The 57,671-nt window shown below is 64.5% G+C and carries 35 protein-coding genes and 1 tRNA gene (2 of these 36 only partly in view); 15 read left to right on the top strand and 21 right to left on the bottom strand.

Annotated features, from left to right (window positions below; genetic code table 11):
• The 6 genes from HY57_RS10205 to HY57_RS10180 form a co-directional block, all read right to left on the bottom strand.
• Positions 1–120: the beginning of a chemotaxis protein CheD gene (locus HY57_RS10205; RefSeq protein WP_019464483.1), read on the bottom strand. The gene continues 357 nt to the left of window position 1, outside the view; only the first 120 of its 477 coding nucleotides appear in the window; the start codon lies at positions 118–120; its stop codon lies off the left edge, out of view.
• A complete protein-coding gene (locus HY57_RS10200; RefSeq protein WP_019464482.1) occupies positions 113–946 on the bottom strand; it encodes a CheR family methyltransferase in 834 nt (277 codons plus the stop codon). Before HY57_RS10200 ends, HY57_RS10205 begins: the two co-directional genes overlap by 8 nt.
• 10 nt (positions 947–956) lie before the next feature.
• The gene (locus HY57_RS10195) at positions 957–2,654 is read right to left on the bottom strand and encodes a methyl-accepting chemotaxis protein (RefSeq protein WP_026033788.1); all 1,698 of its coding nucleotides are present in this window, start codon (positions 2,652–2,654) and stop codon (positions 957–959) included.
• 393 nt (positions 2,655–3,047) lie between these two features.
• Entirely contained in the window at positions 3,048–4,667 is a 1,620-nt protein-coding gene (locus HY57_RS10190; protein WP_019464480.1) for an alpha/beta hydrolase, read from the bottom strand.
• A 163-nt stretch (positions 4,668–4,830) separates the two neighbouring features.
• Entirely contained in the window at positions 4,831–6,105 is a 1,275-nt protein-coding gene (locus tag HY57_RS10185; protein ID WP_019464479.1) for an alpha/beta hydrolase family protein, read from the bottom strand.
• Between the two features lie 70 nt (positions 6,106–6,175).
• The gene (locus HY57_RS10180; protein ID WP_019464478.1) at positions 6,176–7,822 is read right to left on the bottom strand and encodes a serine hydrolase; all 1,647 of its coding nucleotides are present in this window, start codon (positions 7,820–7,822) and stop codon (positions 6,176–6,178) included.
• A 138-nt stretch (positions 7,823–7,960) separates the two neighbouring features.
• Here HY57_RS10180 and HY57_RS10175 point away from each other — a divergent pair, with 138 nt between their 5' ends.
• Positions 7,961–8,749, top strand: coding sequence for a phosphatase PAP2 family protein (locus HY57_RS10175; protein WP_019464477.1), 789 nt, complete (start codon positions 7,961–7,963; stop codon positions 8,747–8,749).
• Positions 8,750–8,865: 116 nt separating this feature from the next.
• On the opposite strand, the gene HY57_RS20875 is transcribed toward HY57_RS10175, so the two are convergent.
• The 5 genes from HY57_RS20875 to HY57_RS10150 form a co-directional block, all read right to left on the bottom strand.
• The gene (locus HY57_RS20875; RefSeq protein ID WP_019464476.1) at positions 8,866–9,396 is read right to left on the bottom strand and encodes an Ivy family c-type lysozyme inhibitor; all 531 of its coding nucleotides are present in this window, start codon (positions 9,394–9,396) and stop codon (positions 8,866–8,868) included.
• 86 nt (positions 9,397–9,482) lie between these two features.
• Positions 9,483–11,750, bottom strand: coding sequence for a thiamine pyrophosphate-dependent enzyme (locus HY57_RS10165; RefSeq protein WP_019464475.1), 2,268 nt, complete (start codon positions 11,748–11,750; stop codon positions 9,483–9,485).
• 112 nt (positions 11,751–11,862) lie between these two features.
• Positions 11,863–12,357 carry a hypothetical protein gene (locus HY57_RS10160; protein ID WP_026033787.1) on the bottom strand — a complete coding sequence of 165 codons (495 nt, stop codon included), beginning with the start codon at positions 12,355–12,357 and terminating at the stop codon, positions 11,863–11,865.
• Positions 12,354–12,893, bottom strand: coding sequence for a GNAT family N-acetyltransferase (locus tag HY57_RS10155; protein WP_019464473.1), 540 nt, complete (start codon positions 12,891–12,893; stop codon positions 12,354–12,356). Before HY57_RS10155 ends, HY57_RS10160 begins: the two co-directional genes overlap by 4 nt.
• A 158-nt stretch (positions 12,894–13,051) precedes the next feature.
• Positions 13,052–14,221, bottom strand: coding sequence for an acyl-CoA dehydrogenase family protein (locus HY57_RS10150; RefSeq protein ID WP_019464472.1), 1,170 nt, complete (start codon positions 14,219–14,221; stop codon positions 13,052–13,054).
• A 259-nt stretch (positions 14,222–14,480) separates the two neighbouring features.
• Here HY57_RS10150 and HY57_RS10145 point away from each other — a divergent pair, with 259 nt between their 5' ends.
• The 6 genes from HY57_RS10145 (at position 14,481) to HY57_RS10120 (ending at position 26,888) form a co-directional block, all read left to right on the top strand.
• Positions 14,481–15,356, top strand: a complete 876-nt coding sequence (locus tag HY57_RS10145; protein WP_019464471.1) for a DMT family transporter — start codon at positions 14,481–14,483, stop codon at positions 15,354–15,356.
• Positions 15,357–15,660: 304 nt separating this feature from the next.
• Positions 15,661–16,893 (top strand): efflux RND transporter periplasmic adaptor subunit, encoded by a 1,233-nt coding sequence (locus HY57_RS10140; RefSeq protein ID WP_019464470.1) that lies wholly within the window; start codon positions 15,661–15,663, stop codon positions 16,891–16,893.
• A gap of 19 nt (positions 16,894–16,912) precedes the next feature.
• Positions 16,913–20,020, top strand: coding sequence for an efflux RND transporter permease subunit (locus tag HY57_RS10135; protein WP_019464469.1), 3,108 nt, complete (start codon positions 16,913–16,915; stop codon positions 20,018–20,020).
• Positions 20,017–23,304, top strand: coding sequence for an efflux RND transporter permease subunit (locus HY57_RS10130; protein WP_019464468.1), 3,288 nt, complete (start codon positions 20,017–20,019; stop codon positions 23,302–23,304). Before HY57_RS10135 ends, HY57_RS10130 begins: the two co-directional genes overlap by 4 nt.
• Positions 23,301–24,764, top strand: a complete 1,464-nt coding sequence (locus HY57_RS10125; protein WP_050997882.1) for an efflux transporter outer membrane subunit — start codon at positions 23,301–23,303, stop codon at positions 24,762–24,764. The genes HY57_RS10130 and HY57_RS10125 overlap by 4 nt, the downstream gene beginning before the upstream one ends.
• A gap of 1,245 nt (positions 24,765–26,009) precedes the next feature.
• Positions 26,010–26,888 (top strand): aldo/keto reductase, encoded by an 879-nt coding sequence (locus HY57_RS10120; RefSeq protein ID WP_019464225.1) that lies wholly within the window; start codon positions 26,010–26,012, stop codon positions 26,886–26,888.
• A 35-nt stretch (positions 26,889–26,923) separates the two neighbouring features.
• On the opposite strand, the gene HY57_RS10115 is transcribed toward HY57_RS10120, so the two are convergent.
• Positions 26,924–27,853, bottom strand: a complete 930-nt coding sequence (locus HY57_RS10115) for a 5'-nucleotidase (protein ID WP_026033753.1) — start codon at positions 27,851–27,853, stop codon at positions 26,924–26,926.
• Positions 27,854–27,987: 134 nt separating this feature from the next.
• A complete protein-coding gene (locus HY57_RS10110) occupies positions 27,988–28,749 on the bottom strand; it encodes an NAD kinase (protein WP_019464227.1) in 762 nt (253 codons plus the stop codon).
• A 242-nt stretch (positions 28,750–28,991) separates the two neighbouring features.
• Between HY57_RS10110 and HY57_RS10105 the strand changes: the two genes are divergently transcribed.
• Positions 28,992–31,016: a M3 family metallopeptidase gene (locus HY57_RS10105; protein WP_019464228.1), complete on the top strand. Its 2,025-nt coding sequence runs from the start codon at positions 28,992–28,994 to the stop codon at positions 31,014–31,016.
• Positions 31,017–31,094: 78 nt separating this feature from the next.
• On the opposite strand, the gene HY57_RS10100 is transcribed toward HY57_RS10105, so the two are convergent.
• A complete protein-coding gene (locus HY57_RS10100) occupies positions 31,095–36,026 on the bottom strand; it encodes an NAD-glutamate dehydrogenase (protein WP_019464229.1) in 4,932 nt (1,643 codons plus the stop codon).
• A gap of 832 nt (positions 36,027–36,858) precedes the next feature.
• Here HY57_RS10100 and HY57_RS10095 point away from each other — a divergent pair.
• Positions 36,859–38,076 carry an efflux RND transporter periplasmic adaptor subunit gene (locus tag HY57_RS10095; protein ID WP_019464230.1) on the top strand — a complete coding sequence of 406 codons (1,218 nt, stop codon included), beginning with the start codon at positions 36,859–36,861 and terminating at the stop codon, positions 38,074–38,076.
• A gap of 14 nt (positions 38,077–38,090) precedes the next feature.
• Positions 38,091–41,324, top strand: coding sequence for a multidrug efflux RND transporter permease subunit (locus HY57_RS10090; protein WP_019464231.1), 3,234 nt, complete (start codon positions 38,091–38,093; stop codon positions 41,322–41,324).
• 114 nt (positions 41,325–41,438) lie between these two features.
• Here the strand turns inward: HY57_RS10090 and HY57_RS10085 are convergent, their stop codons facing one another.
• The gene (locus tag HY57_RS10085) at positions 41,439–42,383 is read right to left on the bottom strand and encodes a GGDEF domain-containing protein (protein ID WP_026033754.1); all 945 of its coding nucleotides are present in this window, start codon (positions 42,381–42,383) and stop codon (positions 41,439–41,441) included.
• Positions 42,384–42,881: 498 nt separating this feature from the next.
• Positions 42,882–44,042, bottom strand: a complete 1,161-nt coding sequence (locus HY57_RS10080; RefSeq protein ID WP_019464233.1) for an acyl-CoA dehydrogenase family protein — start codon at positions 44,040–44,042, stop codon at positions 42,882–42,884.
• A 274-nt stretch (positions 44,043–44,316) separates the two neighbouring features.
• On the opposite strand from HY57_RS10080, the gene HY57_RS10070 reads away from it, so the two are divergent.
• The 3 genes from HY57_RS10070 to metH all read left to right on the top strand — a co-directional run bounded on the left by HY57_RS10070 (position 44,317) and on the right by metH (position 49,262).
• Positions 44,317–45,243 (top strand): ArsR/SmtB family transcription factor, encoded by a 927-nt coding sequence (locus HY57_RS10070; RefSeq protein ID WP_019464235.1) that lies wholly within the window; start codon positions 44,317–44,319, stop codon positions 45,241–45,243.
• 16 nt (positions 45,244–45,259) lie between these two features.
• The gene (locus HY57_RS10065) at positions 45,260–46,339 is read left to right on the top strand and encodes a homocysteine S-methyltransferase family protein (protein ID WP_019464236.1); all 1,080 of its coding nucleotides are present in this window, start codon (positions 45,260–45,262) and stop codon (positions 46,337–46,339) included.
• 238 nt (positions 46,340–46,577) lie between these two features.
• Positions 46,578–49,262: a methionine synthase gene (gene metH / locus HY57_RS10060; protein WP_019463663.1), complete on the top strand. Its 2,685-nt coding sequence runs from the start codon at positions 46,578–46,580 to the stop codon at positions 49,260–49,262.
• Between the two features lie 126 nt (positions 49,263–49,388).
• Here metH and HY57_RS10055 read toward each other — a convergent pair whose 3' ends face one another.
• Positions 49,389–49,730, bottom strand: coding sequence for a lipid-A-disaccharide synthase N-terminal domain-containing protein (locus HY57_RS10055; protein WP_038580875.1), 342 nt, complete (start codon positions 49,728–49,730; stop codon positions 49,389–49,391).
• 132 nt (positions 49,731–49,862) lie between these two features.
• Here HY57_RS10055 and HY57_RS10050 point away from each other — a divergent pair.
• Positions 49,863–49,937 (top strand) — tRNA-Val (locus HY57_RS10050).
• 483 nt (positions 49,938–50,420) lie between these two features.
• Here HY57_RS10050 and HY57_RS10045 read toward each other — a convergent pair.
• The 4 genes from HY57_RS10045 to HY57_RS22140 all read right to left on the bottom strand — a co-directional run bounded on the left by HY57_RS10045 (position 50,421) and on the right by HY57_RS22140 (position 55,388).
• Positions 50,421–51,563, bottom strand: coding sequence for a DUF2827 domain-containing protein (locus HY57_RS10045; protein ID WP_026033662.1), 1,143 nt, complete (start codon positions 51,561–51,563; stop codon positions 50,421–50,423).
• Complete coding sequence (locus tag HY57_RS10040; protein WP_038579622.1) at positions 51,560–52,729, bottom strand: DUF2827 domain-containing protein; 1,170 nt, start codon at positions 52,727–52,729, stop codon at positions 51,560–51,562. The genes HY57_RS10045 and HY57_RS10040 overlap by 4 nt, the downstream gene beginning before the upstream one ends.
• Entirely contained in the window at positions 52,726–53,874 is a 1,149-nt protein-coding gene (locus tag HY57_RS10035) for a DUF2827 domain-containing protein (protein ID WP_038579609.1), read from the bottom strand. The genes HY57_RS10040 and HY57_RS10035 overlap by 4 nt, the downstream gene beginning before the upstream one ends.
• Before the next feature lie 119 nt (positions 53,875–53,993).
• A complete protein-coding gene (locus tag HY57_RS22140) occupies positions 53,994–55,388 on the bottom strand; it encodes a YadA family autotransporter adhesin (protein WP_235186554.1) in 1,395 nt (464 codons plus the stop codon).
• A gap of 13 nt (positions 55,389–55,401) precedes the next feature.
• Between HY57_RS22140 and HY57_RS22135 the strand changes: the two genes are divergently transcribed.
• On the top strand, positions 55,402–57,671 hold the 5' end (the start) of the coding sequence (locus tag HY57_RS22135) for a hypothetical protein (protein WP_235186641.1). Its footprint extends 2,458 nt past the window's final position; 2,270 of the gene's 4,728 nt are visible here — the first part of the coding sequence; the start codon lies at positions 55,402–55,404; its stop codon lies off the right edge, out of view.

Here is a 57,671-nt window from a genome sequence, read left to right as displayed (position 1 = left end):
CCGTCGACGCCAGAGCAGGCCAATGCCCACGCACGAGCCGAGGATGGCGCGCAGCACGTCGTTGCCGCTGCCCAGCCTTGCCTCGCACATGCGCACCTGGATGTCCTGCCCGTCAGGCATGCACGCGCTCCTGACGCCGATAGATCAACGGCAGCTCGAAATCAAAGCCGACATTGAGCCGCGTCAACGACTCCGATTCGCCGATGACCAGCACGCCAGCCGGCGCCATCGCACGACGCACGTTCTCCAGCACGTTGCACTGCCCCTGTTCGTCGAAATAGATCAGGACGTTGCGCAACAAGGTGATGTCAAAGCGCGAGGCACCATCCAGGCGCCGGTGCAGATGGTGTTCGCGGAACACCACATGGGCCCTCAACGACGGCGCCACGAGATAGCCACCACCACTGGCCTGAAAGTACTTCGCGAACAACTCGGGCCTGCCACGCCGCAGCCCCTCGATGCTCTTGCCCTGGTAGTGCCCCGACTTGCCCACCGCAAGCACGTCGCTGGCGATGTCGGTGGCCAGGATCTGGTATTTGAACGCCGGATGCCGCTCGCGAAACTCCTCGCACAGCATGGCCATGGAGTAAGCCTCCTCGCCGGTGGAAGCGGCCGCGGACCACAGCTGCAGCGTGGCGCCGTGGTGCTGCCGGTACCACTCTGGCAGCAGCTGCTGCCAGAAGTGGTCCCAGATGCGAGGCGTGCGGAAGAACGAGGTCTCGTTGGTGGTCACCAGGTTGATGAAGGCGCTCACTTCGTCCGGCCGCTCGTCCAGCACCGCCAGGTAGTCGCGGTACCGGCCAAGCTCCAGCGCCTGCAGGCGGCGACGCAGGCGTCCCTGCAGCAATGTCCATTTGCGCTCCGCCATATGGATGCCCGTATGGCGGTGAACCTTGTCCAGCAGGGCGCGCTGCGTGGCGACGTCGATCTCGTTCTCGATGTCCATGGCCGTTCCTTCAGACCACGAAGCGTTGCACGGTCCGGTTCAGCTCCTCGGCGCCCTGCGTGAGCGAGGTGGTGGAACGGGCGATGGTGTCGCAGGCCGCGGCCGACTTCTCCGTCTCTTCCGCCACCTGCTGGATCGCCGTGCTGACTTCGCGCGCCGCCACCAGCTGCTCGTCCGCACCGCAGGAGATCTCGGAGATGGCCTGGGTGGTGCGGCTGACGCCGCCGACGATCTTCTCGAACGCCTCGCCCGCCTGCTTGGAGATCTCGCTGCCCTGCGCCACGCGCTTCACCGACTCGTTGATGAGCTTGGAGATTTCCTTGGTGGCCTGCGAGGAGCGCTCGGCCAGTTTGCGCACTTCGTCCGCGACCACCGAAAAGCCCAGGCCGTGCTCGCCGGCGCGGGCCGCCTCGATGGCCGCGTTGAAGGCCAGCAGGTTGGTCTGGCTGGCGATCTCGCCGATCACCTTGATGATCTCGCTGATGTCTTCGGACGACTTGTTGATCAGGTCCATCGCCTCGATGGAACGTGCAATGGCCTTGGCGCCGCGCTCGGCTTCCTGGTGCGTGTCCTTGGCCAGCTGGTCGGCGCTGCGCGAGTTGGTAGCGATGGAGTTGATCGACGCGGTAAGTTCTTCGATCGACGCGTTCATTTCTTCCACGGTGGCGCCCAGCAACTGTGCGCCACTGGCGACGGCGCTGGCCCGGCTGGCGATCTCCTGCGAGCTGCCGGAGAACCCGCCCGCCGAATCGACCACCTTGCCGATCACGGCGCGCAGGTCGCCCATCATCTGCTGGATGCCGTCCGCGAGCTGATCGATGGGATCGCTGCCTTCCACGCACACTTCGCCGGTGAGATCGCCTTCCGCCGCGCGGCGCACGGTCTTGAGCAGTTCCTCCACCTTGCGCTGGTCTTCGGCGGCGCGGCGCTTCACCCTTTCTTCCAGCTCCACCTGCGCGGTGACATCGGTGGCGAACTTCACCACCTTGCACAAGCGGCCGTTGCCGTCGTAGATCGGGTTGTAGCTGGCCTGAATCCAGATCACGCGACCACCCTTGCCCAGACGCTTGTAGCGGCCGGCATCGAATTCGCCGCGATTGAGTTTGGCCCAGAATTCCGCGTAGGCGGGACTGGCCGTGTAGCTGTCCTCGCAGAACATGCGGTGGTGATGGCCCTGGATCTCTTCCAGCGCGTAGCCCATGGCCGAGAGGAAGTTCTGGTTGGCCGTCAGCACCTGGCCGCCAAGATCAAACTCGATCATGGCCTGGGCCTTGTTGATGGCATCGACCTTGCCCTGGAACTCGGCCTTCTCCTGCCGGCTCGCGGTGACGTCGGTGGCGAACTTCACCACCTTATAGGGCTTGCCGCTGTCATCGAAGACCGGGTTATACGATGCGTTGATCCACACTTCCCGGCCGTCGCCGGCGATGCGCTTGTATTCGCCGCGATCGAGAATGCCCTTGGCCAGGTTCTCCCAGAACTTCTTGTACGCGGGGCTGGCCGCGTAGGCCGGCTCGCAGAAGATGCGATGGTGCTGGCCGCGGATGTCCTCCAGCGTGTAGCCCAGTGCATTGAGGAAATTGTCGTTGGCGGTGAGGATCTTTCCTTTCAGATCGAACTCGATCACTGCCTGGACGCGATGGAGCGCTTCGTTGACCGCGCGCAGCTCATGCGGCTCAAGCGGCATATCCGGTGTTTCTTTACCCATGATCCCTCTCCCTCGTTGGCAAGAACACGGACGCGGTGGCCCGGTGACATTGGCGCGTGGGGAGGATCCGTCCGGCTAGCTGCCCTGCGAGACCAACCATGTCCCGGCGACTCGCAGACAGGCGGTGACGTGCCCTCGCGTCGCTGCTTGAGCATCACCGGCAACCTGGATGTTTCCTTCCCCTGCGTTGAGCGCTATCGGCGTGGCGCAGAGGGTCTTTAGGCGCGGCGTCGCGTGGCATGCCCGCGACCTGCGTGAGATTCGTGAGGTTTCTCGCGAGATCGGTTCAGCCGTCCGAACACTCGCGGCCGTTGGATCGAGACAATGTGATCCGGCGCCCAAAAAAAACGGGGCCGCGAGGCCCCGCTCTTACTAACAGCCTATGCCTTAAGGCTAGGGTGCCGCAGCGCGCTTCAGGCTCGATTGCGGACGTGCCACCGCGTACATCTCCCACGCGATCTGCTTGAGCAGCGCCGAGCGATCGTTGCCCACGGCATAAAGATCGAAATGCGTCTTGTCGGGCAGGAAGCGGATGTCCGAATGCGCGTGCAGGCCATCGAGCACCGCTTTCAACCGGTGCGCGGCGCCATCGAGGTAGAAGGTGTCGGCCGTTCCCACGATCAGGTGGATCTTGCCGTCCAGGTCGGGCGCAAGTTCGGGCCAGTGATCCTGCAGGCGGCGCGCGATGTCGTAGTGGTCACGCCAGTAGTCGACCACGCCGGGATCCACCTCGCCGGTATCGCGATCGAACATGGGCAGCGGACGGCCATCCTTGCCGCGCGGGGAGAACACCCATTCGAACGAGGCAATCTGCCCGCCGTAACTGCCGAGCACCCGCTCGACCTGCGCGAACTGCTGGAAGGTCGCGAGCACCTTGCCCTTGTCGCGGATCAGCGGATAGGACGAACCATCGGCCTTGCGGTACACGTTCGCGTGCGGCGCGTAGAGGTCGATGCCGGTGAAGTCGTGGAAGTCGCTGGGATCGGGCGAGGTGGACCAGGTGCCACCGAATACCTTCGGATAGCGCGTCTGCAACCACAGCGTGGCCCAGCCGCCGGACGAATGGCCATTGAGGAAACGGCCGGATGCCTTCGCGTCCATGCGATACATCGATTCCAAGTGCGGTATCAGTTCCTCGGTAAGCGCCTTGCCCCACGGACCGTTGTTCACCGAGTCGGCGAACTCGTGCGTACCGGTGGGGGACGACTCGTCGAGGTAGACCCAGATCATCGGTGGCATCTCGCCCTTGGACATCGCCAGCCAGGTGTTGGCCATGCCGCCGATGAAGTGATCCAGGCCACCGCCGAAACCATGCGTGAAATACACCACCGGGTAGGTCGTGCGGGCCTTGGCGTCATAGCCCGGCGGCAACAGCACGAACCCGCGCATGTGGATGGGGCGCCCCCAGAACGCGGTGAGTGCGGGGCTGGTGAAGTCGAGGTCCTGCACGTGCCTGCGCGCCTCGGGCAAGGCATCACGCATGGCCTGTGGGGCCGACGGCGGCAGCACCCAGGCGTCGTGTGCGGGCACGACCGTGGCCAGTTTCAGTGTCGGCACGTTCGTCGACGGCAGGTGCAGCTTGACGACTTCGCTGACCAGGTCGCCGGTGGCCCGTCCGGTGTAGTTGTAGCTGTGGTTGGTGTCCAGCACCGCCTGCACGTAGTAGTCGCCGGGAGGCAAGCGGGCAAAGGCAGCGGGATAGGCGTGATCATCGGCATCGATGTCTACGCCCTTGCCAGCCACCAGCCGCCCGGCTTCCCGCGCTGCCACGCTCACCTGGTCGGGCCTGAGCGGGTCGAAGTCCACCTCGGCCACCTTGGCCTTCCCGGCATCTGCCTCGGCCTTGGCCGCGGGCTCGGCGAACACCAACAGCCGCCCGGAGGCCACCTCGGTGCCAGCGACACCCAGATCGACATGGAAACGTTGCCGGACGCTGACTCCGTCGGCTGACGCACAGCCCACGACCAGTCCCAGGCACAGCAGGACTCCGAACTTCAGTCGGTATGACGACATGACCCCTCCCAGTGGTTATCCCTTGGGGACGGTCTGAACAAACGGCGCTTTTGCTCGTCATTCCAGCCTTCGCTGGGATGACGAGCAAAATCAGAGCATCCCTGGTGGCGAAACATTCGGGGCTTTCGGCCCCAATGTCCATCCCTGCCCCGGGGGCAGGTCATCACGGCATGCGCTCGCCCGTGCCGTAAGGCGGCTTGTCCTGCTGCCGGATCCAGTCGGCCAGCAGGCGGAAATAGCCGTCCGTGATGCGGGTGACGTGCCGCGTGCCGTCCTTGTCCTGCACAAACTCATACATGCCGTGATCGGTATGCGGATACACGTAGAGTTCGATGGGCTTGCCTTCGCGTTTCAGCGCCATCAGGCGTTCGCTGGTGAGCGCCTCGGGTGCATCACGGTCTTCGCCCGCAAGCACCCACAGCTGCGGAATGCCCAGGGCGCGGATCGCCGCGATGGCGTCGTAATGCCAGTCGATATTGAGGTTGTCATAGCGCGGTGCGCCGGTGCGGCGCAGGTCCGCCTCGTTCTCCGCCAGCAGCTCGCCGGTGTATTCGCCTTCGATGGTGTGCAGCCAGGGCTCGTTGGCAAACTTGCGCTTCACGGCCGCGAGCTGCTCGTAACCGGAGGTGAAGTGCGAGGCCATCACAGCACCGGTGGCGTCGGTGACTTCACGCACGCGGGCAATGGCGGCCGCGTCGTAACCCTTCTCCTGCATCTCCACCACGGCTTGCTGCTGGTCTTCTTCCAGCGGCGTCATCACCAGGCCAAAACCCACCTCGACGAAATCGGCGTGCGACAGGGCCGCCGCGCGGGGCGCCACCCAGCCGCCCTGGCTACCGCCGAAGAAGCCCGTGCGCGACACGCGCCCGGCGGCCAGCTTGCGGGCCTGCTCCATCGCTGCGGCGGCGTCCTCGGCCAGCAGTTCAAAGTGCTGCGTGTAGTCGCCGTCGGAGGCACCGGTCCCGCGTTTGTCGTACGCGAAGACGGCCAGTCCCTGCGCGGCGAACATATAGGGGTAATAACCGCCGATGCCCGGTGTCTTTTCCGAGCCGTGCACGAATACCACCAGGGGCGGCTTGCCATTGGTTTGTGCCGGCTCGATCAGCACGCCGGCAAGCTCGGTGCCGTGGCTCTTGAATCGCGTGGGCGTCTCGCGCAACGCCCATTTGGGCTGCACGGCGTATTGCCCGTCGTCCTGCCGCACGCTCACCACGCCACGTTCGCAGCGTACCGGTGCATCGGCGCCATTCACGTCACCGCGCCGGCCATCCAGGAAGGTATAGCGCTCAGGCGCCTGGGTGCCCTTGGAGGTCGGATTGGAAATCACCACCGGCGGCTTGCCGGCAACGCCATACACGCCATAACCGCAGGTGACCGGAGCCGCGACACCCGCGGCCGAAAACGACAGGGACAACAGTCCCGCCATCCATTGCTTCATGAGGTACCGCTCCATCGTGGGGACGCCGCCACTATAGGCAGCGCCCCACGCTTGGTGCCCCTGCTATTGGTCAGGGCTTGGCGGACGCCTTGGCGGGCGACAGGCGCAGATCCTGGAAATCGAAGCTGAAATCCGTCATCGGCGACACCGGCTGCATGCGCACATCGCGGATCTTGCCGTCGGCATCCAGCGCATAGCTCACGAAGGCATCGGCATTGAGCGAGCGGTCGTTCCAGCGCACGATGAAGGTGTCGTGCTGCCACGGCGTCATGGTGCCGACCAGTTGCGCGGTCTTGGCGAACGTCATGCGCAGCTTGCCGCCCTGCTGGCTCACCACGATGTCGCCGTACCACGGATCGCGGAAGGTGCCTGCATAGCCCGACAGTGGCAGCGAGGGCTTGCCGCTCTTGTCGCGCGCCGCCTCATGTTTCTTCCAGCTGTCGTCGGCATTGCCTTCGGACTTCTTCACGGCAGCGGCATACGCAGCCACCCAGTCGGTCTTGTCCTTGCCGAGGTATGCGTCCAGCACGCGGTAGGTGACGGCATTGAACGCGGCGCCGGATTCCTGGTTGGTCAGCACTACCACGCCGAGCTTGAGCTCGGGCACCAGCGTCACGCGCGACACCATGCCCGGCCAGCCGCCGGTGTGCCACACCAGGCGCTGGCCCTGATAATCGGACAGGAACCAGCCTTCGCCGTAGCCGGCGAAGTTCGGGCGCGTCGCCTTGAGTTCCGGCACCGGCGGCTCGGAGATCTTCATGGGCGTGAGCATCGACCACATCTGCTTTTGGCTGTCCGTGGAGAACAGCGGCTTGCCATCCGGCAGCGTGCCGCCGGCGAGCTGCACGTTCATCCACTTCGCCATGTCGTGCACGCTGGCATAGATGCCGCCGGCGCCCGGGTTGTTCGACCAGGCCATCGCAGGCACCGGCTTCAACTCGGTGAAGTTGAACTTGGCATGGCCGGTAGCCACGTCCATGCCCGGCTTGAGCTGGGTCATGTCGATCAGCGATTCGTCCATGCCCACGCGCTTGAAGATGCGCTGGCTGATGAAATCGGCGTAGCTCTGGCCGGACACCTGCTCGATCACCAGCGTGGCGACAGCGAACAGGATGTTGTCGTAGGCATAAGCGCTGCGGAAGCTGGTGGCGAGCGGCACGTCGCGCAGGCGCTGCACCACCTCCTTGGTGGAGTACGCGGTGGGCGGCCAGTACAGCAGGTCACCCGCGCCAAGCCCCAGGCCGCTGCGATGCGCCAGCAGGTCGCGAATGCGCATTTCGCGCGTCACGTACGGATCGGACATCTGGAACCACGGCAGGTGATCGATCACCCGGTCATCCATGTTGAGCTTGCCTTCCTCCGCCAACATCTGCAGCGCGGCGGCGGTGAACGCCTTGGTGTTGGAAGCGATGGCGAAGCGGGTGCGCGCATCCACCGGTTCGGCTTTGCCCATCTCACGCAGGCCATAGCCCTGCTCCAGCACCACCTTCCCGTCCTTCACGATGGCCACGGCGATGCCCGGTACATCGAACTGCTTGCGTACGCTGTCCACGTAGCCGGTGAAATCCTGCAGTTGGCCCGGCAGCGCTGGCTGTGCCGGGCTCGCCACGGCCGCGGGCGTCGCTGCGGCCGGCGCGGTCTGGGCCCAGACCGGCGCCGTCAGGAACAGCAGGGCACAACAACCCGCGACGCGCGGGGAAAGGGTTCGCAGGAACATTCAGTGACTCCGCCAAGGCAATGAGCCCAACTATCGTGGCAAAGGCGTTCCTGATCCAGCACTGAAAGTCACGTTTCCCTGCCTCTCGACGCCACGCGCCGCAGCCCGGATCATGCAGCGTTGCATCGAGGAGCACGCATGAACGACCTGGTCGAATGGATCGCCATCCATGCCCTGCCCGTCTGGGCGGCGTTGCTGGTGGCTGCCTTGGCGACGGGCGACGTGGCATGGCAATGGAATCGCCGGTACGGCGAGAAGATCCTGGCGGCAGGCGGCCAACCGGCGGCACTGCGCGGATTCACCGCCGTACTGATGCTGGCATCGATGTGCCTGCTCTTCGCCGCCATCGCGATCGCGTTGAAGGAAGAAGCCACGCGCTGGCTGCCTGCGTTCGACCAGACACTGGCGGAGGATCTGCACGCCAGCATGCAGCCCGGTGTGTTGCGAATGGTCGCCGCGGTGTCCCACCTGGGCGACCTGGGCTCCGTTGCCGCGGCAACCGTGCTGGTCCTTGCCGCCCTGCTGCTGCGCCGGCAACTGCGGCTGGCCACCTGCTGGACCCTCGCCATGGCCGGCATCGTGCCCCTCAACAGTGGCCTGAAAGCGTTGTTCCAGCGCCCTCGCCCATTGAACAACCACGGCTTCATGGTTGAACACGGCTGGAGCTTTCCCAGCGGACACGCCTTCGGTGCCATCGTGTTCTACGGCATGCTCGCTTACGTGCTGTTGCGCCTGCTGCCGCTCCGCTGGCATCGCTGGATCATCGCCGCGGCGGTAGCGATGACCGGTGTGATCGGCCTCAGCCGCATCGTGCTGCAGGTACACTACTTCAGCGACGTGGTGGCCGGTTATGTCAGCGGGCTGGCGTGGCTGGTGGTGTGCATCGGTGGTGCGGAGTGGTGGCGCCTGCGGGCATCCCGGCACTGAAGGCTGTTTGTGGGAGCGCACCCTGTGCGCGACTGGCCCCGCGATAACCGCTCACCGAAGCAGGTAAGCGGGCGCAGTCGCGCACAGGGTGCGCTCCCACAGGAAACAGCCGGGGCTCAATCCGGCGAATACAGCTTGTGCTGCAGCAACTGCTTCGAAGCCTCATCCGGCGCGCCCAGCCAGATCAGGTCGTCGTTGGCCGGATCGTTGCTGTCCGCGTCGTTCGCCGCATTGGGCTTGCGCCGCGCGAACAGGCCCGACATGGCGTGTGTGCTCTCGTCGTAGAGAATCAGGATGCGCTCGGAAGGACAGTCATGCGGTTTGCAGGCCGTAGCCAGCAACTGCGTGTGTCCATCCACCACCACCTGCTGCGCGGGTGTCGCCACACCGCCCTGTTTTGCCCATGCCGGCAACTGGTCGGCGCCTGACAGCGCCGCGAACGCCGTGGAGAAATCCGGGCGCTGCATCAGGTCGTAGAGATAGGTCAGGCCGCTGGGCGTGGCCGAGGTTGTTGCCAGAGCCGGGCTTGACGATGCCGTCGCGGGTGGTGGCGTGCTGCCGGTGGATGGCCCATGGCCTTCGTGTTGCTGCGAACACGCAGCGCAGGCCACGACCAACCCCAAGGTGATGATGAAGCGGTGCTGCATGAAAACCTCCAATGGTGATGCCGCACACCCACCGGCTCGCCAGGGAGGCGAGGCGGCGCCGTGGCAGCGGCACCGCCCCTTGTCGGTCAGGCCAGCTTGCGGGCTGCAGCCACCACGTCGGCATCGCCCGGCAACACCAGCAAGGCCGCACCGGCGAGCGGCGTGTAGGTGTCGGCACCCACCACGCGCTCCAGCGGCGTGGCGCCACTGCCGCCTTCCACGATGGCGGTGATGATGCCCTCGCCCACACCGGCGCTGCGACGACCTTCGTCCAGCACGATGATGCGCTTGGCGGACTTTGCCTGCGCGGCGATGAAGTTATTGTTCAGAGGCGCCAGCCAGCGCAGATCCACCACGCGCACCTTCCAGCCGAGTTCAGCCTCGATAGTCTTCGCCGCGCGCAACGACATCGGCACGCCATTGCCGAAGGTGAACACGACCAGATCGTTGGCGTCTTCGTTGTAGATGCGGCCTTCGCCCAGCGTCATGGCCTCGCCCGGCGCGGGATAGGCGAACTGCCACTGGCCGTCGCCGGCTTCGTACAGGTCCTTGGTCATGTACAGCGCGATGGGTTCGAGGTAAGCGCACACGCGCCCGTCGACCTTGGCCAGCGCGGTCATCGTGCGCAGCATGGTTGCCGCGTCGTCGCCACGGCTCGCACAACCCACCACGAGACCCGGGATGTCACGCAGTGCGGTGATGGAGTTGTCGTTGTGGAAGTGGCCGCCGAAACCCTTCTGGTAGCCCAGGCTGGCCACGCGCATCACCATGGGGTTGCGGTACTGGTCGTTGGAGAAGAACTGCAACGATGCCGCCTCGCCACGGATCTGGTCGCAGGCGTTGTGGAAGTACGCCAGGTACTGGATCTCCGGCAGGGGCAGCATGCCCATGTTGGCGTAGCCCTGCGCCAGGCCGAGGATGATGGTTTCATCCAGCAGCGTGTTGAACACGCGGCTGCCCTTGAAGGCCTTTTGCAGGCCCTTGGTGACGGTGTACACACCGCCCTTCTGCGCCACGTCCTCGCCGAACAGCAGCGACTCGGGATACTTCGCCATGATGTCGTGCAGCGCCTGACCGATCTGGATGGCCAGATGGCGCGGCGGCTGGTTTTCCGGCAGCTTTTCTTCGCTGCCGAAGGCGGCAAGGCGGCGATCCTGATAGTCCGCCCGTTCGGCTTCGGCCTTCACCGCCGCCGGGGTGTACGGCGCGAGCGGCTTCATCACCTGCTCCAGCGAGGTCAGGCGCGGGCGGCGATCGGCATCCTCGGCTGCTTCGAAGCAGCGCTTGCGCGTGGCTTCGTACAGCGCGAGCAGCGACTCCTTGGTATACAGGCCCGACGACAGCGCGATCTCCGCGGAGCGCAGCAGCGGGTCGGATGCCTCCACCGCGAACAGTTCCTCCACGCTGCGCCACTCGATTTCGAAATCGGTGCCGGCATGGCCCATCACGCGCGTCGTGCGCAGATGCAGGAAGGTCGGGCGGCGCGTGGTGCGGCAGTGTTCCACCGCCTCCTGCACCTGGGCGTAACCATCCGCCAGATCCAGACCGTCGGCATAGAAGTAATCAAGGTCAGCGCGATGACGGAAGTTGTTCGCCACCCAGCCGTTCGGCGTCTTCACCGAAATGCCGATGCCGTTGTCCTCGCACACGTAGAGCACGGGCGCGGGCAGCTTCTGGTAGGCCGTCCAGGCAGCAGCGTTGAACGCGGTCTGCGCGGTGGCATGGTTGGACGAGGCGTCGCCGAACGAGCAGATGGCGATGCTGTCTTCCGGAATCGGCAGCTTGTGGCCGATGCGGCGCGCCTGTTCGATGGCGACGGCCGTACCCAGCGCCTTCGGCAGGTGCGAGGCGATGGTGGAGGTCTGCGGCAACACCCAGAGCGGCTTGCTGCCCCACACCTTGTGGCGGCCACCGGAGGCGGGATCTTCCATGCTGGCCGCGAAGGACAGCGCCGAATCCATCACTGGATCCATGCCCGGCAGCTTGCGGAAGCGCTCGGCCATGAAACCGCCGGAGCGGTAGTGCAGGAACGCCGGGTCGGTGTGGCGCGTGAGGCGCGCGACCATGGCGTTGCCCTCGTGGCCACTGGAACCGATGGTGTAGAACACCTTGTTCTGCACGCGCAGCACGCGCGCCATCAGGTCGAGATGACGACTGATCAGCTGCGATTCGAGCAGCTCGCGGAAACCCTGGGCATTGAGCGCGCTGCCCGGCAGTACCGGCGCATGGTCACCGCGCGGCTGGTGCACGTCACCCTGCCAGAGCTGCACGAACTCGGTGAAGTTCTGGTCGACGATCTCGGCGCGATTGAAACCCTTGTGGCGGCCGGTGAGGGAGTACGGAATGGCGGTCATGGTGTCTCGTCAACGAACAGCCGCGGGGCGGCAATCAGGGGATTATTGGGTGGGTGGCGGCACACGCGCCAGTATGGTGTGCGAGGCGATTCAGGTGGGTGAGCATGTCGCGTTACGGCACGATCCGCAGCGGCGAACCGGAAAGCTTGCGCAAGAGTGTCGCCCGCTGGTGATCCTTCTCGCGTCCAAAACTTTCGAGGATGCGAATCTGGTCTTCGATGGACGGCACGGGTACGGCGAGCCCGTTCAGGCCCACCAGCGTCAGGCGCCCGGCCTGCACCGGTTTCCAGCCGTCGCCCCGGTTGAGCTCCAGTCCGCCCATCACCTCGACGGGCATGCCGGGAAAACGGAAACGCGCGAAGTGCGAGCGAAAGCGCTCGGCGCCTGCCGGCTCGTAGACGTGCTCGCGCCGCTCGCTCCACGATGCCATCAGGCGTTCGGCGTCCTCGCGCGAGGTCAGCACATCCACGTCGGCCACGCCCACGTCAGCGCCAGCGAGCAAGGCCGCGGCGCTGCCGATCAGACACCAGGGATCAAGGCACTGCACATGCAGCTCCGGCACGATCTCCGCCAGCGTGGTGTATAGCGCGGGCGTCACGTGACTCATGCGCGCCGCTTCCATTCGTCGCGCGTCTGCCCCCAGATCTCCACGGGGGCATCCTGGAACGGCGGAGGCAGGCGACCGGGGCCGCGCAGACGCGATCCCAGCCTTGCCGCCAGCGCCTGCGACGGTGCATTGGCCGGATCGATGTTGTGGATCACGTCATCCCAGCCGAGCTGGTCGAAGGCGAAATCCATGCAGGCGGCGGCGCCTTCCATCGCATAACCCTTGCCCCATGCATGCCGTGCCAGGCCCCAGCCGACTTCGCGGCCCGGCCAGCCTTCGGGAAACCACGGGCCCATGCGGCCGATCCAGCGCCCGGTGTCCTTCTCGATCACCGAGAACATGCCGAAACCCTGGATGGCCCACGAACCGACCATGGTGAGGAAACCGCGCCATGCCACCGCGCGCGGTTGCTGGCCGCCGATGAAGCGTGCGGATTCGGCGTCGGCCATGTTGGCGGCCCAGCCGTCGAAATCCTCGGCCTGCGGCGGACGCAGGACGAGGCGTTCGGTTTCGATGCGGATGTTTTGCCAGTTCATGGGATGCATCCCAACGTCAACGCCCCGCCACCCTCACCGTCATCCCCGCGAAAGCGGGGATCCAGTGCCTTGGACTTGGCGTGAAAGTCACTGGATTCCCGCTTTCGCGGGAATGACGGTGAGGAATTATCTGCCCTGCCGAATTCGTGATTCAGCGCTCAGAACGCGTTGATCCCCGTCAACTCACGCCCCACCACCAGCTGATGCACCGTCTCGGTGCCTTCATAAGTGATGACCGATTCCAGGTTCAGCGCATGGCGGATGGCCACATGCTCGGTGGTGATGCCCGCGCCGCCCAGGATGTCGCGGCATTCGCGCGCAATATCGATGGCCATGCGGCAGTTGTTCCACTTGGCCAGCGACACCTGCGTGGGCTGCATGGTGCCGGCGTCCTTCAGACGACCAAGCTGCAGCGACAGCAGCTGCGCCATGGTGATGCGGCGGGCCATCTCGGCCATCTTGATCTGGATGGCCTGGTTGGAGGCCAGCGGGCGACCGAACAGGATGCGCTCCCGCGTGTAGTTGAGCACTTCCTGCAGGCAGGCCTGCGCGGCGCCGATCGGGCCCCAGGTGATGCCGTAGCGGGCCTGCGTAAGGCAGCCCAGCGGACCCTTCAGGCCCTTCACGTTCGGCAGGCGGTTGGCCTCCGGCACGCGCACGTTGTCGAAGAACAGCGCGGAGGTGACCGACGCGCGCAGGCTCATCTTCTTGTGCACTTCCTGCGCGGTGAAGCCCTTGGTGTCGGTCGGCACGATGAAGCCCTGGATGCCGTCGTCGGTCTGCGCCCACACGATGGCGATGTTCGCCACGTTGCCGTTGGTGATCCACATCTTGGCGCCGTTGATGACCCAGTCGCCGCCGTCCTTCTTGGCGTGGGTCTTCATGTTGGCCGGGTCGGAGCCGCCGTGCGGCTCAGTGAGGCCGAAGCAGCCGATGATCTCGCCTGCCGCCATCTTCGGCAGGTAGTGCATCTTCTGCTCTTCCGTGCCGTAGGCGTAGATCGGGTACATGCACAGCGAGCTCTGCACCGAGGCGAAGCTGCGCAGGCCCGAATCGCCGCGCTCCAGCTCCTGGCAGATCAGGCCGTAGCTGACGCCGTTCATGCCGGCGCAGCCGTACTTCTCGGGAATGGTGGCGCCGAGCAGGCCCAGGCTCGCGATTTCCGGAATCAGTTCCTTGGGGAAACGACCCTGATCAAAGCAATCCCCGATGATCGGCAGCACGCGCTCGTCGACGAAGCGGCCGACGGCGTCCTGCACCATGCGCTCTTCGTCGGACAGCATCGAGCGGACGTCATAAAGATCAAGGGGATTCAGGCGAGCGGACATGCGTGAACTTCCGTAGCTTGGGGACAATCCTCCATTCTAGCCCTGCTTCGCCGGGCCGGTCATGGCGGAGTGCAACAGGGCCGGGCTAGGCGCCCGGGACGGCCTGTGGGACCATGCCGTTGCCCGTCGTCCCAGCCCTGGCTGGGATCCCGGCGTCGCGCCCTGCTCTTGGCCCGGGGCGAGCCCAGGCTCCCCACCCCGGGATAGCTTGCGGCTGGCTGGCGCGGCGGTCGGTCATCTCGCCCCCGCTGGATCGTCCATGTTCAAAGGTGTCCTCCTCGGCTTCGCCTGCTACGCCGCCTATGCGATCAGCGATGCGTTCGTGAAGTCCCTGCACGGCACCCTGCCGGCCTACGAGGCGGTGTTTTTCGGCGCGGTGCTGATGCTCAGCGCCCTGCCCTTCATCCGGAATCCCGACGACCGCTATGTCGACGTTTTCCGTGCGAAGAAGCCGCATCTGTGGTGGATCCGCGCCATCACCGGCGCGATCTGCAATATCTCCGCGGTGATCGCCTTCACGGCGCTGCCGATGGCCGAAGCGTTCGCACTCATCTTCCTGCTGCCGATCTTCGTCACACTGCTGTCGGTGATCTTCCTGAAGGAACACGTCGGCTGGCGGCGGTGGTCGGCCGTGATCGTCGGCTTCATCGGTGTGCTGGTGGTGTTGCGCCCGGGTTTCCGCGCGCTGGGCGTCGGCCACCTCGCGGCGATGACCTGCGGCCTCTCCGGCGCGGTGTCGGTAGTGGCCTTGCGCATGGCCGGCCCGCACGAGAAACGCATCAGCCTGTACGGCGCTGGCGTCATCGGCCCGCTGGTGAGCGGCGGCCTGCTGATGGCGCCCGGCTTCGTCTGGCCGGACCTGCACCAATGGTTCCTGCTGGCCGGCTACGGCCTGCTCGCGGGACTCGCCGGTGTGCTGCTGATGCTCGCCACGCACCACGCGCCAGCCAACCGCATCGCCCCCACCCAATACAGCCAAATGCTGTGGGCAATCCTCTTCGGTTACTGGCTGTTCGGCGATCGACTGGACTGGCCGATGCTGATCGGCATCGCGCTCATCCTCGGCTCGGGCCTGTTCACGCTGGTACGCGAGGAACGGGTCACCGGGTGGTGGAAGCGCACGCGCATGGTCTGACCCGGCCACGGTCGTGGGCAGATGAACATTTCTTAATGAAGCGGATACGCCATGCCGCGAGGCATCACTCGTCCGTGACAGCCCTTGTGTCATCTCTCACCCGCAGAAACACGCCCTGCGCGCACCCGCACCACCAGGGGAAGGTGGCGTTGGCGCCAGCCCTGCAGCGGGTCAACCTCATGGACCTAAGGATCGTTTGACATCCGTCGACGACGTTCCACGCAATGCACTGCCGTGGACAGGTTGGCACGATGACGACATGACCTTGCTCGTCTTGTGAACTTGAGTTGCTGGGAGATGGTGCATGAGTGCCAACACTGCCCAATGGTCCGGGCATCCTCACCGAAGGCGCGGCGTACTGATCGTCGCCGTGGTCATCCTCCTTCTGGTGGTGTTGATGGTGGTCCACCTTCTCACCGGACAGAAGGCAAAAACGGGCCAGCCACCGCAGGTGGTGAGCGCGGCCACCGCCACCCTTGGCGACATGCCCGAATTGCTCACGGCACTGGGCACCGTCACCCCGGTGGCCACCGTCAACGTGCTGCCGCAGCTGAGCGGCTACCTCACGGCGGTGGGCTACCAGGAAGGCCAGGACGTTGAAAGAGGCCAGTTCCTCGCGCAGATCGACCCGCGCCAGTACGAGATCAACAAACAGCAGGCCGAAGCCCAGCTGGCGAAAGACCAAGCCACGCTGGAGCAGGCACGCACCGACCTGGCCCGCTACACGCAACTGCACGAGCAGAAATCCATCGCCGAGCAGACCTATACCGACCAGAAGTTCACGGTGGCCCAGACGGAAGCTGCCGTGAAGGCGGACAAGGCGGTCATTGCGCAGGACGAATTGAACCTCACCTACTGTCACATCACCGCGCCGGTCGCCGGACGCGTTGGATTGCGCCTGGTCGATCCCGGCAATTACGTCACCCAGTCGACCTCGCCCGGCATTGTCACCATCACGCAGATGAAGCCGACCACGGTGCAGTTCACCGTGCCGCAGAACGCGCTGGGCAAGGTGCTACAGCGTGTGAATGCGGGCGCGAAGCTGCCGGTGACCGCCTATAGCAGCGACAACAGCAAGCAGATCGCCACCGGCACGCTCTACGCCCTGAGCAATCAGATGGCAACAAGCACGGGCACCGTCACGCTGCGCGCCACCTTCGCCAACGACGACGAGTCGCTGTTTCCCAACGAATTCGTCAACGTGCGCATGCTGGTCGATACACTGCAGAAAACCGTGCTGGTACCCACGCCCGCGGTGCAGAGCGGCGCGCCGGGTGACTATGTCTATCTGGTCAATGCCGACCAGACCGTGTCCGTGCACAAGGTCACGCCCGGTCCCAGCGACGGTCAGTTCACGGCGATCCTCAGCGGACTCGACGCTGGCCAGCAGGTGGTGACGGATGGCATGGACCGCCTGAGCGACGGTGCGAAGATCAAGGTCGCGCAGGCGCATCCGGCCGGCGCGGGCAGCATGGGCGCACCGCCCGCCGGGAATGGCGGCAAGCGGAAGCACGGCAGCGCCAACACCTCCTCGTGAGCGCCGGGCACGCGATCCGATGAATATTTCCCGCCTGTTCGTACTCAGGCCGGTGGCTACTTCGCTGCTGATGATCGCCCTCGTGCTGGTGGGCCTGGTCGCCATGCGCTTCCTGCCGGTGTCGTCGCTGCCCAACGTCGACTACCCGACGATCCAGGTGCAGACGTTCTACCCCGGCGCGAGTCCATCGGTCATGGCGACCACGGTGACGGCGCCGCTGGAGGTGCAGCTGGGCCAGATTCCCGGCCTGCAGCAGATGACTTCGAACAGCTCCGCGGGCGCGTCGGTGATCACGTTGCAGTTCGACCTGTCGCTCAACCTGGACGTGGCCGAGCAGAACGTGCAGGAAGCGATCAATGCCGCCAACAGCCTGCTGCCTTCCGGCCTGCCCGCGCCGCCGACCTACGCGAAGGTGAACCCCGCCGATCGTCCCATCCTCACGCTGGCGGTGACCTCCCACTCCATGTCGCTGCCGCAACTGCAGGACGTGGCGAACAACCGCCTTGGCGCGAAGATTTCGCAGGTGCCGGGCGTCGGCCTGGTGACGCCCTCCGGCGGCAATGTGCCGGCCATCCGCATTGAGGCCGACCCCAAGAAGCTCGCCGGCTACGGGCTCAACATCGACGACCTGCGCTCGCTGATCGCCAACGTCAACGTGAGCCAGCCCAAGGGCAACTTCGACGGGCCGGATCTCGACTACACCATCAACGGCAACGACCAGATCCAGAACCCGCAGGATTACCTCGACACCGTCGTTTCCTACCAGAACGGCGCGCCGGTCTACCTGCGCGACGTGGCGCGCGTGACGCAGGCCGCGCAGAACACCGAACAAGGCGCATGGTTCAACCAGACGCAGGCCATCGTGCTGAACGTGCAGCGCCAGCCCGGCGCCAACGTGATCGCCACCGTCGACCAGATCATGAAGCAGCTGCCGCAGCTGGAATCCACGCTGCCGGCCGGCATGACCGTGGACGTGGTCAACGACAGTACCGGAGTGATCCGTTCCTCCGTGAGCGATGCAGCGTTCGAGCTGATCCTCGCCGTGGTGCTGGTGGTGCTGGTGATCTTCGTGTTCCTGCGCAACGTGCCGGCCACCATCATCCCCAGCATTTCCGTGCCGGTATCGCTGATCGGCACGCTGGCGTTGATGTACGAACTCAACTACTCCATCGACAATCTGTCGCTGATGGCGCTGATCATCGCCACCGGCTTCGTGGTCGACGATTCGATCGTGATGATCGAGAACATCGTGCGCTACCTGGAGGAAGGCAGGACGCCGCTGGAAGCCGCGCTGGAAGGCGCCGGCCAGATCGGCTTCACTATCCTGTCGCTGACCGTGTCACTGATCGCGGTGCTGATCCCCCTGCTGTTCATGGGCGGGGTGATCGGGCGCCTGTTCAGCGAGTTCGCGGTGACGCTGGCCGTGACCATCGTGCTGTCCGCGGTGGTCTCGCTCACGCTGGTGCCTATGCTGTGCGCGCGCATCCTCAAGGCGCAGGCCGATCGCCACCCGAGCCGCTTCGAGCGCGTGAGCGAGGCGCTGTTCGACAAGACGCTGGCCTCGTACAAGCGCGGCCTGCACTTTGTGATGGCACACCAGCGCGCCACGCTGCTGGTGTTCTTCGCCACGCTCGCGCTCACCATCGTGCTGTACGTGGTCATTCCCAAGGGCCTGTTCCCGGTGCAGGATGTGGGCGTGCTGCAAGGCATCAGCGTGGCCGACAACTCGGTGTCCTACGGTGCCATGGTCGATCGCCAGAAGCTGCTGGCCGATGCCATCCTGAAGGACCAGGACGTGGACAGCCTCACCTCCTACGTGGGCATCGACGGCACCAACACCACGTTGAACAACGGCCGCTTCCTGATCAACCTGAAACCGCGCGACGACCGCTCCTCGACGGCGGAGGAGATCGCCCGCCGCATAAGGCAGGAGGTGGCGGACATCCCCGGCATCCGGCTCTACATGCAGCCCGAGCAGGATCTGACGCTGGACACCACCATCTCGCCCAACCAGTACCAGTTCGTGCTGCGCGGACCGAACCAGCAGGCGTTCCAGCAGTATGTTCCCGAGCTGATCGCGCGGATGAAGGACATCAAGTCGATCACCGATGTCACCAGCGACCTCAACAACGACGGTCTCGCCGTGAACGTGGAGGTGAACCGCCAGCTCGCCGCGCGCTACGGCATCACCGCGGCCACCATCGACAACGCGCTGTATGACGCGCTCGGCCAGCGCATCGTCTCCACCATCTTCGAGCAGGCCAGTCAGTACCGGGTGATCCTGGTGGCCAAGCCGGAAAGCCTTCCCACGGTGGAATCACTGGGCGACCTGTACCTGCCCAGCCAGACCGCCAGCAACGGCCAGGTGCCACTCAAGGGCATTGCCGACATCCAGGTGACCAAGTCGCCGCTGGTGATCAGCCACCTCGCGCAGTTCCCGGCCATCACGGTGTCGTTCAACCTTGCCAAGGATGCGTCGCTGAGCAAGGCGGTGAAGGAAGTGAACGACGCCGAACAGGCGCTGCACCTGCCGTCGTCCATCACGTCGTCGTTCCAGGGTGCGGCGCAGGCCTTCCAGGATTCGCTGTCCAGCGAGGTCTATCTGCTCATCGCCGCGCTGGTGGCCGTCTATATCGTACTGGGCGTGCTGTACGAGAGCTTCATCCACCCGGTGACGATCCTTTCCACCCTGCCCTCGGCCGGCATCGGCGCGCTGCTGGCGCTGATGATCGCGGGCAGCGACCTGGACGTGATCGGCATCATCGGCATCGTGCTCCTGATCGGCATCGTGAAGAAGAACGCGATCATGATCGTGGACTTCGCGCTCGAAGCCGAACGCGTGGAGGGCAAGCCGGCCGAGGAGGCGATCTTTGAAGCCTCGCTGCTGCGCTTCCGCCCCATCCTGATGACCACCCTCGCCGCCATGCTGGGCGCGATGCCGATGCTGCTGGGCACGGGCACCGGCTCGGAGCTGCGCCGGCCGCTGGGCCTGGCGATCATCGGCGGCCTGCTGCTCAGCCAGCTGCTGACGCTGTTCACCACGCCGGTGATCTACCTGTACTTCGACCGCCTCGCGCAACGCTTCGGCCGCAAGCATCCTGAGGCGGCGGTGGGGGAAGCGCCGTGAACATTCCCGGCGTCTTCATCCAGCGGCCGGTGGCGACGACGCTGCTGGCCATCGCCATCTTCCTCTCGGGCGCCCTGGCCTATTTCCACCTGCCCGTCGCACCGCTGCCCAACATCACCTTCCCCGTGGTGGTCGTTCAGGCGAACATGGCGGGCGCCAGCCCCAGCATCATGGCATCCACCGTGGCCGAGCCACTGGAGCGCCGCCTCGGCACGATTGCCGACGTCACCGAGCTGACCTCGCAGAGCACCGTGGGGTCGGCCCGCATCGTGGTCCAGTTCGGGCTCAACCGCGACATCAACGGCGCGGCGCGCGACGTGCAGGCCGCCATCCAGGCCGCGCGCGCCGACCTGCCGACCACGCTGCGCAATAACCCGACCTATCGCGAGTTCAACCCGGCCGACTCGCCGATCATGGTGCTGGCGCTGACGTCGAAGACACTGACCCGCGCGCAACTCTACGACTCGGCCGATTCCGTGATCCAGCAGCAGCTCTCGCAGGTCGACGGCGTGGGCCAGATCACGCTGGGCGGCAGCGCCCTGCCTTCGGTGCGCGTGGAACTGCAGCCGGACCAGCTCAACAGTTACGGCATTGGCCTGGAAGACGTGCGCGCAGCCATCAGTGCTGCCAATGCCGACAGCGTGAAGGGCCATATCGACCAGAACGGCCAGCGCTATGAAGTACTGTCCAACGACCAGATCAGCAAAGCGGCACCTTATCGCGACCTCATTGTCGCCTACCGCAACGGCGCGCCCGTACAACTGCGCGACGTAGCGCAGGTGCTCGACTCCGCCGAAAACATCCGCAATGCCGGCCTCTACAACGGCCAGGACGCGGTGCTGGTGATCGTCTATCCGCTGCCGGGCGGCAACATCGTCAAGACGGTGGCGCAGATCCGCAAGTCGCTGCCCAATATCGAAGCCACCCTGCCGCGCAACGTGCATATCGGCGTGGCGGTGGATCGCTCCCAGTCGGTGAATGCGGCCGTGGGCGATACGGAGCGCACGCTGCTCATCGCCGTCCTGTTGGTGATCGGGGTGGTATACGTCTTCCTGCAATCGCCGCGTGCCGTGCTGGTGCCGGCGGTGGCGCTGCCGCTGTCCATCGTCGGCACGTTCGGGCCGATGTACCTTTTGGGCTACAGCGTCGACAACCTGTCGCTGATGGCGCTGACCATCGGCACCGGCTTCGTGGTGGACGATGCGGTGGTGGTGCTGGAGAACATCGTGCGCCACGTGGAAACCGGCATGGACGTGCGCGAGGCCGCCATGATCGGCAGCGCCGAAGTCAGCTTCACGGTGATCTCGATGAGCCTGTCGCTGATCGCTGTGTTCCTGCCCATCCTGCTGATGCCGGGCATCGTGGGCCTGCTGTTCCACGAGTTCGCGGTGACGCTGTCCATCGCCATCCTGCTGTCGCTGGTGATTTCCCTCACCGTCACGCCGACCATGGCGGCCTATGTCATCACCCGCAAGACACTGCATTCGAAGGCCCGCTGGGCGGTGTGGTACGAGCGCCAGTTCGAGCGCTTCCACCAGGCCTACTCGCGCTCGCTCACGCTGGTGCTCGACCATGCCTTCGCGGTCATCCTGACCCTGATCGGCCTGATCGTGCTCAACGTCTTCCTGCTCCGCCTGGTGCCGTCCACCTTCTTCCCGGAACAGGACAACGGCATCCTGATGGGCCAGATCATCGCGGACCAGAGCATCTCCTTCCAGGCGATGGAGAAGAAGCTGGCACAGTTGCAGGACATCGTGCAGAAGGACCCGGCCGTGGCCTCGGTGGCCGGCTTCACCGGTGGCCGCGCACTCAACAGCGCCAATGTTTTCATCGAGCTGAAACCGCTGGCAGAACGCAAGCTTTCCGCCGCGCAGGTAGTGGACCGCCTGCGCCCCCAGCTCAATGCCGTATCGGGCGCCAAGCTGTTCCTGCAGGCCGCGCAGGACCTGCACATCGGCGGCCGCCAGTCCGCCGCGGAATACCAGTACACGCTGACCAGCGACGATCCGGAGGCGCTGTACACCTGGGTGCCGAAACTGATCACCGCGCTGGGCAAGTACCACGACCGTCTTACCGACGTGAACTCCGACCTGCAACAAAACGGCCTGCAGCTTTACGTGAACATCAACCGCGCCACCGCGGCGCGCTATGGCTTCGCGCCCAATCAGATCGACAGCGTGCTCTACGACGCCTTCGGCCAGCGCACCGTATCCACCGTCTACAACCAGCTCAACCAGTACTACGTGGTGATGGAAGTCGCGCCGGCGTACTGGCAGTACCCGCAGTCGATCGAGCGCATCCGCTTCAGCACCGCCGCGGGCAACGCCACCGGTACGCAGCAGACGCAGATGTCCAGGTCGCTGGTCAGCGCCACGGCGACCGCCGCCAAGGCCAGCGCAAACACCAACTCGCGCAATACGGATGCCGAGGCCAACCAGCTGACCAACGCCATCTCCAACGCCAAGGGCGGCAGCTCCAGCGGCAGCGCGGACAGCACGGCAGCCGAGACGATGGTGCCGTTTCCGGCGCTGGCGTCCTACGTGAGCAACCACACCGCCACGCAGGTGAACCACCAGGGCGGCCTGGTCGCCGGCACCATCTCGTTCAACCTTCCGCCGGGCGGCTCGCTGAGCAACGCACTCGCCGCCATCAGCCAGGCCGGGCAGGACATCGGCATGCCGGCCTCCATCCATGGCGACACCGCAGGCGCGGCGCAGGTCTATGCGCAGTCGATGGGCACGATGCCGCTGCTGATCCTGGCCGCGCTGGCGGCGGTCTACATCGTGCTCGGCATCCTGTACGAGAACACCGTGCATCCCATCACCATCCTTTCCACCCTGCCCTCCGCCGGCATCGGCGCGACGCTGGCGCTGCTGATCTTCGGCACGCCGTTCTCGGTGATCGCGCTGATCGGCATCATCCTGTTGATAGGCATCGTGAAGAAGAACGCGATCATGATGATCGACGTGGCCATTCACCTGCAGCGCGACGAGGGCATGGAACCGGGCAAGGCCATCCACGATGCCGCCGTGCTGCGACTGCGCCCGATCATGATGACCACCGCCGCCGCCGTGCTCGGCGCCGTACCGCTGGCCATCGGCATCGGCCAGGGCGCATCGCTGCGCCAGCCACTGGGCATCACGGTGATGGGCGGCCTGATCCTTAGCCAGGTGTTCACCCTGTACACCACACCGGTGATCTACCTTTACCTCGACCGCCTGCGCGCGCGGCTTGCGCGGTGGTCGGCAAGCCTGCCGTGGAACCGATCGGAGGCAAGCGCATGAGCACGATCCTTCTTCGCAACGCGCTGGCTGTCGCGCTGGCGACGGTACTCGGCGGCTGCATGGTGGGGCCCGACTACCGCCGCCCCGACGTCACCGTGCCCGCGCAGTACAAGGAGTTGCCCGGCTGGGCGGCCGCCACGCCGGCGGATGACACGCCCAAGGGCGACTGGTGGGTGGCGTTCAACGATCCGTTGCTCGACGAACTGGAACCACAGGTCGTCGTATCCAACCAGACCGTGGCCAAGAGCTACGCCAATTACCAGGCCGCCGTGGCCGAGGTGCAGGTGGCGCGCAGCGCGCTGTTCCCCACCCTCGGCATCAGCGGCAGTGCCAGCAAGCAGCGCTCGGCCGCCGGCAACGCCGGCAGCGGCGTCGAACATCTGCACCCGATCAGCACCGCCGGTTCGCTGGAAGGCAATGTGAGCTGGGCACCCGACCTGTGGGGCAAGGTCCGCCGCACAGTGGAAGAAAACAAGGCCACGGCGCAGGCCAGCCAGGCCACGCTGGCCAACGCCACGCTGTCCGAACAGACAGCGCTGGCCACCGCCGTGATCGACCTGCGCGTCACCGACGCCAACATCGACCTGCTGCAGAAGACTGTCGATGCGTACACGGCATACCTGCGCGTGGTGGACAACCAGGGCAAGGCCGGCACGGTCGCGCCGTCCGACGTGATCACCGCGCGCACGCAGCTGGAGAACGCGCAATCGAAGTTGATCGCACTGGGCGTATCGCGTGCGCAGTACGTGCACGCCATCGCCGTACTGGTCGGCAAAAACCCGGAAGAGCTCGATATTCCCCACAACGCCCGCTTGCCCACCCTGCCACAGGTGCCCGCAGGCGTGCCCACGACGCTCTTGCAGCGTCGCCCGGACATCGCCGTGGCCGAACGCCAGATGGCGTCGGCCAATGCCGCCATCGGCGTCGCCGTGGCCGCCTATTACCCGTCGATATCGCTGTCGGCGGCGGATGGCTTTTCACAATCACCCCTGGCGGGCTTGCTGCATGTGGCGAACCATGTGTGGTCACTGGGTGCGGACGTGAGCGAGACCGTGTTCGACGCAGGTGCTCGCCACGGCCAGGTCGCCGCCGCGCGGGCGGACTACGAGGCCGCCGTCGCCAATTACCGTGGCACCGTGCTGGCCGCGTTCCAGAACGTGGAGGACGACCTGTCCGGCATCCGGATACTTGCGCAGCAGGCGCAGGTGCTGGATGCCGCCGTAAAGGATGCGACGCGGGGCTCGCAGATCGCTTTCAACGAGTACAACGCGGGAACGGTCGACTACACGACGGCGGCGGTGGCGCAGGCGACGCAGTTGAGTACGGAGCAGGAGGCGTTGAGTGTGCAGCAGCAGCGGTTGCTGGATGCGGTGTCGTTGATTGGGGATACGGGTGGTGGGTGGTCGGCGGATGCGTTGGGGCATGCGCCGGTGGCTTTGTCCAGAAATGGGGTGCGGTGAGGTTGGTGTGGCGGCCCTGCGGCCCTGCGGCCCTGCAACCTTGCCTCATCGCTTCAGAAGATCCGTCATCCCGGCGCAGGCCGGGATCCAGTTTCTGTAGTGGTCGGTCGTCACCTCAGGCCTTCCCGCGATCGGGCCGCCTACACAGCGGGCGTTTCGACCTTCTGCCGACGACGCGAAGCTAGTCCCGTGGGAAGGCCGAGTCACTTTTCTTTTGCTGGCCCAAAAGATCCCACGGGGACTTGCTTCGCGTCGAAAGTAACCCAAAGAAAATGGCCTGCAGAGCCAGAGCTGGCAGCATGTCGTGGGAAAAAGCTCGAACGCTCGAGGCGGTTTGTTGCTTGGCGACCTTCGCCTCTACACAGCGGGTAGTGCCAGGCGCTTCGCAACGCGCCGAAGCGATGAGGACTTAAAGCGGCGCCTCGCTTCGCTTTGGCCCTAATGGACCCACACGGTCGCCCGCTTTTCTGTGGGAGCGCACCCTGTGCGCGACAACCTAACGGAGCGGCAACCACGAGACGCCGCTGTCGCGCACAGGGTGCGCTCCCACAAGGGACTCGCCACCTTGGGATGCTCCGCTGACGGTTCAGGCTCTTGGCTCTTGGCTCTTGGCTCTTGGCTCTTGGTTCTTGGCTTTTAGTTTTTGGCTTTTGACCTACCGGGTCCCCGTATGACGCGGCGGGCGGGTGGAGATCAAGCCCCTCAGGGGTGCCTGGCAGGGAGGCCAGGCACTTTTCGTCGGGGCAGGAGCCCCGTCGAAAAGCCCGGAACCCGCCCGCGAACCTTCCGGGCCATAGGCCCGGAAGGCGCGTCATTCGGGGGGCCTTTCTTTGGGTTACTTTCGACGCGAAGCTAGTCCCCGCGGGATCTTTACTCCGGGCATCCTGTCCTCCGCCCTACGGGCCGGCTTTGCCGTTCGCACGCGCTCCTGCGCGTGCGTGGGCAAGCAATGAAAAGTGCCCCGGCCTTCCCACGGGACTAGCTTCGCGTCGCCGGCAGGAGGGCGGTGGCCCGCAGCAGGCGAGCCAGGTCGCGGAATCGCGACAATCGAGCGCAAAATCGCTGGATCCCTGCCTTCGCAGGGATGACGGTTCTTTTGAAGTGGCGAGGCAAGAATGCCTCTTGCCCAACCCCTGCCCAAAAGCGGCAACTGCGCAGAGCGAGTCCCTAAGGGCATCTCACACGCTGGCACACCACGCCCAGCCTTGGCACACTGCCCCGCCCCCGCCGAGCCCATCTACCACCATGCCCAGCCCTTCCCTCACCCTCTCCCCCATCGTCGCCGGCCTGTGGCGCATCACCAGCTGGCAACTCAACGTGCAGGAGCGCGTGCACTGGATCGAGCAGGCGCTGGAACTGGGCATCACTTCGTTCGACCACGCCGACATCTACGGTGACTACCAGGCCGAAGCACAGTTCGGCGAAGCCTTGAAGGCGGCGCCAGCGTTGCGCGAGCGCATGCAGCTGGTCACCAAATGCGGCATTCGCCTGCGCTCCGCGCAGCGTCCCTATCGCATCAATTACTACGACACCTCAGCCACCTACGTGCGTGCACAGGTCGAGCAGTCGCTGCGCAACCTTCACGCGGAGCAGCTGGACCTGGTGTTGATCCACCGGCCGGACTACCTGATGGACGCCGCGGCGCTGGCCGGCACCTTCGCCGCGCTCACGCGGGAAGGCAAGGTCGCCCACTGGGGCGTGTCCAACCACACGACAAGCCAGTTCGCCCTGCTGCACCAGCATCACCCTCTGTTGACCAATCAGGTCGAGCTGTCGCCGCTGCAGATGAACGCGCTGGACGACGGCACGCTGGATCAGGTGCAGCAACTGGGGCTGCGCCCGATGATCTGGTCGCCGCTGGGCGGTGGTCGCCTGTTCACCGGTGATGACGAACAGGCCATGCGCGTGCGCGCCGAAATGACTGCCATTGCGCACCGCCATGGCATCAGCCTCACCACACTGGCCTTCGCCTGGGCGCTGCGCCATCCCTCGCGTCCCCACGTCATCACCGGCACGGGGCGTATCAACGGCCTGCGCGAGGCGGTCGCGGCATTGAACGTGGAACTCGATGCGGAAGACTGGTACGCCATCTGGACGGCCAGCAAGGGCCACTCCGTTCCCTGACGGGCCAAAAGCGCTCCCACAACCGGTCGCCAGGCTCAGCGATTCGACACACCATGCGGCACGTGGCCGGTCGCCACGTGCTTGCGTGCCGACTCCACATTGGCCGGTGAATCGTCGAAGAAGATGTCCGCACCGAACGCATCGAGGAACGGCCCCTTGTCGCGGCCGCCGAGGAACAGCGCCTCGTCGATGCGCACGCCCCAGCGGCGCAAGGTGAGGATGACGCGCTTGTGCGCCGGCGCGGAGCGCGCGGTGACAAGGGCCGTGCGGATGGGTGAATCCTCCGCCGGAAAGGCGGCCTGCAGGCGATGCACGGCCGACAGGAATCCGCGGAACGGCCCCACGGACAGAGGCTCATCGGCCAGCTCGCGCTCGCTGCGATGGAACGCCTCCAGCCCTTCCTCGCGCGACACACGCTCGCCTTCGTCGCCAAAGATCACCGCGTCGCCGTCGAAGGCGATCCGCAGCTGTTCGGTGGCGCGGGGTGGCGCAGTGGAAGGAAGAATGGTGGCCGCCGCCACGCCGGCCGCCAGCGCACGCCCCACGTCTTCCGCGTTGGCGGAAAGGAACAGGTCGGCCTTGAACGGGGCGATGTAATCGGAGGTCGGCGCGCCGCTGGTGAACGCCGCGCGGCTGATCTCCAGCCCGTAGTGCTGGATGGCGTTGAAAATGCGCAGGCCCGTGTCGCCCGAGTTGCGCGACAGCAGGATCACCTCGACCGGCGGCACGTCACCACCCAGCTTGTTCAGGTCCAGCAGTTTCTGCACCAGCGGAAACGCCACGCCTGGCTTGAGGATCTCGTTCTCATGCTCGATCTGGAATGCGCGGTAGGCATCCAGCCCCTGTTGCTCGAACAGTTCGTGGCTGTCCCCCAGGTCGAACAGGGCACGCGAGGAAATGGCCACCACCAGGCGGTTGTCGCCGGTGGAGTTGGGGGCGTGGGCATCGGCTGTGGGGCGGGTCATGGCGATCAATCTAACAAAACATGTGTTGAAGGAGCGCTACCTCCTCAACAGTGCGTGTGTTCCCTCACCGTCATCTCGGCGAAAGCCGGGATGACGGTGAGGGAGAATCAACGAACCAGGAACCGGATTGCCCCTCAATCCTGCGCGAACTGCTCGTCCAGGATGCGCTGCTCCAGGTTGTGCTCCGGGTCGAACAGCAGGCGCACGCCCTGCCCCTCGGACTGGCGGATCTCCACTTCGCGGATGTCGCGCACTTCGTGATAGTCCGCCGTGGCGCTCACCGGCCGCTTGCCGGGATCGAGCACGCGCAGCGTCACCAGCGTGCGATGCGGCAGGATCGCGCCGCGCCAGCGGCGCGGGCGGAACGGGCTGATCGGGGTAAGCGCCAGCACGTTGGCGTCCAGCGGCAGGATGGGCCCGTGCGCGGACAGGTTGTAGGCCGTGGAACCGGCCGGCGTGGAGACCAGGATGCCGTCACACACGAGGTTCTGCAGCTTCACCGTGTCGTTGAGCTTCACTTCCAGGTGCGCGGCCTGGTTGCTCTGGCGCAGCAGGGATACTTCGTTGAAGGCCAGCGCGTGATGCACCTCGCCGCGGGCGTCGGTGGTACGCATGTCCAGCGGGTACAGCACGGCGGCATGGGCGCGGGAGATGCGCTCCTCCAGCTCGTCGATCCGGTGCTTGTTCATCAGGAAGCCCACGCGGCCCAGCTTCATGCCGTAGACCGGCGCAGGCAGGGCGCGATAGGCGTGCAGCGTGCGCAGCATGAAGCCATCGCCACCCAGCGCCACGATGACGTCGGCCTGTTCGGGCGTGGCGTCGCCGTAGCGATCGATGAACTTGCGGCGGGCCTGCTGGGCGACGTTGGTTTCGCTGGCGACGAAGGCAAAGCGCATGGGTCGTGGTCATCGGCCGGCCGGAAGGTGACCTGAGCATAGCAGCCCTCCCCGAAGGCTACGCCAGTCAGCCTATTGCCCTTCGCCATACAGGCTCGCCCCGGACATAGCCGTTCCGTCGGATTTTACGGGCGGAGAGACGGGACTAGCTTCCGGCCCGATGTGCCCAACCGATGCCGGCAGCCACGGATACACATACGGGCAGCACTGTCCTTCCCGCACGAGCTATGAGGATGGAGGTTATGCGCAACGTTCTCGCCGCACCACTCCTGCTTGCTTTCGTCGCCCCTGGCCATGCCACGCCGCCCGCTTCGCCGCCGGACGCAGGTATCGCCTGGAACCTCACCGCCGGACAGGTCAGCCACAGCTGCGCGGATGCTTTGGCCCATGCGAAGTCGCGCATCGGAAAAATTGACGCGCAACCCACAGGCAAAGCGACGTTCGCCAGCGGCATCGGCGCCGTGGAAAACACGGTAGCGGATCTGAACGATGCCCTGTCGGCACAGTTGATCCTCAGCCAGGTGGCGACGGACAAAGGTGTACGCGACGCATCGACCCAATGCCAGCAGGACTACTCGGCCTTCATGGTCAAGGTCAACGCGGACCCTGCCATCTATGCACTGGCGCAAACCGCGCAAGGCCAGGTCAGCGACCAAGCCGATCGCCAACTGGTCAAGCTGTATCTCGAACAAGGCCGGCGCAATGGTGCCGGGCTCGATGCGGCGACCCGTGCCAAGGTCACCGCCCTGTTCGATCAGCTCAACAACCTGCAGATCGCCTTTGGCCAGGCGCTGGACGAGGAACACGTCAGCATCGATGTCAGCCAGAAAGAAGCAGCGTCACTGCCCAAGGATTTCATCGCGACGCTTGCGCCGAAGGGGGATGGATACACGGTACCCGTCGACGAAAGCACGGCCGGGACGTTCCTTCGCAACGAGTCGTCTGGCGAGGCGCGCGAGCGGTACCTGGAGGCTTTTTACCGCAGGGGCGGCGAGCAGAACGTGAAGCGGCTGTCCGATGCCGTCGCCATTCGGGCTCAACTGGCCAGGCTGCTGGGCTACCCGTCATGGGCCGCCTACCAGCTCGACGTGAAGATGGCGAAGACGCCCGACAACGTGAACCAGTTCCTGACACAGATCGACGACAAGCTGATGCCCAAGGCGCGCAGTGAACTGGCCATGCTCAGCCAGATGAAGCAGCAGGATGGCGACAGCACGCCCTTCGTGGATGCCGATTTCCAGTACTACGCCGTGAAGCTGAAAAAGGAACGCTACAACGTCGACCAGGAACAGATACGACAGTACTTCCCGGTCAACAAGGTGGTGCCCGCCATGCTTGCCATCTATGAAAAGACACTGGGCATTCGATTCGAGGCAGTGAGCAACGCCAGAACCTGGGCCCCCGGCGTCACCGAATACGCCATCTACGACGCCACCAGCCACGCGCTCATCGGCTGGTTCTTTCTGGACCTGTACCCACGCCCTGGCAAGTACTCGCACTTCGCGAGCACGCCGCTTCGCTCAGGTCGACGCCTGCCCGATGGCAGCACGCAGAAGCCCGTCGCAACCATCATCGGCAACTGGCCGGCCAGTGTTCCCGGCAAGCCCAGCCTGCTCAGCCACGGCATGGTGACCGTGTTCTTTCACGAATTTGGCCACGTCATGCACATGACCTTGTCCAAGGCACCGTACGAAACACTGTATGGCAGCAACGTACGTCAGGATTTCGTGGAAGCACCTTCGCAAATGCTGGAGAACTGGATGTGGCAGCCCTCGGTGCTGAAGGCGGTCTCGAGCAAGGAGGGCACCGGCGAACCCTTACCCGACGACGTCATTGCCCGGATGGTCGGCGCCAAGCATGTCTTTGATGGCTACAACAACATCCAGGAAGTGTTCCTGGCCAGCTACGACATGCGCCTGCATGACGGCAGCGCGAAGGTCGATCCCACCCAGTTGTGGAATGATGAGTGGCGCAAGCTCATGCCGCTGCCCGTGACCGAGGGAGTCATTCCCGAAGCCAGCTTCGGCCATCTGATGCAGGGCTATGACGCCGGCTACTACGGTTACCTGTGGTCAAGGGTCTATGCGCAGGACATGTACACCGCCTTCGGCAAGGACAACGCGAATACGGCAAGCGCAGGCATGCGCTATCGCCGGGACATCCTGGAGCCGGGTGGCACGGAAGAACCCGACGTATTGCTTGAGCGATTCCTGGGGCGCGCCACCAGTTATGACGCCTTCTACCGGGATATAGGCATTGCGCCCTGACACCCGGTTACTCACGCCGGAAACGACAAGGGGCGGTGCCATGCACCGCCCCTTGCGTTTCCAACAAGCCAATAGCGCTTACTGGTTCACCGGCACCTGCGCCAGCTGGGCCAGGCGACGGACCGCGACCGAGGCGATCGGGTAGTCCGCGTTCTGCGTCAGGATTTCCGCCAGCATGTTGCGCGTGTACTTCAGCGTGGCATCGTCACGCTGCAGCCATGCCTGCACCGGCGAGATGTCCTTCGATGCGCCCGTGAGCGAGAGCACCTGCAGGGCCAGCGCGCGATGCTGGTGGTTGAGCTCGTCCAGCAGCGAACCGCGAGCCTGCGCGTGCCATGCACCCTCGACCGGCAGCGCTTCAATCTGGCTGCGCAGCCATTCCAGGTCCAGCGACTCGCCCAGCTCGTAGAACACGCTGGCCACCTTGGCGATCGGCTGACCGCTCTGCTGCGCCACTTCGACGATGTCGAGCATGGCACGCAGTTCCGGCAGGCGGGCCAGGCGCAGCGCGAGTTCGTTGGGCATGCCCAGGCCTTCCCACTTCTCCTGGCTGGTGGCGAATTCCTGCTTACCCGTCTCGGTAAGAACGTTGGGCAGGGCCGCACGCAGTTCGGTGACACCGGCCTGGTAGCGCTCCACGTTGGCAGCGATTTCCAGCGTGGCGCCCGGACGGTTCAGCAACCAGCGCGTGGTATGGCGCAGCAGCGACCAGATCTGCAGGATGGCGTCGATCTGGGTGTTCTCGGCCACCTTGCCGTCCAGCGCCTCGATCTGCGCCCACAGCTCGCGCGCATCGAGGATTTCACGCGCGGCGGTGTACGCCTTGGCGATGGCCGCCGGGCCGTGTCCCGTGTCCTCCTGCATGCGCAGCATGAAGGTGGCGCCCATGCGGTTGATGGTGGAGTTGGTCACGGCCGTGGCGATGATTTCGCGCTTCAGGCGGTGGCGCTGCATGTGGTCGGCGTACTTCGCATGCAGCGGTTCCGGGAAGTAGCGCACCAGCTCCTTGGAGAGGTACGGGTCTTCCGGCACGTCCGAGTCGAGCAGCTGCTGGAACAGCTTGATTTTGTCGTACGACAGCAGCACCGAGAGTTCCGGACGCGTCATGCCGATGCCGCGCGTCTTGCGCTCGGTCAACTCCGCCTCGCTCGGCAGGTTTTCCACCTGGCGGTCGAGCAGGCCTTCCTGTTCCAGCATGCGGATGAAGTGCGCCATCGAGCCGATGCGGTGCACCGACTGATGCTCCATCAGGGTGATGGCCTGGTTCTGGCGGTAGTTGTCCCACAGCACCAGCTGGCCCACTTCGTCGGTCATGCTGGCGAGCAGCGTGTTGCGCTGGTCAAGCGTGAGCTCGTTGCGCTGCACGGCGTCGCCCAGCAGGATCTTGATGTTCACCTCGTGATCGGAGGTGTCCACGCCGGCCGAGTTGTCGATGAAGTCGGTGTTGAGCAGCACGCCATGCTGGGCGGCTTCGATGCGGCCCTTCTGGGTGAAGCCCAGGTTGCCGCCCTCGCCGATCACCTTGCAGCGCAGCTCGGCACCGTTCACGCGCAGCGCGTTGTTGGCGCGATCGCCCACGTCGGCATGCGTTTCAGCGCTGGACTTCACGTAGGTGCCGATGCCGCCGTTCCACAGCAGGTCCACCGGCGCCTTCAGGATGGCGCTGAGCAACTCGTTCGGCGGCAGCTGGGTGATTTCCGGCTTGAGGCCGAGCACCGCACGCACTTCCGGCGAGATCGGGATGGACTTCAGCGAGCGCGGATACACGCCGCCACCGGCGGAGATCAGCGACTTGTTGTAGTCGTCCCAGCTCGAACGCGGCAGCTTGAACATGCGCTCACGTTCCACGAACGAACGCTCAACGTCCGGCGTCGGGTCGAGGAAGATGTGGCGATGGTCGAACGCGGCCACCAGCTTGATGTGGCGCGACAGCAACATGCCGTTGCCGAACACGTCGCCTGACATGTCGCCGATGCCGGCGCAGGTGAAGTCCTGCGACTGGCTGTCGCGACCCAGCGCGCGGAAGTGGCGCTTGACCGACTCCCATGCACCCTTGGCGGTGATGCCCATGCCCTTGTGGTCGTAACCGTTCGAGCCGCCCGAGGCGAACGCGTCGCCCAGCCAGAAGCCGTGCTCGACCGAAATGGCGTTGGCGATGTCGGAGAACGTGGCCGTGCCCTTGTCGGCGGCGACCACCAGGTACGGGTCGTCGTTGTCATGGCGCACCACGTCGTGCGGCGCCACCACCTTGCCTTCGACCAGGTTGTCGGTGATGTCCAGCAGGCCGCTGATGAACATGCGGTAGCAGGCGATGCCCTCGGCCAGCTGCGCGTCGCGGTCGCCGTTCACGGGCGGACGCTTCACATAGAAACCGCCCTTCGAGCCCACCGGCACGATCACGGTGTTCTTCACCATCTGCGCCTTCACCAGGCCCAGCACTTCCGTGCGGAAGTCTTCGCGACGGTCGGACCAGCGCAGGCCGCCGCGCGCCACCGGGCCGAAGCGCAGGTGGATGCCTTCCACGCGCGGCGCGCACACGAAGATTTCGCGGTACGGCACGGGCTTGGGCAGGTCCGGCACCTGGTGCGAGTCGAACTTGAAGCTGATGTAGCTGCGGTACTGGTCGTTCCACTGCTGGAAGAAGCTGGTGCGCAGCGTGCCGCGGATCAGCGAGATGAAGCTGCGCAGGATGCGGTCGTCGTCGAGGCTGGAAACGGTTTCCAGCAGCGTGCCGATGGACTCCTCGATCACCGTGATCTGCTCGGCGCGCGGCTTGGACAGCGCACCGACCAGGCCGTCGATGAGCGCCGGATGCGCCTGGCGCAGCGACTCGGGAATCAGCACCTGCATTTCGCCGCGCAGCATGTCGCCCGCGCGCTTGAGTTCGTCGGCCGACAGCGATTCACGGCGCGGGTCGAACTTGGCCAGGAACATTTCCACCAGCAGGCCGGCAATGGCCGGATAGCGGTTGAAGGCGTCTTCCATGTAGGACTGCGAGAAGGCCACGCCGGTCTGCAGCAGGTACTTGCAGTAGCTGCGCAGCATGGCCACCTGGCGCCAGCTCAGCTTGGCGCCGAGCACGAGGCGGTTGAAGCCATCGTTCTCCGCGTTGCCGCGCCAGATCTGCTCGAAGGCGTCCTCGAACAGCGTGCCCACCTGCTCCACGCTGAAAGCGAGGCTGCCGGCGGTCTGCACTTCGAAGTCCTGGATATAGAGCTGGGTGCCGCCGACGTTGAAGTCGTACAGGTGCTCGGTGAGCACGCGCAGGCCGAGATTTTCCAGCTGAGGCAGCACTTCGGACAGGGCGATGTCGCCGCCGCTGCGGTAGATCTTGAAGCGCAGCTCCTCCGGGCGCGAAGCCGGGTGGTAGAAGGACATGCGCACCGCATCGTCGCCCTTCAGCAGCGACAGCTGGTGCACGTCCTGCGCGGCCACGGCCGGGGTCACGTCTTCCATGTAGCCGGCGGGCATGGCCTTGGCGTAGCGGTTGGCCAGCACGACGCCGTCATGGTCGCCCAGCGAGCGCACGAGTTCATCGCGCACGTCGTCGTGCCAGTTACGCACGATGGCGGCCACGCCCTTCTCCAGCTCGGCCGTGTCGTACTGCACCTGGTCGCCGATCTTCGGGCGCACCACCACGTGCAGGCGTACCAGCGCGGCTTCGCCCATCAACACGGACGAATCCAGGCTCTCGCCACGCATGGAGTCCTTCAGCATGGACTCGATACGCTCGCGCACCGACGTGTTGAAGCGCTCGCGCGGCACGTAGACGATGCAGGTGACGAAGCGGCCATAGCGGTCGCGGCGCACGAACAGGCGCGTGCGTGCGCGCTGGCGCAGCTCCAGCGTGCCCATCGCGGTATTGAACAGTTCCTCGTCGCTGCTCTGGAACAGCTCGTCGCGCGGCAGCGTCTCCAGGATGTGGCGCAGCGCCTTGCCCGAGTGCGAGTCGCGCTTGAGGCCGGAGTGCTCCATCACGTACTCGAACTTCTGGCGCACCAGCGGCACGTCCTGCGGACGCGCCATGTAGGCATTGGAAGAGAACAGGCCCAGGAAGCGCTGCTCGGCCACCGGCTTGCCCTTGGCGTCGAACTTGAGCACGCCCACGTAATCCATGTAGCCCGGGCGGTGCGCATGCGAGCGCGCATTGGTCTTGGTCAGGATGATGGCGTCGGTCGAACCCGACTGCGGCAGGTCGCTGGCGACCAGCGAGCGCAGCGAACGCGGCGCCAGCGAGCGCTCGCTCTTGTGCAGGATGCCCGCACCCGAACCTTCGTTCGCGCGCAGCACTTCCTCGCCATCGGCCTCGGTCACTTCATATTCGCGGTAACCGAGGAAGGTGAAGTTGTCGTCGGCGAGCCAGCGCAGGAACTCCGAGGCTTCCTTGACCGAGGCGGCGTCCAGCGGCAGCTGGCGCGACGGCAGGTCGGCGGCGATGGCCAGGGCCTGGTCACGCATCTTCTTCCAGTCGGCGACAACGACGCGCACGTCTTCCAGCGCGCCCTCGAGGCGGGCCTTGAGCTTGGCCAGTTCCTCGTCGTTCGCCACGCGGTCGACTTCGAAGTGCATGACCGATTCGGGCTGGCCGTCGGCGGCGCCGATCTTCAGCAACTGGCCGGAGGCGTCACGCGACACCTCGACCACCGGGTGGATCACGGCGTGGATCTGCAGGTTCTCGGCCGCGACCATGGTGACGGTGTCCACCAGGAAGGGCATGTCGTCGGTGACGACCTCGATGTAGCTGCGGCCGGCGTGACCCGTGGCCGGGTTGACCACGCGCACCGAGGCACGGCCCGGCTGGCGCTGCTGCATGAAGTTGATGAGGTCGGCGATCAGCACGGCCCATTCGCGGGCGGTGTGCAGTTCAAGATCGCCGTCGGCAATGCGCGAGAAGAAAGCGCTGATAAAAAATTGCGCCTCATCAAGGCGCTGGGTGAGTCCGCTTTGCTTCAGTTCTTCGAAAACAACAGTGGGGAATGAGCTGTTGCTAGCCGCACGAATCGCGTTCATGGCATCTACTGTGTTGGGGAGACGGAATGAGGCTAAAAAAAGCCTCAAAAGGATACGCCTCGCGTCATGCCTTATCCACCATTGTGAAAGGCGAACTTCAGCTTGCGGCAGGGCATGACGCCTGTGCAGCAAATGTCATGCGTGGGTGTTTTCGCGACGTTTGCGTGACCAGCCGTGCTCCGGAAAAAAACGCGTGCGGCGGTCGAAACACTCGGCCCTTTCGTGTGTTGCCTTGCGTGCCGCTGCGCGGCCAGCGCAGCGCGGGCGATGCAGTACCCCGGCGTATGTCACCGCCTCGCCGCGGACAAAACGTTGCAGCGCAGCAGATAAAAACGGACAGCCCCCCGCCGACCGGCGCCACCTCGGCGCAGCCATGGTCTGTGGCAAGCAAACAGGCCCCGGGCGCAACCGGACCATCGGCACAGGCTTTCTTCCGTGACCGGCTGGCACCATGGCGAGGCTGCCCCACCTGGTGCCAGGGACGCCGACACCCTTCCTTCACGGAACAGAGCCAAAATTAGTGCCCCAGGGTTCATCCAGGGGTACAGGATCCAAATCTCATCACACCCGCGACGTGTACCCTGTTGGCCCCGGGAAGGGCCGTACGGCGCGGCGGGGGTGGCTCTACAAATTGTAAACTGTACGGTATAGTCCAAGCTCGATTGCCTGAACGAGCCACGCCTACCGGGCCCCGCCGTCCCCACATCCCCTCGCGGGACCAAGGGCATGCGGGGCAGCTGTGTGTTCGTCGCAAGCCCCTTTTGCCGTCGCCCGGAGTGGCGCCGGCGCGCTGCATCCCCCGACCACATTAAAAATAGAGATTGGAGCCCACATGAAGTCCACGTCATTGCGCACACCCTTGCTGTGCCTTGGCCTGCTCTCACTGGCCGCCTGTGGCAAAGGCAAGGAACAAGGCCCGCCGCAGATGCCTCCGCCGGAAGTCGGCGTGGTGAAGGCACAGCCGCAGAGCACGCCGCTGACCAAGGACCTGGTGGGCCGCGTGTCGGCCTATCGCAGTGCCGACGTGCGTGCGCGCGTCTCGGGCGTGCTGGTCAAGCGCGTCTACCAGGAAGGCACCGACGTCAAGCAGGGCCAGGTCCTGTTCGAGATCGACCCGGCCGTGTACCAGGCGACGCTGAACTCCGCCCAGGCCAACCTCGCCTCGGCGCAGGCCACCTATGTGAACTATCACAAGAACGCCGAGCGCCTGCGCCAATTGCGCCCGCAGAACTATGTGTCCCAGTCCGACCTTGACGCCGCCGAGGCCAACGAGCGCAGCAGCGCGGCCGCGGTGAAGCAGGCCGAGGCCGCCGTGCAGAACGCGCGCATCAACCTGGGCTACACCCGCGTGGTGTCGCCCATCGACGGCCGCGCTGGCCAGCAGCAGGTCACCGAGGGCGCCATCGTCGGCGCCGGCGCCGCCGATTCCGGCTCTAGCTCCACCTTGCTCACCACGGTCGACCAGCTCGATCCGCTGTACGTGAACTTCACTGTCAGCTCGGCCGACCTGGATCGCCTGCGCGCCGCGCAGTCGGCCGGCAATGTCTCGCTGTCGGAGCAGGACAAGACCACCGTGAAGGTCACCCTGCCCGACGGCAGCAAGTACGACCAGAACGGCACGCTGGACTTCTCCGGTGCCACCGTCGACCCCACCACCGGTGCGGTCAGCCTGCGCGCCCAGCTGCCCAACCCGCAGCGTCGCCTGCTGCCCGGGACCTACGTGACCATCACGGCCAACCTGGGCGAGCAGCACAACGTGTTCCTGGTCCCGCAGCAGGGCATCTCGCGCGACGTGGCCGGCGCCTTTGCGCTGGTGGTCGGGCCGGACGGCAACGTCGCCCGCAAGAACGTGGCGGCGGACAACGTCTCCGGCGGCAACTGGATCGTCACCAACGGCCTCAGCGCGGGTGACCAGATCATTGTTTCCGGCGTGCAGGCCGTGCAACCGGGCAAGCCGGCCAAGGCCGCGCCCTGGCAGCCTGACCAGAAGCCGGGCGCCCAGGGACAACCGGCCGGCGGTAAGGCCGGCGCTGCTGCCGGCAAGCCGTAAGGGAGTCGACAGACATGCCGAGTTTCTTTATTGACCGCCCCATTTTTGCGTGGGTGGTCGCCATCCTGATCACCCTCGTCGGCACCATTGCGGTGCTGAACATGGGTATCGAGTCCTATCCCAACATCGCGCCGCCGCAGGTGGTGGTGTCCGCTACCTATCCGGGCGCGAACGCCGATACCGTCGAGAAGAACGTCACCCAGGTCATCGAGCAGCAGCTCACCGGCATCGACCACTTGCTGTACTTCAGCTCGTCGTCGAACTCCAACGGCACTGCGTCGATCACCCTCACCTTCGAGACCGGCACCAACGCCGACATCGCCCAGGTGCAGGTGCAGAACAAGGTGCAGCTGGCCCAGCCGCGCCTGCCGACGGCCGTGAACCAGCAGGGCGTGGTGGTTGCCAAGAACAACCCCGACTTCCTGCTGTTCGTGTCGCTGGTGTCGTCCAACCCGAACATCGACGGCAACCGCCTGGCCGACATCATCGCCTCCCAGGTCGCAGACCAGGTGGGTCGTATCCCGGGCGTGGGCGCGACGCGCCTGATCGGCGCCGAGTACGCCGTGCGCGTCTGGCTCAATCCGGACAAGCTGCAGGGCTATGGCCTGGCGGCCAGCACGGTCTACAACGCCGTGTCACAGCAGAACGTGCAGTTCGCCGCCGGTTCGCTGGGCGCCGATCCGTCGCCGAAGGACCAGAGCTTTACCGCCACCGTGTCCGCGGAAGGTCGCTTCTCCACGCCGGACCAGTTCGGCAACATCATCCTGCGCGCCAACAGCGACGGCACGGTGGTCAAGCTCAGTGATGTAGCGCGCATCGACTTCGGTCCGCAGAGCTACGGCCTGGCTTCGACCTGGAACGGCCAGCAGGTGGGTGGCCTGGGCGTGCAGCTGCTGCCCGGCGCCAACGCGCTGGACGTGGCCGATGCGGTCAAGGCCAAGATGACGGAGCTGTCCAAGGACTTCCCCGAGGGCGTCACCTGGTTCGCTCCGTACGACACCACCCCCTTTGTGAAGATCTCGATCGAGGAAGTGGTGCACACGCTGGTGGAGGCCATCATCCTGGTCTTCCTGGTGATGCTGATCTTCCTGCAGAACTTCCGCGCCACGGTGATCCCCACCCTGGTGATCCCGGTCGCGCTGCTGGGTACCTTCATCGGCCTGGTGGCCCTTGGCTTCACCATCAACCAGCTGACCCTGTTCGGCATGGTGCTGGCCATCGGCATCGTGGTGGACGACGCGATCGTGGTGATCGAAAACGTCGAACGCATCATGTCCGAGGAGCACCTCTCGCCCAAGGAGGCCACGCGCAAGGCCATGGGCCAGATCACCGGCGCCGTGGTGGCCATCACGGTGGTGCTGGCGGCGGTGTTCGTGCCATCCGCGTTGCAGCCCGGTGCATCGGGTGTGATCTACAAGCAGTTCGCGCTAACCATCGCCGTGTCGATGGGCTTCTCCGCGTTCCTGGCGCTGTCGTTCACGCCGGCGCTTTGCGCCACCATCCTCAAGCCGGTCCACGATCAAAAGAAGAACATCGTCTACCGCACGTTCAACCAGGTATTCGATTGGGTGACGCATACCTACAGCGGCCACATCGGCAGCGCGACACGCCATGCGCCACGCTGGATGGTGGTGTTCGTGCTGGTCGCGGCACTGGCCGGCCTGCTGTACACGCGCCTGCCCACCAGCTTCGTGCCCAGCGAAGACCAGGGCTTCGCGCTGGCCATTGTCAACCTTCCCGCCGGCTCCACCCTGCACCGCACGCAGGAAGTGATGGCGGAGATGCGCGAGCGCGTGAAGCAGAGTCCGCTGCAGGACGACATCGTCGGCATGTACCAGATCAGCGGCTTCAGCTTTATCGGCAATAGCGAAAGCACCGGTATGGCCTTCATCAAGCTGAAGGACTGGAAGGAGCGCACGATCACGGCCGACGACTGGATCATGAAGGCCAACGGCGTGATGCACGGCATTCGCGACGCGCAGATCTTCGTGGTCAACCTGCCCACCATCCGCGGCCTCAGCCAGTTCGGCGGTATCGACATGTATCTGCAGGCCCGCGCCGGCCAGACGCATGGCGAACTGATGCAGGCCATGTTCATGGCGGTGACCAAGGCGAAGGACAACAAGGCACTGTTCGGCGTGCGCCCGAACTCGCTGCCGGATGCCCCGCAGTGGGACATGAAGGTGGACCGCGTGCAGGCGCAGTCGATGGGCCTGTCGGTGAGTGACGTGTACACGGCCATCCAGCTCACGCTGGCGCCGATCTACGTCAACGACTTCGTGTACGGCGGCCGCGTGAAGCGCGTCTACATGCAGGCCGACCAGCCCTATCGCATGGGGCCGGATGCGCTGCAGCACATCTACGCACCCAGCAGCTTGTCGCCCAGCACCAACAAGGCATCGTCGTACGGGGCCACGGTCAATCCGTACAACATGATCCCGATCTCCAGCGTGGTGAAGACCAACTGGGACATGGGTTCGCCGTCGCTGACCCGCTACAACGGCTACGCCGCGGTGGAAATCGTCGGTAACGAGGCACCGGGCTTCTCGACCGGCCAGGCGATGACCGCCCTGCAGGGCATTGTCGACACCGACCTGCCGAAGGGCTTCGGTGCGGACTGGACGGGTCAGTCGTACCAGGAAATCCTGGCCGGCAACTCGGCGACGCTGCTGATGGTGCTGTCGATCCTGATCGTGTTCCTCTGCCTCTCCGCGCTGTACGAGAGCTGGTCGATCCCGGTCGCCGTGCTGCTGGTGGTGCCGCTGGGTCTGCTGGGTACGGTCGTGTTCTCCATGTTGCGCGGCCTGCCGAACGACATGTACTTCAAGATCGGCCTGATCACGGTGATCGGCCTGGCGGCGAAGAACGCGATCCTGATCGTGGAATTCGCGGTGGAGCTGCAACAGTCCGGCCAGTCCCTGTTCCAGGCGACCATCACGGCCGCCCGCCAGCGACTGCGCCCCATCCTGATGACCTCGATGGCCTTCATCCTGGGCGTGTTCCCGCTGGCCATTTCCACCGGCGCCGGCGCCAACTCCCGCCATGCCATCGGTACGGGCGTGATCGGCGGCATGCTGTTCGCCACGTTCCTCGGTTTGCTGCTGATCCCGGTGTTCTACGTCACGGTGCGTCGCCTGCTTGGCGACAAGCTTGACGAGGCATCCACCAAGATCCGCCAGGCTCACGGTGGCGGCACCACGCAAGGCCCGATGCAACCGTTCGATTCGGATCCGCGCCGCGGCGCGTGATCCGGGTCCACCGGTCGTTCAACGAAAAGCCCCGGTCGCAAGACCGGGGCTTTTTCTTTGTGCGGAAACGCTCATGGCAGCGGCACGGATGCGCCAGCGGTGAACGACGGGAACTCAGTGCTCGCCGCTTACCGTCGTATTGCGCCCGCGCACCTTGGCCGAGTACAGGCGGCGATCCACCAGCTCAAGGAACGCCTGGCGCTCATCCGTCGCCATCGGCACCACCGTGCCCGCGCCGACGCTCAGGGTGAGCGCCATGCCCGTCATCGAACGCTCGTGCGGAATCCACTCCGTGCGAATCAGCTCGTGGCAACGCTCGGCCACCTGCTGGGCGATGCCGGCATCGGTGTCCGGCAGGATCAGCACGAACTCCTCGCCACCGAAGCGGGCCAGGAAATCGCGCGGGCCGCGCACAGCCTGCTCCAGCGCCTTGGCCACCACTTTCAGGCAGTAGTCGCCCTGCACGTGGCCGTAGTGGTCGTTGTACTGCTTGAAGTAGTCGATATCGAGCATGAGCATCGACAAGGGACGCCCGCTGCGGCGCGCGTTGTCCCACTCTTCCCCGAAAACCGCGTCGAAACGGCGGCGATTGGCAATGCCGGTGAGCCCATCCTTGAACGAGAGCGTTTCCAGCTCGCGCTGCAGCTCGATCAACCGCTGCTCGGTGCGCTTGCGCTCGCTGATGTCGAACATGAAGCCCACCAGCGCATCCACGCTGCCGTCGTCCTTGCGCACCACGTGCACCACGTCGCGGATCCACACGTAACTGCCGTCCTTGCATAGCGCACGGTAGTCGGCCTCGTGATCCACGCCGGCCTTGGACTGCGCCACGCAGAAATTGACCGCCCACTCGCGGTCCTCCGGATGGATGCGGTCGGCCCAGTCCTGCACGCTCATCCAGCTGTCGGGCGCCCAGCCGAGCAGCTCCTCGATCTGCGGACCGATGTAGGAGAACGACAGGCTGTCCCACTGGATGCGCCAGGGAATGGCCTTGGTGGATTCCAGCAGGGTCTTGTAGACCATGCCCTCTACGTCCAGCTTCTCAACGACCTCTGTCATGGGCGGCTCGCGGCGCGTGGCTTGTGATCCGTGTCTCGAAGCAACCATCGTGCCGCCTCCCCTGACGCCCGGCGGAGCGCGGAAAAAGCCGGCATGGCCGGGCTCTCCTGTCCCGCTGACGCGCCAGGCCGGCACACACCCTGGCCCAGCCCGGTCAGTTCCGGACGCGTCTTGACTATCAGGGGAGCGGCGAATGGTCAGCCGAGATAACGGGAAGCGTCAGCCGGCGGGGGGAGCAAAGAGCCCTGCACTGGCGGGAAAAAGAGGAAGGGAGCCATCCCTGGCCGGAGGGGGTGCCTGTTCCGTGGCGTGTCGCAAGTATTTGCGATCAGCCAGCAGCCGTCAACCACCCGAATGCCGCACCTGTGGGAGCGCACCCTGTGCGCGACAGCCCCACGACTCATCACTGCCCAGTCGCGCACAGGGTGCGCTCCCACAGGAAACGCGCTGCACACAAAAAAGCCCCCGGCGCGAACCGGGGGCCTTCTTTCCTGTCGCTCAGCGCAGGCCGGTTTCGGCGCGCGCGATCACGATGCGCTGGATCTCGCTGGTGCCTTCGTAGATTTCGGTGATCTTGGCATCGCGGAAGTAGCGCTCCAGCGGCATTTCGCGGGAATAGCCCATGCCGCCGTGGATCTGCACCGCCTGGTGCGAGATCCACATGGCCGCTTCCGACGCCATCAGCTTGGCCATGGAAGCCTCGGTACCGAACCGTCCGCCGTGCTTCTCCACCTCGCCCTTGGTCCAGGCGGCGCGCAGCGTGAGCAGCATGGCGGCGTCCAACTTGCACTTCATGTCAGCGATTTTCGCCTGGGTCATCTGGAACGTGCCGATCGGCTGGCCGAACGCCTTGCGGTCGCGCGACCACTGCACCGAGGCCTCGTACGCCGCGCGTGCAATGCCCACGGCCTGCGAGGCAATACCGATGCGGCCCGCGTCCAGCAGGCTCATGCCCATCGCGAAACCCTTGCCTTCCGCGCCCAGCAGGTTTTCCTTCGGGCACACGTAGTCGGTGAATTCGATTTCGCAGGTGGCCGAGGCGCGAATGCCCAGCTTCGGCTCGCTCTTGCCGGCGTGGAAACCCGGCAGCTGCGTATCGATGATGAAGGCGGACACGCCCTTGGCGCCGATGCCCGGCGTGGTGATGGCGAACAGGATGATGTAGCGCGCCACCATGCCGGAGGTGATCCAGCTCTTCTTGCCGTTGATGACCCAGTCGCCGTTGGCGTTCTTGGTAGCGCGGGTATGCATGGCCGACGCGTCGGAGCCGGACTGCGGCTCGGTCAGTGCGTAGGCGCCAATGGCCTCGCCCTGCGCGATGGCGCGCACGTACTTCTGCTTCTGCTCCTCCGTACCGTGCTTGAGAATGCCGGTGCAGAACAGCGAATTGTTGACCGACATGATGGTCGCCGTGGCGGCATCGGCGGAAGCGATCTCGATCATCGCCAGCACATAGGCAATCGGGTCCATGCCCGCGCCGCCGTACTCGGTGGGCACTTCGATGCCCATCAGGCCCAGCTGGCCCATCTCGCGGATGTTATCCAGCGGGAATTCCCCCTTCTCATCCAGCTCAGCCGCCACCGGCACGATGCGCTTCTGCGCGAAGTCGCGGGCAATGGCCTGGATGGAAAGCTGATCGTCGGTAAAGCGGAAATCCATGAAGGGCTCCAAGGGGATCTGGGAAGCCCACCATTTTAGCCCGCCCGGCGTGAGGACCTCTGTGCGGGTGCAGCAAGGCAGGACTAGCCGCCTGCCCTATAGAACCGTCATTCCCGCGAAAGCGGGAATCCAGTGCCTTTGCACGTTCCGGCATCAAAGACACTGGATTCCCGCCTTCGCGGGAATGACGAACAAAACGCCGACGCTGGAACTTGACGCCCCGCCCGCCCCGGCCTAGCCTTATGTATCTCTGCATCGCGATACAAGGATAACAATGGACCTGGCCACCGCCTCGAGTGTCCTGCGCCTGCTGGCGGACCCTACCCGGGTGCGCCTGCTCGCCCTGCTTGATCGCGAGGAGCTGACCGTGGCCGAGCTTGCGGCCGTGCTCCACCTGGCCCAGCCGCGCGTCTCCACCCACCTGGCCAAGCTCAAGGAGGCGGAGCTGGTGCGCGATCGCCGCGCCGGTGTCTCCGCCTACTACCGCGCCAACGGCGAAACCGACGAGCACCTGCAGGTGCTGCTCAAATCCCTGCGCGACAACATCGACGACGCGCTGCTGCGCGAAGACGCCGGGCGCCTGCCCGGCGTACTCGCCCAGCGCGCCAGCGAAGAAGGCTGGGCCGATACCGTGGCCGGCGACATGGAGCGCCACTACTCCCCGGGCCGCACCTGGGAAACCCTGGCCCGCTCGCTGCTGCAGTTGCTGGAAACCGGCGACGTGCTCGACATCGCCTCCGGCGACGGCATCACCGCCGAACTGCTGGCCCCACATGCGCACTCCATCGTCTGCATCGACAGCAGCGAGCGCGTGGTGGAAGCCGCCGCGCAGCGCCTCAAGCCGTTCGGCAACGTGGAAGTGCTCAAGGGCGACATGCATGCGCTGGACCTGGGCGAACGCCGCTTCGACCTTGTGCTGATGCTGCACGCCCTCACCTACGCCGAACACCCGGCCAAGGCCGTGGCCGAGGCCGCGCGCGTGCTGCGCAGCGGCGGCCGGCTGCTCGCCGTAACCCTGGGCAAGCACGACCACCGCGCCGTGGTGGAGCCCTTCGACCATCGCAACCTTGGCTTCTCCCACGACGAACTGACGGGCTACGCCCAAAAGGCCGGACTGGAAGCCTTGAGCTGTACCCGCCTCAGCCGTGAGCGCAAGGCGCCGCACTTCGAAGTGATCAGCCTGCTCGCGCGCAAGCCCTAAAGACGAGGATTACACCGTGAGCACCCTGCCCTGGCTGCATCCCGACCGCGTCGCCCTGCTGGAAAAGGGCCTGCGCGAACGCATCCTGATCATCGACGGCGGCATGGGCACCATGCTGCAAGGCCACCAGCTGGATGAAACCGCGTTCCGCGGCGAACGCTTCGTGGACGGCCACGACAGCGCACACGCGCACGACCACCCGGGCGGCTGCGACCTCAAGGGCAACAACGACCTGCTCACCCTCACCACGCCGGACATCATCCTTGGCGTACACCGGGCCTACCTGGAGGCCGGTGCCGACCTGATCGAAACCAACACCTTCAACTCCACGCGCATCAGCCAGGCCGACTATCACCTGGAACACCTTGCCTACGAGCTGAACCTGGAAGGCGCGCGCCTGGCCCGCGCCGCCTGCGACGCCATGGAGGCGAAGACGCCGGACAAACCGCGCTTCGTCATCGGCGTGCTCGGGCCCACCAGCCGCACCGCGTCGCTGTCGCCGGACGTCAACGACCCAGGCTTCCGCAACGTCACCTTTGAAGAACTGGTGGCGAACTACACCGAGTCCGCCGCCGGCCTGATCGATGGCGGCGCCGACCTGATCATGGTCGAAACCATTTTCGACACGCTCAACGCCAAGGCCGCGCTGTTCGCCGTCAGCGAACTGTTCCGCGAGCGCGGCGCGCGCCTGCCGGTAATGATCTCGGGCACCATCACCGACCGTTCCGGCCGCACGCTTTCCGGCCAGACGGCCGAAGCGTTCTACTACTCCGTGCAGCACGCGCGGCCGATTTCCGTGGGGCTCAATTGCGCACTCGGCGCGGCGGACCTGCGCCCGCATGTGCAAGTGCTGGCCCAAGCGGCCACCTGCTTTGTCAGCACGCACCCGAACGCCGGCCTGCCCAATGCGTTCGGCGAGTACGACGAAACACCCGAGCAGATGGCCGCCGTGATTGGCGGCTTCGCCCGCGATGGGCTGCTCAACATGGTGGGTGGTTGCTGCGGAACCACGCCGTCGCATATCAAGGCGATTGCCGACGCGGTGCGTGATGTTGCACCGCGCGCGCTTCCAGACGAAGCGCAGGCAGCCGCGTAATGCTCGGTGCTGTTCCATGCATGGCCAGCGACTACGCGCCCCCGCATCCCCCTCACCGTCATTCCCGCGAAAGCGGGAATCCAGCGTCTTTTGCCTTTGCTGCCACTGGGAGCAGAGCAGAGGCACTGGATTCCCGCTTTCGCGGGAATGACGGTGAAGGGCCGTGTAGCGACCTGACGCCCCCCGTCCCCGCCCCCTCCCCCTTATCCTCGCCTTACCCGGGCGAGGCGGAAACCGCATGATGCCCCGCTACACCCGACTCTCCGGCCTCGAACCGCTGGTCATCACGCCTGACCTGCTCTTCGTCAACGTCGGCGAACGCACCAACGTCACCGGCTCCGCGCAGTTCCGCAAGCTCATCAAGGAAGAGCGTTACGAGGAAGCGGTGGACGTCGCGCGCCAGCAGGTGGCCAGCGGCGCTCAGATCATCGACGTCAACATGGACGAGGGCCTGATCGACTCGGAAGCGGCCATGACGCGCTTCCTCAACCTGATCGCCGCCGAACCCGACATCGCCCGCGTGCCGGTGATGGTGGATTCCTCCAAGTGGACGGTGATCGAGGCCGGCCTGCGCTGCCTGCAGGGCAAGGGCATCGTCAACTCCATCTCCATGAAGGAAGGCGAAGAACTGTTCCTGGAGCACGCGCGCAAGGTGCAGCAGTACGGCGCCGCCGTGGTGGTGATGGCCTTCGACGAACAAGGCCAGGCGGATACTTGCGAACGCAAGGTGGAGATCTGCACGCGCGCGTTCGAGCTGCTCACCTCCCGGCTCGACTTCCCGCCGGAAGACATCATCTTCGACCCCAACATCTTCGCCATTGCCACCGGCATCGAGGAGCACAACAACTACGCGGTGGACTTCATCGAAGCCACCCGCGAACTGAAGCGCCGCTTCCCCGAGTCGCACGTGTCGGGTGGCGTCTCGAACGTATCGTTCTCCTTCCGCGGCAACAACGTGGTGCGCGAGGCGATCCACTCCGTGTTCCTCTATCACGCCATCAAGGCGGGTATGGACATGGGCATCGTCAACGCCGGCGCGTTGATGATCTACGACGACCTGCCCGAGGAACTGCGCGAGCGCGTCGAGGACGTGGTGCTCAACCGCCGCCCCGACGCCACCGAACGCCTGTTGGAGATCGCCGACAACTACAAGGCGAAGAAGGGCGAGGTCGTCACCGAGAACCTCGCTTGGCGCGACAAGCCGGTGCGCCAGCGCCTTAGCCATGCGCTGGTGCACGGCATCGACCAGTACGTGGTGGAAGACACCGAATCCGCACGGCTGGAATCCACGCGCCCGCTCGACGTCATCGAAGGCCCGTTGATGGACGGCATGAACGTCGTCGGCGACCTGTTCGGCGCCGGCAAGATGTTCCTGCCGCAGGTGGTGAAATCCGCCCGCGTGATGAAGAAGGCCGTGGCGCATCTCATCCCCTTCATCGAAGAGGAAAAGGCGCGCACCGGCGACGCCGGCAAGTCCAACGGCAAGATCGTCATGGCGACGGTGAAGGGCGACGTGCACGACATCGGCAAGAACATCGTCGGCGTGGTGCTCCGCTGCAACAACTTCGAGGTGATCGACCTCGGCGTGATGGTGCCGGCGCAGAAGATCCTGGAAACCGCCATCGCCGAAAACGCCGACATCATCGGCCTGTCGGGCCTGATCACGCCCTCGCTCGAGGAAATGAGCCAGGTCGCCCGCGAGATGCAGCGACAGAACTTCACCATCCCGCTGATGATCGGCGGCGCCACCACCTCGCGCGCGCACACCGCGCTGAAGATCGAGCCGCACTACAAGTCGCCCACCGTATGGGTGAAGGACGCCTCGCGCGCCGTGGGCGTGGCGCAGTCGCTGGTCAGCAAGGAGTTGGTGGACAACTTCATCGCCAAGGTGAAGGCCGAGTACGCCGAAGTGCGCGACCGCCATCGCAACCGGGGCAGCGGCAAGCCGCTGGTTCCGCTGGACAAGGCCCGCGCGCAACGCTTCACCACCGACTGGGCGAACTACGAGCCGCCGCAGCCGAAGCAGCCCGGCATTACCGTTTTCAACGACTACGACCTCGCCGAGCTGCGCCAGTACATCGACTGGTCGCCGTTCTTCAATGCGTGGGAACTGGCCGGACGTTACCCCGCCATCCTCACCGACGAGATCGTGGGCAAGCAGGCGACCGAGCTGTTCAAGGACGCGCAGGCGATGCTGGACAAGCTCATTGCCGAGAAGTGGCTCACCGCGCGCGGCGTGATCGGCTTCTGGCCTGCGGCGAACACCGGCGACGACATCGTGATGACCGACGGGCACGGCAAGACCCGAACGCTCCATCACCTGCGCCAGCAGGTCGACAAACCGACGGACCGCCCCGACTTCTGCCTCGCCGACTTCATCGCCCCCAGATCCGCTGGCAAGCAGGACTGGATCGGTGGCTTCGCGGTGACCGCCGGCATCGGCATCGACGAGCACGTCGCCCGCTTCGAAAAGACGCACGACGACTACTCCGCCATCCTGCTCAAGGCCCTGGCCGACCGCCTCGCCGAAGCCTTCGCCGAGCGCCTGCACGAGCGCGTGCGCCGCGAATTCTGGGGCTATGCGCCCGGCGAATCGCTGGACAACGAGTCACTCATCGACGAGAAGTACAGCGGCATCCGCCCCGCCCCCGGCTACCCCGCCTGCCCCGACCACACCGAGAAAGCCACGCTGTTCAAGCTGCTCGACGCCACCCACCACGCCGGCATCGAACTCACCGACAGCTTCGCCATGTTCCCCACGGCGGCCGTATCCGGCTGGTACTTCTCGCACCCGGACAGCCAATACTTCGTGGTGGGCCGCCTCACCCGCGAACAGGTGGACGATTACGCCAAGCGCAAAGGCTGGACGCGCGAGGAAGCCGAGCGCTGGCTGGCACCGAACCTGGACTACGATCCCGACTGATATCGCCAGCGCCAGTCGCGCACAGGGTGCGCTCCCACAGGGGTTACGGTGACCTGGTGGGAGCGCACCCTGTGCGCGACCGCAGCGCCCCGCCGATCCCCGTGAACTTGCTCGTCGTGCTGCCCCTCAGACTTCGCTTTCCACCAGCGACCGCCGCTTCATCTCCCGCATGTGCACCACCAGGTTGTACACCGACACAAACGACGGGAAGAAATTGGAAAGAATGCCCACCGAGTCGTTCTTGCCAAAAATGAAGTACGACAGCAGCAGCGCACTGCCAATCACCGACAGCCACCAGAATGACAGCGGCATCACCACGCGCTTGAGCTTGCGCGTGTAGTACAGCTGCACGAACCAGCGGCTGGTGAACATCACCGACCCGAGGAAACCGACCATCTTCCAGGGCGTCAGCTCGAACCGATGAATGGCCCCGAGGATGTGGTCGAGCTGGTGGGTCAGGAAGTCCATGGACGGGCCGCCGATAGCTGAAAAGCCGAGCATTGTACTCACTCACCTTTCAATCAACTGCCGTCTCAGCGACTTTTTACAGGGGGGAGGCTTGACCACCTACCCCACACCCCGTATATTTGCGCGCTCGGCGGGCGATTAGCTCAGCGGTAGAGCACTGCCTTCACACGGCAGGTGTCGCAAGTTCGATCCTTGCATCGCCCACCACCGAATTCGAAAGGCCACCCCTTGCGGGTGGCCTTTTTCGTTGTAGATACGCTGAAAAGGCACGCCTGCCTAATCAGGCGGCCGGCCCCGGCCGCCCTTGCTTCGCTCGCACCCGGCGAATGCCCCTTCACCGGCCCCCGCCTCGGGAAATCCCCTCCCCCCGGCACCTCGCCCTGGGAAGAGCCTAACCATCCCACCCTCGGTGCGACGGCCAGCCGCCTTCCAATAAGGTTCGAACAGGGAGGAGCGCCTGCCCTTCATGGTCTCGGGGCATGGTGTCGTACGGGACCGCGGAAGAACTCGGGCAGGCACGGCACATGGTTTCCAAAAAGCGGAAAGCCGCTTCCGCAATACATCGCTGTCGCCCTCTGGTCCGAGGCCTTTGTTGGACTGATCATGATAAAGGCCTGTCATGCGCGGACCGCCCACCCGCTCGCGCCATGCAAATCGCCTAGTCGGTCTGAGGATGCGCATGGAGAAGCCTCAATACAATCGTTGCAACTCCCGCGTATAGGCCATCACGTTCTCTGGGTTGGCCGTGTCCAGTGCAGCCAGCAGGCCGCGCACATTGTGGCGATAAGCATCAAGTTCGGAGTCGTGCCGCCGAAAGGCCTCAAGCAGCGCCCGTCCACCTTCTGCACAATCAAACTCACTGTAGTAGTAACCCCACTGCTTGATGAATGTGGAGTTGTGGATCAACGGATAGCCTCCGTACAGAACCTCGTAGTAAAGATAGTTCTGGCCGTTCTCCCAATGATGGGAGATGACGCAATCGCCGAACTGGGCCATGAAATCTGCCGTAGGGAAACGCCCCTCGAAACTCGCCAGGCCGTGATTTACGACATCAAGGCTGCGCGCAAAGTGCAAGAATTTCTCATGCTCCTTTAAATGCAATGTATTGCATACGCGCAGGTTCTCGAGCATGCCCGGTTGCGCGCGGTATGCCTCTTCGCAGGCAAGCATGGGAATCACCGAGGTTTTGACCATGCACACATTGGGCTCGAACACACACACGCGCCAGCGCTGCTTGCCCGGCTGATAGCCCCAAGAGTGCTGAGGCGGCAACCTGGCGACTGCACGATCAAAAAAATAAGGTGTCCATAGATGTGGCACGATGCTGAGCGGGGCGCGCGCCATCATCGAGAAATAATCGCGGCAGCTATGCTCGTATTCCGGGATCGTCCACACCGCGTCATAGGGCTTGTCGCTCGCCAAGCCCGCGTGCGGCTTGTCAAACATCGCACGCTCAATGTCGATTACGTAGTCGTTGCCAACCTTCATCCACACATAGCGTCCGCCGTCCTCGCGAAATGCTTTTACCCAGTCATCACCGAGTTGTGCACTCATCTCGATGACCACATCGAGCTCACGGAAAGCCGCATGGACGTCAATCATTTCAACGCCAATTTCATCCATCATCATGGATGGGTGAGGCGTCTTTCCGTCACCTGCAATCACAAGCACCGCACGCTCAATAACAGGGCTTCGCTGCAACAACTGCACAAGAAACAGGCAATTCTGAAAAATGCCGTTCTCCCAGATCGACTGGGCGTTCTCACGCAAATGCAAAGTCACGCCGACACGCAAGCGATCCGCCTGCCTGCGTCGCATACCACTATCGCTCATGCAGCCTCCGCACGATCAAGAAGCGCATCGATGCGCTGCATGAATGCCTGAATATTGGCCTCGCGCATCGGCGAAACATACTGAAGAAGCTGATTTGCCTTGGCCGTGTAGTCACCCCAGTAATTGGCATCATACCGGCGAGCGTCAACCAGGCAGGCGCCGCCAGCTCGTGCATCAAACTCCGGATAGTAAAACCCCGCATTGTGCTCTCGCAGGAAACGCGAGTTGTGCACCAACGGATAACCACCAAACAATGCGTCGTAGTAAAGGTAGTTCATGTCGCACTCCCAATGGTGCGATACGACTGCATTCATTGAATGGCGTGCCATGCAGTCGACAAAATCCATCCTTGGCTCATAGCTCGCACGCGCGTGGCGAGTCAGATCCAGATTCGTCGCAAATCGGTTGAAGGTCGGGTGCTCCTTCATGTGAAACGTGTTCATCACCATCATCAGGTCGATCGAGGCGGCATCGGTGCGATAGGCCTGCTCGCACACGAGCATGGGAATCGTGCAGTTCTTCACGACCGAGATGTTCGGCTCAAAAATGGCAGCGCGCCAGCCCCGCCCTTCCTTCTGCAACGATGTCGGCCGAAACCCAAATTCGTACCCCGTCGTCTGCAGGTCACGCATCCGGCGCTCAATGAAGGTAGGCGCCCAGATATGCGGCACCGCATGCACTGGCACACGGCCAAGGGTCCGCAGCAACGCACCGCTGGTCTTCATGTGATGCGGCAAGGTCCAAATTTCATGCCGGGGTGTCTGATTGAAAATATGGCCGACGTGCTGGCGAAACATGGGGGCTTCGGCCAGATCAGAAAAGGTGTGGCCAACGAAGAACGTGACTATCTTCGTGCCCAGCGCGCGCACGTGCCTCAGCCATTCCAGCGAAAGCTGCGCACCCATTTCGATCACCAGATCAAGCTCATAGGTGACCTCTTCGGGCTTCACCATCGGCACGTCAGGTATGCCGAGATCCAGACCCTCAGGCAGCTCAGGAAGATCACCGCCGTTGAGCAGCACAATGCGCCCAACGCGCTTACTCTGACGAAGCAGCATCACCAGGAATGCCAGATTCTGGTTTAGCCCACTCGCCCACAAATGAGCACCGGCGACCGCGAAAACCGAGATGCCAACATTGATACGATCACGTTGGACGCCCATCATATCGGCCTCTTGCTCCGAAGTTCGGCCAACAAATTCGCGTAGCTTGCAATAACCGATTTGTTTTGCGGCAGATGACGGGTGATGAGCGTGCGCTGACGGCGGCGATAGTCCTCCCACTGCTCGTCATGCTGCTCCAGGACTTGCAACAGCATCCTGGCTCCCGCGGGTACATCGTTGTCCGGGTAGTAATACCCCAGGTCCCGGCACATCGATGCGTTGTGCACCAACGGATAGCCAAGCCAGGTCACATCGAAGTAGAAGTAATTGAGCGGATTTTCCCACTGGTGAGAGATCATCACATCGGTAAATTCACTTAGGAACCGAGGTGTATCGAACCTTCCCACGAAGGCCGCCTTATGGTCCCTCACCAGATCCAGATGATTCATCAGCGAAACAAATTCCGGGCTTTCGTTCGCCAGTGACAGGGCGTTGGCGACGTGCAGGAACCCGATGTCCTGTGGCCGCGCTCGATACGCCTCCTCGGCAATCAGGATGGGATAAAGGCAGAATTTCACCACGTCGTGATTGGGCTCCATCACGCTCAGTCGGCGCGGCCCTGGGCGCGGTGCATACTCGGCCGGGCGATCCAGTTCGCGGCAACGCTGATCCAGCACCAACGGAGACCACACAAACGGCACGGGGCGCGCCTCTTGTCGACGCAACGTTTGAAAATAGTGCCGGCTGATGTGATCTACCTGGGGCACCATCCAAACTGCGTCATAGCGCTGGTTGATGAAAAGGTTGTAACCCCACGATGGCCGCCGGAAGATCATGGCCTCCATCGCGTGCACATATTCGAAACCGCAGCAATAAGACACGAGATGTGTGCCCTGCTGCTTGAGGTAATCCGTCGCCTGGGCATCGATCTGGCCGCCCAGCTCGATCAGTACATCGAGCTCGTCCTTGCAGTCGGCAAATGAACGAACCGGCCAGCGCTGAACGTCCCAGGACACGCCTTCGGCTAATGAAATAGGGGTGGTGTTGACCAGAACGACCGACGCCACATTGGGGCAACCTTTGAGGGTTTCCGCAAGATAGATGGCGTTCTGCTTGATGCCATTGTTCCAGAGCGTCTCTGATGGGCTAGACAGTCCAATGGTAATGCCTACGCGCAGCTGCGCTGCGGTGGGGTCAGAAACACTCATGGTCACACCAGTTCGTCGGGGCCTATCAACAAAAATACCGCCCTCCACACCGCAGACGATGTGAAGGACGGCCTAAGGGGCCCTGCTTACGCAGGGCCCCGACGTATTACGCACTTACATCACCAGGAGAAGCCGACGCCAGCGTTGAGCATCAGGTGCTGGTTACCACCGCCCGTCGCAGAGCTCAGGCCGAACCGCAACTGGGTGTGCTCGTTCACACGAGCACCGAAGCCTACGGCAAGCGCCGTCTTGCCCACGTAGTTGCCAATGCCTGCGCCCACGTTGAAACGGTCGTTCTTCTCAACCTGGGGGATAGCTGCAAATGCGCCAGCCATCGCGATACCCGAGTAGGTGTTGTTGGCCCAGTTGTTCACCTGACTATTCAGCTGGTTGATCTGGTTGGTCACCTGACCCACCGTTGCCGCATCCGTCGGGTTAACGCCCGGCGCCACGTTGGTGATACGACGCTCGTTACCTTCCGAACCCATGGAAACCGTGTTATCGGCGTTTGCAATCGAGCCCGAACCAATCGCCACGCTGTTGTTGCCGCTGGCCACGCTGTTCAGACCCATGGCCATGCTGCCCACACCCAGCGCCTGGCTATTGGCACCGATGGCGACGCTGCCCACACCATAGGCCTTGCTATTGGAACCCAGGGCCACACTGTTGCTGCCGTTTGCGACCGCGTGAAGACCAATAGCCACTGTCGGATCGCCATTGGCCTGGGCACCCTCACCGATGGCTACAGAGCCGGCGGTCATTGCCTGGGCATTGGAACCATACGCGATGGCACCCTGGCCCTGAGCATTGGCGCTAATACCCTGCGCAATGGCGCCTTCGCCGCTGGCCGTGGCCGGCTTGCTGCTATCCACTGAGCAAGTCATGGCGCCGTTGACCACCTTACAGACGCCCGGCATGCCATTGACCAGAGCGGTAATCTCCACTACGGCCGTCGACATGGAGGAAACAGCGCCCCCCATCGTATTCATGCCCGTCGACAACGAGGCAATGTTGCCTGCGTTGGTGCTCACGCTGGTCGAAAGCGAGGCAAAGCCCGTCGAGGTCGAGGTCGACAGCGATGCTACATCACCGCCACCACCCCCACCACCGCCCGTGGACAGCGAAGCCACGATGCTGTCGGTCGTGCTCAAGCCAGTGGACAGCGACGTGATACCTGTCGAGGTCGAAGTCGACAGCGACGCCACACTGGTCGACAGCGAAGCAATGCCACTGGTGTTGGTGCTCAACGAATTGATACCGGTGGACAGCGACGCCAGGCCGGCCGCGGTCGAGGTCGACAGCGAGCTGAGCTGGGAGAAGTTCACTGCGTCCGTCGGGTTCACACCGGCAGCGACGTTGGTCAGGATGACCGGTGCCGCGCCGGTACCAAAGCCACCCAGAGTGACCTTGGTATGGCTCGGGTCGTCATACTGTACGGTCTGGGCAAAGCTCGTCGAGGTCGAGGTCGACAGCGAGGCGAAGCCCGTCGAGGTCGAGGTCGACAGCGAATCCACGTTGCTGTTGGTCGTGCTCAGGCCGCTAGACAACGAGGCGATATTGCTGGTTGCCGTGCTAAGACCCGTCGAAGTCGACGTGGACAGCGAGGCAATGCCGCTCGAGGTCGAGGTGGACAGCGACGTAATGTTGCTGTTGGCCGTGCTCAAGCCAGCCGAGGTCGAGGTCGACAGCGACGCCACGTTGCTATCGGTCGTGCTCAGGCCGCTGGAGAGCGAAGCGATATTGCTGTTGGCCGTGCTCAAACCCGTCGAGGTCGAGGTGGACAGCGAGGCAATACCGCTCGAGGTCGAGGTGGACAGCGACGCAATATTGCTGTTGGCCGTGCTCAAGCCCGTCGAGGTGGAGGTCGACAGCGACGCCACGTTGCTGTTGGTCGTGCTCAGGCCACTCGATAGCGAAACGATATTGCTGTTGGCCGCGCTCAGACCGGTCGAGGTCGAGGTGGACAACGAGGCAATGCCGCTCGAGGTCGAGGTGGACAGCGATGCCACGTTGCTGTTGGTCGTGCTCAGACCGGTCGACAGCGAGTTGATGCCCGTCGAGGCAGACACCGACAGCGAAGTGATGTTGCTGGTGTTGGTGCTGACGCTGGACGACAACGAGGCGATGCCACTCGAGGTCGAGGTGGACAGCGATGCCACGTTGCTGTTGGTCGTGCTCAGACCGGTCGACAGCGAGTTGATACCCGTCGAGGCAGACACCGACAGTGATGCCACATTGCTGTTGGTTGTGCTCAGTCCGCTGGACAACGACACGATATTGCTGTTCGCCGTGCTAAGGCCGGTCGAGGCGGAGGTCGACAGCGACGCGATGTTGCTGTTGGCCGTGCTGATACCCGTCGAAGTGGAGGCCGACAACGAGCTGATGTTGCTGGCGTTGGTGCTAACACCGGACGACAGTGAGGCGATGCCGGTCGACGTCGAGGTGGACAGCGACGTCACGGTGCTATTGGTCGTGCTCAGGCCGGTGGATAGCGACGCCAGGCCCGTCGAGGTCGAGGACGACAGCGATACTACAGTGCTGTTGGTCGTGCTAAGACCGGTCGACAGCGAGTTGAGGCCCGACGAAGTCGAGGTGGACAGCGATGCCACATTGCTATTGGTCGTGCTCAGCGCCGATGAGGTCGACGTCGACAGCGAGGCAATATTGCTGGTGTTGGTGCTGACGCCGGACGACAGCGAGGCGATGCCCGTCGAGGTCGAGGTGGACAGCGACGTTACGTTGCTGTTCGTCGCGCTCAGACCGCTGGACAGCGAAACGATGCCGCTCGAAGTCGAGGTCGAAAGCGACGCCACGTTGCTGTTGGTTGTGCTCAGACCACTGGACAGCGAGTTGATACCCGTCGAGGCCGAGGTCGACAACGAGGCCACATTGCTGTTGGTCGTGCTCAGGCCGCTGGACAACGACGCGATATTGCTGTTGGCCGTACTCAGCCCCGTCGAGGTCGAGCTCGACAGCGAGGCAATGTTGCTGTTCGCCGTGCTGATACCCGTCGAAGCGGATGTCGACAACGAGGCAATATTGCTGGCGTTGGTGCTGACACCGGACGACAGCGACGAGATACCCGTCGAGGCCGAGGAGGACAGCGACGTCACATTGCTATTGGTCGTGCTCAGGCCACTGGACAGCGAAGCGATGCCCGTCGAGGTCGAGGACGACAGCGATACCATGGTGCTGTTGGTCGTGCTCAGACCGGTCGACAGCGAGTTGATACCCGTCGAAGCCGAGGTCGACAACGAGGCCACATTGCTGCTGGTCGTGCTCAGAGCCGACGATGTTGAGGTTGACAACGAAGCAATGTTGCTGGCGTTGGTGCTGGCACCCGTCGACAGCGAAGCAATATTGCTGGCGTTGGTGCTGACGCTGGACGACAGCGAGGCCATGCCCGTCGAGGTCGAGGTCGACAGCGACGTCACCGTGCTGTTGGTCGTGCTCAGGCCACTCGACAGCGAGGAGATACCCGTCGAGGCCGAGGTAGACAGCGACGCCACGGAGCTGTTGGTCGTGCTCAGGCCGCTGGACAACGACGCGATATTGCTGTTGGCCGTGCTCAGGCCCGTCGAGGTCGAGGTCGACAGCGAGGCAATGTTGCTGTTCGCCGTGCTGATACCCGTCGAAGCGGATGTCGACAACGAGACAATATTGCTGGCGTTGGTGCTGACACCGGTCGACAGCGAGGCGATGCCGGTCGACGTCGAGGTCGACAGCGACGCCACGTTGCTGTTGGTCGAGCTCAGGCCGCTGGACAGCGAAACGATGCCGCTCGAGGTCGAGGTCGA

The organism is Dyella japonica A8, from assembly GCF_000725385.1.
GTDB classification, from domain to species: Bacteria; Pseudomonadota; Gammaproteobacteria; order Xanthomonadales; family Rhodanobacteraceae; genus Dyella; species Dyella japonica_C.
Note: the sequence above shows the minus strand (reverse complement) of the source record. Positions and strands in the feature narration are given on the sequence as shown.

Bases quoted from the DNA above. Each gene is read 5' to 3' on its own strand.
- HY57_RS10200 (WP_019464482.1), bottom strand. From the start codon at position 946: ATGGACATCGAGAACGAGATCGACGTCGCCACGCAGCGCGCCCTGCTG.
- HY57_RS10195 (WP_026033788.1), bottom strand. From the start codon at position 2,654: ATGGGTAAAGAAACACCGGATATGCCGCTTGAGCCGCATGAGCTGCGC.
- HY57_RS10190 (WP_019464480.1), bottom strand. From the start codon at position 4,667: ATGTCGTCATACCGACTGAAGTTCGGAGTCCTGCTGTGCCTGGGACTG.
- HY57_RS10185 (WP_019464479.1), bottom strand. From the start codon at position 6,105: ATGAAGCAATGGATGGCGGGACTGTTGTCCCTGTCGTTTTCGGCCGCG.
- HY57_RS10180 (WP_019464478.1), bottom strand. From the start codon at position 7,822: ATGTTCCTGCGAACCCTTTCCCCGCGCGTCGCGGGTTGTTGTGCCCTG.
- HY57_RS10175 (WP_019464477.1), top strand. From the start codon at position 7,961: ATGAACGACCTGGTCGAATGGATCGCCATCCATGCCCTGCCCGTCTGG.
- HY57_RS20875 (WP_019464476.1), bottom strand. From the start codon at position 9,396: ATGCAGCACCGCTTCATCATCACCTTGGGGTTGGTCGTGGCCTGCGCT.
- HY57_RS10165 (WP_019464475.1), bottom strand. From the start codon at position 11,750: ATGACCGCCATTCCGTACTCCCTCACCGGCCGCCACAAGGGTTTCAAT.
- HY57_RS10160 (WP_026033787.1), bottom strand. From the start codon at position 12,357: ATGAGTCACGTGACGCCCGCGCTATACACCACGCTGGCGGAGATCGTG.
- HY57_RS10155 (WP_019464473.1), bottom strand. From the start codon at position 12,893: ATGAACTGGCAAAACATCCGCATCGAAACCGAACGCCTCGTCCTGCGT.
- HY57_RS10150 (WP_019464472.1), bottom strand. From the start codon at position 14,221: ATGTCCGCTCGCCTGAATCCCCTTGATCTTTATGACGTCCGCTCGATG.
- HY57_RS10145 (WP_019464471.1), top strand. From the start codon at position 14,481: ATGTTCAAAGGTGTCCTCCTCGGCTTCGCCTGCTACGCCGCCTATGCG.
- HY57_RS10140 (WP_019464470.1), top strand. From the start codon at position 15,661: ATGAGTGCCAACACTGCCCAATGGTCCGGGCATCCTCACCGAAGGCGC.
- HY57_RS10135 (WP_019464469.1), top strand. From the start codon at position 16,913: ATGAATATTTCCCGCCTGTTCGTACTCAGGCCGGTGGCTACTTCGCTG.
- HY57_RS10125 (WP_050997882.1), top strand. From the start codon at position 23,301: ATGAGCACGATCCTTCTTCGCAACGCGCTGGCTGTCGCGCTGGCGACG.
- HY57_RS10120 (WP_019464225.1), top strand. From the start codon at position 26,010: ATGCCCAGCCCTTCCCTCACCCTCTCCCCCATCGTCGCCGGCCTGTGG.
- HY57_RS10115 (WP_026033753.1), bottom strand. From the start codon at position 27,853: ATGACCCGCCCCACAGCCGATGCCCACGCCCCCAACTCCACCGGCGAC.
- HY57_RS10110 (WP_019464227.1), bottom strand. From the start codon at position 28,749: ATGCGCTTTGCCTTCGTCGCCAGCGAAACCAACGTCGCCCAGCAGGCC.
- HY57_RS10105 (WP_019464228.1), top strand. From the start codon at position 28,992: ATGCGCAACGTTCTCGCCGCACCACTCCTGCTTGCTTTCGTCGCCCCT.
- HY57_RS10100 (WP_019464229.1), bottom strand. From the start codon at position 36,026: ATGAACGCGATTCGTGCGGCTAGCAACAGCTCATTCCCCACTGTTGTT.
- HY57_RS10095 (WP_019464230.1), top strand. From the start codon at position 36,859: ATGAAGTCCACGTCATTGCGCACACCCTTGCTGTGCCTTGGCCTGCTC.
- HY57_RS10090 (WP_019464231.1), top strand. From the start codon at position 38,091: ATGCCGAGTTTCTTTATTGACCGCCCCATTTTTGCGTGGGTGGTCGCC.
- HY57_RS10085 (WP_026033754.1), bottom strand. From the start codon at position 42,383: ATGACAGAGGTCGTTGAGAAGCTGGACGTAGAGGGCATGGTCTACAAG.
- HY57_RS10080 (WP_019464233.1), bottom strand. From the start codon at position 44,042: ATGGATTTCCGCTTTACCGACGATCAGCTTTCCATCCAGGCCATTGCC.
- HY57_RS10070 (WP_019464235.1), top strand. From the start codon at position 44,317: ATGGACCTGGCCACCGCCTCGAGTGTCCTGCGCCTGCTGGCGGACCCT.
- metH (WP_019463663.1), top strand. From the start codon at position 46,578: ATGATGCCCCGCTACACCCGACTCTCCGGCCTCGAACCGCTGGTCATC.
- HY57_RS10055 (WP_038580875.1), bottom strand. From the start codon at position 49,730: ATGGACTTCCTGACCCACCAGCTCGACCACATCCTCGGGGCCATTCAT.
- HY57_RS10045 (WP_026033662.1), bottom strand. From the start codon at position 51,563: ATGAGCGATAGTGGTATGCGACGCAGGCAGGCGGATCGCTTGCGTGTC.
- HY57_RS10040 (WP_038579622.1), bottom strand. From the start codon at position 52,729: ATGATGGGCGTCCAACGTGATCGTATCAATGTTGGCATCTCGGTTTTC.
- HY57_RS10035 (WP_038579609.1), bottom strand. From the start codon at position 53,874: ATGAGTGTTTCTGACCCCACCGCAGCGCAGCTGCGCGTAGGCATTACC.